This window comes from Xanthomonas prunicola (assembly GCF_025266575.1).
Classification (GTDB): domain Bacteria; phylum Pseudomonadota; class Gammaproteobacteria; order Xanthomonadales; family Xanthomonadaceae; genus Xanthomonas; species Xanthomonas prunicola.
Window position 1 is genome coordinate 4,540,723 of sequence record NZ_CP096142.1, and the last position, 57,671, is coordinate 4,598,393.

The following is a 57,671-nucleotide window of genomic DNA, read 5'->3' on the forward strand; positions in this document are numbered from 1 at the left end:
CACCACCTCGCGTCCGCCTGTGGTCACCATCATGGGTCACGTCGATCACGGCAAGACCTCGCTGCTGGATTACATCCGTCGCACCAAGATCGCCTCGGGCGAAGCCGGCGGTATTACCCAGCACATCGGTGCCTATCACGTCGAAACCAATCGTGGCGTCATCAGCTTCCTGGATACACCCGGCCATGCCGCGTTTACCTCGATGCGTGCCCGTGGTGCCAAGATCACCGACATCGTGGTGCTGGTGGTTGCAGCCGACGATGGCGTGATGCCACAGACTAAGGAAGCGGTCGCGCATGCCAAAGCGGCAGGCGTTCCGTTGATCGTGGCGGTCAACAAGATCGATAAGACCGGCGCCGATCCGCTGCGGGTCAAGAACGAATTGCTGGCCGAAAACGTGGTGGCCGAAGAGTTCGGCGGCGATACCCAGTTCATCGAAGTGTCGGCCAAGGTCGGTACCGGTGTGGACACGTTGCTGGACGCGATTTCGCTACAGGCCGAAGTGCTGGAACTCAAGGCAGTGGCCGACGGCCGCGCCAGTGGTACGGTCATCGAATCCTCGCTGGACAAGGGCCGCGGCCCGGTCGCGACGGTGCTGGTGCAGCAGGGTGCGCTGAAGCGTGGCGACTACCTGGTGTGCGGCATTCAGTACGGCCGCGTGCGTGCACTGTTCGACGAAACCGGCCATCAGCCGGCCTCGGCGGGCCCGTCGATTCCGGTGCAGGTGCTCGGCCTGTCCGGCGTGCCGGAAGCTGGCGACGACTTCGTGGTCGTCGACGACGAGCGTCTGGCCAAGGACGTGGCGCAGCAGCGCGAAACCAAGCGTCGCGAATCGCGTCTGGTCGCCTCGGCCACCAACCGCATGGAAGACATCCTGGCCCAGATGGGCAAGGGCGAGGGTCAGCAGGTGTTGAACCTGGTGATCAAGGCCGACGTGCAGGGTTCGGTGGAAGCGCTCAAGCAGTCGCTGGTGGCCTTGTCCAACGACGACATCCGCATCAACGTGATCCACTCCGGCGTGGGCGGCATTACCGAGTCCGATGCCAATTCGGCGGCGGCCTCCAAGGCCACGATCATCGGCTTCAACGTGCGTGCAGATGCATCGGCGCGCAAGATCGTCGAGTCCAACGGTATCGATCTGCGTTACTTCTCGATCATCTATGACGTGATCGACCAGGTGAAGCAGGTGGCCTCCGGTCTGCTCGGCGTGGAAATCCGCGAAGAGATCATCGGTATCGCGCAGGTCCGCGACGTGTTCCGCAGCTCGAAGTTCGGCGCGGTTGCCGGCTGCATGATCATCGAAGGCGTGGTCAAGCGCAGCAAGCCGATCCGCGTGCTCCGCGACAGCGTCGTGGTGTTCGAAGGCGAGCTGGAATCGCTGCGTCGCTTCAAGGAAAACGTCGACGAAGTGCGCAACGGGACCGAATGCGGTATCGGTGTGAAGGCTTACAACGACGTCAAGGCCGGCGACCAGATCGAGTGCTTCGAGCGTATCGAAGTCGCCCGTACGCTGTAACGGCTGCCGGGGCCTGCGGGCCCCGGACTCCGCCCTGCGGAGTTGTCCAACGCAGGTTCTGCAAGGCGAGGGCGGCATGGCCGCCCGCGTTTGTTTTTGGCTTCGGTGCCGACTGGCCCTCCGAATCAACAAGGTCCACGACCATGGCAACCAAATCATTCCATCGCACCGACCGCGTGTCTGCGCAGGTGCGTCGCGACCTCGGCACCATCGTGCACGCGGCCGTGCGCGACCACGGCTTGCCGTCGGTCAGCGTTTCCGACGTCGAAATCAGCCGCGACCTGGCGCATGCCAAGGTGTTCGTCACCGCGCTGCAGCAGGAACGTTCGGCCGAAGCGGTCAAGGGACTCAAGGAAATCGCCGGGCAGCTGCGCACGCAGCTGGCGCGCGCGATGAAGCTGCGCCACGTGCCCGAGCTGCATTTCCATTACGACGATTCGGTCGATCGTGGCGAACGCATCGACAATCTGCTGCGTGACCTGGACGACGTCGGTCCCGAGGCCACGTCCAGCGACGAAGACGCCGAACAGCGCTGAGCGCTGTCACGGCCTGCCGCCTCTGCTGCGGCCCTGATTCCTGCGGGCCCGCACAGCGCCCGATTCGAGCACCGATCTTTTGAAACCCCGCATCGTCTACCGCCCGTTGCACGGCATCCTGTTGCTGGACAAGCCGGCCGGGCTCAGTTCCAACAACGCATTGCAGGCCGCGCGCCGGTTATTGCGCGCAGAGAAGGGTGGCCATACCGGCAGCCTGGATCCCCTGGCCACGGGCCTGCTACCGCTCTGCTTTGGCGAAGCGACCAAGATCGCCGGACTGCTGCTTGGGTCGGCCAAGGCTTACGACGCCCAGATCGTGTTGGGCGTCACCACCGATACCGACGATGCCGACGGCGAGCCGCTGCGCGAACGTGCGGTGCCCGACGTGAGCGAGGCCGATCTACAGGCGGCGCTGGCGCCCTTCATCGGCCGCATCCAGCAGCAGGCGCCGATCTATTCCGCGCTTAAACAGGGCGGCGAGCCGCTATATGCCAAGGCCAGGCGCGGCGAAGCCATCGAGGCGCCGGTACGTGAGGTTCAGGTGCAGGCGATCGAGGTGTTGGGCTACTGCGCGCCGCGTCTGCAACTGCGCGTAACCTGCGGCTCGGGGACGTATATCCGCAGCCTGGCGCGCGATCTCGGCGAAGTGCTGGGCTGCGGCGCGCATATCGCTTCGTTGCGTCGGCTCTGGGTGGAGCCCTTTCGCGATCGGCAAATGATCACGCTGGAGGCGTTGACGACAGCGCTGGAGGCGGGCGCAGAAGCGCAGTCATTATTACTGCCGATCGAGGCTGGTCTGGCCGATTTTGCGCGGATCGTGCTCGATGAGACCCTCGCAGCGCGTTTTCGCATGGGCCAGCGCTTGCGCGATGCCGCATTCCCGACTGGCCAGGTGGCCGTGTTCGGACCGGACGGAAGCCCCTCAGGCCTAGGCGTGGTGGATGCGGACGGGCGCTTGTCGCCACAGCGATTGTTCAATGGACTGAACGAGATTTCGGTCTGTTAAGATTTTGTCAACTTGTTCCCTAGGCCGCGCAACGGTACAATTTCGCGGCCCCGATCGGGGCACCTCAGCGCCAAGCGCGCTCATCCTAAGCAAACGGCGAGTCCGACGGTGCGTCACGCACGTTCCTGTCGACCACGCATCTATCGAGAAAACATCATGTCTGTCGACACCCAGAAAGTTATTGAAGACAACAAGCGCAGCGCCCAGGACACCGGTTCGCCGGAAGTGCAGGTCGCTCTGCTGACCGCACGTATCGAGCTGCTGACCGGTCACTTCAAGACCCATAAGAAGGATCACCACAGCCGTCGCGGTCTGCTGCAGATGGTCAACCGTCGCCGCAGCCTGCTCGACTACCTGAAGAAGAAGGACAACGAGCGTTACAAGTCCTTGATCGAGAAGCTCGGCCTGCGCCGCTAATCGAGTCCTACCGCCGCGGCGCAGCGATGCGCCGCGGTTTTGTTTTGGTCAATCGCACTCCGTTTTTCGCAACACGCAATCTTGGGCCGGAGCCTCCCGGCCGCCCGTTCTCGGCATGGGTCGACGACGGTCCAACGCAGACAGCAACACCTAAGGGAAAAAACCTCCGTGGCAAAAATCACCAAAACCTTCCAGTACGGCAAGCACACCGTCACCCTTGAGACGGGCGAAATCGCTCGCCAGGCAGGCGGTGCCGTCATCGTTAAGTTCGACGACACCGTACTGCTGGTCACCGCCGTCGCCGCCAAAAGCGCGCGCGAAGGGCAGGACTTCTTTCCTCTGACGGTTGATTATCAGGAGAAGTTCTACGCCGGCGGCCGCATCCCGGGCGGCTTCTTCAAGCGCGAAGGACGCGCTACCGAGAAGGAAACGTTGATCTCGCGCCTGATCGATCGCCCGATCCGTCCGCTGTTCCCGGAGGACTACAAGAACGAAGTGCAGATCATCGCCACCGTGATGTCGATGAACCCTGACATCGACGGCGATATCGCTGCGCTGATCGGCGCATCGGCCGCGCTGTCGCTGGCCGGCACCCCGTTCAACGGCCCGATCGCCGCAGCGAAGGTCGGTTACAAGAATGGCGAATACATCCTCAACCCGACCGTGACCGAGCTGAAGGATTCTCAGCTCGAGTTGGTCGTGGCCGGTACCGCCAATGCGGTGCTGATGGTCGAGTCCGAAGCCGAGCTGCTGTCGGAAGAAGTGATGCTGGGCGCGGTGACGTTCGGCCATCGCGAAATGCAGAAAGTCATCAACATCATCAACGAGCTGACCGTCGAAGCCGGCACCAAGCCGTCCGACTGGGTGGCTCCGGCCAAGAATGACGGCATGATCGCCGCACTGAAGGAGGCAGTGGGCGACCAGCTCGCTTCGGCGTTCCAGGTGCGCGATAAGCTGCAGCGTCGCGATGCGATTTCGGCCATCAAGAAGGATGTGCTGGGTGCGCTGGCGCCGCGCGCCACGATCGAAGGCTGGGCTGCCGGTGATCTGTCGAAGGAATTCGGCGAGCTGGAATACCAGACCATGCGTGGCTCGGTGCTGAGCACCAAGGTGCGTATCGACGGCCGTGCATTGGATACGGTGCGTCCGATCAGCGCCAAGGCTGGCGTGTTGCCGCGTACTCATGGTTCGGCACTGTTCACCCGCGGCGAGACGCAGGCGATCGTGATCACCACGCTCGGCACCGCACGCGACGGGCAGGTCATCGACGCCGTCTCGGGCGAGTACAAAGAAAACTTCCTGTTCCATTACAACTTCCCTCCGTATTCGGTGGGCGAGTGTGGTCGTTTCGGTGCGCCGAAGCGTCGCGAAATCGGTCACGGCCGTCTGGCCAAGCGCGGCGTGCTGGCGGTGATGCCGAGCCTGGAAGAATTCCCGTACACCATCCGCGTGGTCTCGGAAATCACCGAGTCCAACGGTTCGTCCTCAATGGCATCGGTCTGCGGCAGCTCGCTGGCGCTGATGGACGCCGGTGTGCCGATCAAGGCACCGGTTGCCGGTATCGCGATGGGTCTGGTCAAGGAAGGCAACGACTTCGTCGTGCTCTCCGACATCCTGGGTGACGAGGATCACCTCGGCGACATGGACTTCAAGGTGGCCGGTACTGCCGAAGGCGTGTCCGCGCTGCAGATGGACATCAAGATCGAAGGCATCACCGAAGAGATCATGAAGCAGGCATTGCAGCAGGCCAAGGCCGGCCGTCTGCACATTCTCGGCGAGATGGCGCATGCGCTGACCACGCCGCGTCAGGAACTGAGCGATTACGCGCCGCGTCTGCTGACCATCAAGATCCACCCGGACAAGATCCGCGAAGTGATCGGCAAGGGTGGCTCGACCATCCAGGCCATCACCAAGGAAACCGGGACGCAGATCGACATTCAGGACGACGGCACGATCATCATCGCCTCGGTGAATGCGATCGCTGCGCAAGCTGCAAAGTCGCGCATCGAGCAGATCACCTCGGACGTGGAGCCGGGCCGCATCTACGAAGGCAAGGTCGCCAAGATCATGGACTTCGGTGCGTTCGTCACCATCCTGCCGGGCAAGGATGGCCTGGTGCACGTCTCGCAGATCTCCAGCGAGCGCGTGGAGAAGGTCGGCGACAAGTTGAAGGAAGGCGATCTGGTCCGCGTCAAGGTGCTGGAAGTGGACAAGCAGGGCCGCATCCGTCTGTCGATCAAGGCGGTGGAAGAAGGCGAAGGCGTTCCGGCTTCGGCCGAGTAACCGCTGCTGCCTAATGCGTCAGCTGTGATGCATGACGAAAAAGCGGGCTTCGGCCCGCTTTTTTGTTGTGTGCGATCACTGCTCGATTCCTTCTCCCATCGGGACAGTGTCCCCCTTCATGGGGGAGAAGGGGGCACGCAGTGCCGGATGAAGGTGCGCCGCAGGGAGATATCACCGCCGCGAAGGCCGAACGCGGCGCCACCCGCCAGCAGAAGTGAATCGATGGCGTCGCGCTCACCACCCAAGCCTGTCTCCCGACGGGAGAGAGGCTTTACCGCGACAACCTATCCCTGCTGTTGCTGTTGCTGTGGCGCAGGCTGCGTTTCCGGACGCGGCGGTACGACCCGCGGAAAGCCTGGGGGCATCGTGTGTTCTGCAGGCGTGATGCTGGGTGTCGGCAGTGGCGCTGTCGGTGGCGGCGCAACCATTGCCGCATCAGGACGCAGTTTCAGCAGTGTGGCCCAGTCGCGGCGATTGAAGTCGCATAGCTCTTCGTGCGCCGGCGTGCACTCGCTGGCAATACCCAGGCTGTCTTCGTTCGGGTCCTGGCTGCTGTCCGATTGCGGCGTTGGCAAGACCACGCGACCGGCGCGATCCAGCGGCATCTTGCGCATCATCACCGTGTTGAACACATTGCCGCCGATCAAGTACAGCGTGCGATCGCCGCCGACGCTGGCGGCCACCACCACGTCGCAATGCGACTGCCACGGCATCGATGCGCTACCACCGAGCGCAGTCTTCAGACCGGCATAACCCAGCGCGGCGCTGCGCCCGCGCAGCAGGCACAGCAGATCGCCCGGCGCGGGCTTTTCGACCGCCGGATCGGTGAATTGGTACGGGCCAGTGGCGCCGTCGTTGTAAGCGCTGCGGATGTAATCCAGATGGCGTGCGGAACGATGAAAACCGCTCAGCCCCGACTGCGCCATCACCCAGGAAATGAAAGCGGCCGACCATGGGTTGTCGATCAGAAACGCGCGGCAGTCGCTGGCGGTGTAGCGCGTGCCATCCAGTGCCGCGCAGCTCGATGCGCCGGGGCGGCCGCCCATCGATGCAAGTGTGCCGCTGCCTCGCCAGTAGCCTGCAACGCGCTGCCAGGCGACCAGACCATGGTCGGCGAGATAACCCGATTCGGCTTCGGTGACGCCCAGGCTGGCCACGCGACCCTTGGCATCGATAAACGGGCGCTGCCACAAACGGTGCTCATTGCAGGCATTACGCACGATGGCGATGGCAGCGGCGCTGGTGCCGAACCGTGGCGGGATATCGCACACTTCCGCAGCCGCAGCGCTGCTTCCAACACCTGCCAGCAATAAGCAGAGCCACGGCCAAGGTTGTACGGTCATTGCAGATCCTGCACGGAAACGATCGCAGCAGGCTGCCAGAGCCGGCTGCGCGCACGCGTGAAATCAGCGCGTTGGCGGCGGGCCGAGTTTGAGCGACAGATCAACTGCCTGCACGTGCTTGGTGAGCCCACCAATCGAAATGCAGTCCACGCCGTCTTCGGCAATTGCGCGAATGCCGGCCAGATCCACGCTGCCGGAGACTTCCAACGGAATGCGTCGTTCGGGTGGCAATGCGGCAACGATACGCACCGCTTCGCGGCGCATGGCCTGGTCGAAGTCGTCGATCAGGATGCGCGTGCAGCCAACCTGCAATGCTTCATGCAGTTGCTCCAGCGTTTCCACTTCGACCACCAGCGGCAGCTGCAGTTGCTGCGCGCGTGCGGCATGCACGGCAGCGCTCAACGACCCGGCTGCACGGATGTGATTCTCCTTGAGCATCACCGTATCGAACAGGCCGATGCGGTGATTGTCGCCACCGCCGCAGCGCACGGCGTATTTCTGCGCGGCGCGCAGGCCTGGCAGCGTCTTGCGCGTGTCCAGGATGCGCGCATGCGTCCCGGCCACGGCAGCCACATAGGCCGCCGTGGTGGTGGCCGTGGCAGACAGCGTCTGCATGAAATTGAGCGAAGTGCGTTCGGCACTGACCAGGCTACGGCTGCGCCCTTGCAGCAGCGCGAGCACCGTGCCGGCAGCCACGTGCTGGCCTTCGTGTACCTGCCAATCGATGTGCACTTGCGGGTCGAGCGCGCGGTGGGTGGCATCGAACCAGGGGCGGCCTGCGATCACCGCATCCTGTTTGCACAGCAGGTACGCGCTGTCTGCCTGGTCGGGCAATAGCGCGGCGGTCACATCGCCGCTGCCGATGTCTTCGGCCAGGGCGCGCGCCACATCGGCTTCGATCGATTCGGCGGGCGGCGCGACCGGCACGTTGGTGTGCACCGGTAGGCTCACTTCTCGGGGAAGTCGGCGACTTGCGTGGTGGCGATAGCCTCTTCGGCCAGCAGCACCGGGATGCCGTCGTCGACGCGGAAAATCTGCTTGCGGTCGCGGGTGATCAGCGCTTCGCGCAGCGGTTGGGTTTGTGCGGCGCCGTCGGCGCGCTGCAGGGTTCCGCCGGCAATGGCGGCGTTGAGTGCTTCCAGGCCCTTGCCGTCGAGCAGCGAAAGCGGCTGGCGGGTGTCGGGCGAGCACAGCAGGTCGAGCAATTTGCGATCCATCGAAGTCTTGTCTTGCGTGGAGATTGGCTAGAATACGTCTTTACCGCAGGGCAGGGCCATGACCTCCAACCACTCCGCGCCGCTGGTCGGCATCGTGATGGGCTCCCGTTCGGATTGGGAGACGATGCAACACGCAGCTCAGAAGCTCGACGCGCTGGGCGTGCCGTACGAAGTCAAGGTGGTCTCGGCGCACCGTACCCCGGATGTATTGTTCACCTACGCCGAGCAAGCCGGCGAGCGCGGCTTGCGCGCCATCATTGCCGGTGCCGGCGGCGCGGCGCATCTGCCGGGCATGCTGGCGGCCAAGACCGCCGTGCCGGTACTCGGCGTTCCGGTGCAGTCGAAGGCGCTCAACGGCATGGATTCGCTGTTGTCGATCGTGCAGATGCCAGCCGGCATTCCAGTGGCTACCTTCGCCATTGGCAATGCGGGTGCAGCCAACGCGGCGTTGTTTGCTGCGGCCATGTTGGCGCCCGAGCAGGCGCAGATCGGGCAGGCGCTGGCGCAGTTCCGCGCCAAGCAGACCGACGATGTGATGGCCAGCGACGACCCGCGCCAATGAGCACTGTCGGCATTCTCGGTGGCGGCCAGCTGGCGCGCATGCTGGTGCTGGCCGGTGCGCCGCTCGGCATACGCTTTGCGGTATTCGATCCGGCGGCCGACGCCTGTGCGGGGCAGGTGGCGCCGCTGCAGGTCGGTGCGTTCGACGATGCTGCGGCACTTGCCGCATTCGCCGAACAGGTGGATGTGATCACCTTCGACTTCGAGAACGTGCCGGCCACCAGCGCGCAGCAACTTGCCGCGCAGGTGCCGGTGTACCCGAGTCCGGCTGCGCTTGCAGTTGCGCAGGATCGGCTCAGCGAAAAAACCTTGTTCCGGGAGCTCGGCATTCCGGTGCCGGAGTTTGCCGCGATCGACGACCGGCCTGGCCTGGATGCAGCGCTCGCGCGTATCGGCACGCCGTGCGTGCTGAAGACGCGCCGCTTTGGCTATGACGGAAAGGGCCAGTTCCGCATCAAGACGCTCGCCGATGCCGATGCAGCGTGGGATGCACTCGGCGCGCAGGCAGCGCACGTCGGATTGATCGTGGAAGCCTTTGTGCCGTTTCAGCGCGAGGTGAGCGTGGTCGCGGTACGCAGGCGCGATGGTGAATTCCGCGCCTGGCCGTTGACCGAAAACTGGCACGTGGACGGTGTGCTGTCGGCCAGCCTGGCACCTGCAAGCGTGGATACGGCACTACAGGCCGTGGCGGAATCGCATGCACGTGCAATAGCGGAAAAGCTCGATTATGTCGGCGTGTTCGCGTTGGAACTGTTCGTACGCGACGGTGAGCTGCTTGCCAACGAAATGGCGCCGCGCGTGCACAACTCCGGGCACTGGACCATCGAAGGTGCCGAGACCTCGCAGTTCGAAAATCATGTGCGCGCGGTGCTCGGTTTGCCGCTCGGCAGCACCGCGATGCGCGGGCATGCCTGCATGCTCAACTGGCTGGGCGCGATGCCGGACGCTGGCGCATTTTTGGCAGTGCCCGGCGGGCATTGGCACGACTACGGCAAGCAGGCGCGCGATGGCCGCAAGGTGGGGCACGCGACGTTGCGTGCGGAGACAACGCAGGCGCTTGCAGCGGCGGTAAGCGATGCAGGTGCGGCGTTGCTGCGCGATGCGCAAGTTCTGCCGGTGATTGCGCGCTTGAACGAAGGGTGATGCGGGCAGCGCATCGGCGGTGAGTCAGCGCTGTGTAAGGCGTTTTCCGCAATGACGCGCTGGTGCCGGGTTCGAGAACGCTCGGAACTTCGTTGGCAGATGAGCCAGTCTCCACCTGCCAACGGAAGCTGGGCGGTCAGCCCAGCCGGCTTGCGACAAAATCCCAGTTGACCAGCTTCCAGAAAGCATCCAGGTATCGCCCGCGATCCTGCTGGTAGTCCAGGTAATACGCGTGTTCCCAGATGTCGCAAGCCAGTAGCGGAATGTCCGGCCCGGTCAGCGGGGTGGAGGCATTGGGTGTGGCGACCACTGCCAGCGCGCCGTCAGGGCGCTGAACCAGCCACACCCAGCCCGAGCCGAAGCTGGTCAAGGCCACGCGATTGAATTCTTGTTTGAAATGCACGAAGTCGCCAAAGCATTTGGCGATGCTGTCGCCCAGCTGTCCAAGCGGCTCGCCGCCAGCGCGCGGACGCAGGCACTGCCAGTAGAAATTGTGGTTCCACACCTGCGCGGCGAGATGAAACAGTGTGCCCTGCGCCTGCGCGATGATCTCTTCCAGCGTCAGCTCGGCAAATTCGCTGCCTTCGATGCGCGCGTTGAGCTGTTCCACCTCGCTGCGGTGACAGACGCCGTGGTGCGCCTCCAGTGTTGCGCTGGACAGATGCGGCTCCAGGGCAGTGCGGGAGTAGGGCAGTGCAAGGTGTTCGATCGGCATGATGGCAAGGGCAGCGAAGGGAGTGCGGCGACAGGTCGCGTTGAAGGCTTACAATGCGCGCCTTTGCGGAAGTCTATCCGACCCGGCGGTCGGGCCTGCCGCTCCCAGTCAGGAGAGTCCAATGCCGGTGATGGAACGGATCCAGGCCGAAGTCGAACAACACCCGATCGTGCTGTTCATGAAAGGCACCCCGCACTTCCCGATGTGCGAGTTTTCCAGTCGCGCTGTGCAGGCCCTGGTAGCCGCCGGCGCAGATCAGCTGCGCACGGTCAACGTGCTCGAAGAGCCGGAGATACGCGCCAATTTGCCGCGCTATTCCAACTGGCCGACCTTCCCGCAATTGTTCATTCATGGCGAACTGATCGGCGGGTGCGACATCACGCTGGAATTGTTTGAAGCCGGCGAGCTCAAGCGCATCGTCAGCGAAGCGTACCAACCGTGAATGCGGCACAGGCCCAGCCTCAAACAGCGGCCTTGTCGGGTTGCGTGGTGCTGATCACCGGTGCTGCCGGCGGCCTCGGCGCCGCAGCGGCGCAGGCATGCGCAGCCGCGGGCGCCACGGTGGTCTTGCTTGGGCGCAAGCTGCGCCCGCTGGAGCGCGTATACGACGCGGTTGCAGCGCTGGGTACCGAGCCGCTGCTGTATCCACTGGATTTGGCCGGCGCCACGCCGGACGACTACGCCACACTCGCGCAACGGTTGCAGGCTGAGCTCGGTGGTCTGCATGGCCTGCTGCACTGCGCCGCCGACTTTGCCGGCCTGACGCCAGCCGAACTCGTCGCACCTGCGGATTTCGCGCGCACCTTGCACGTCAACTTGATTGCGCGCGCGTGGCTGACCCAGGCATGCTTGCCGCTACTGCGTCAGCAGCACGACGCGGCAGTGGTATTTGTAGTGGACGACCCGGCGCGCGTCGGCCAGGCCTACTGGGGGGCGTACGGCGCCGCCCAGCATGCGCAGCGTGGCCTGATCGCGAGTTTGCATCATGAAACTGCCGCTGGCCCTGTCCGCATCAGCGGTCTGCAGCCCGGCCCGATGCGCACCGCATTACGCGCACGTGCTTTCACCCATCACGAAGACAGCAACGCAGTCGATGCCGCACGTTACGCACCTGCATGCGTCAGCGTGTTGTCAGCTGCTGGGGCGACACATCGCGGTGCGATCTGGAGTCCATCGGTATGACCATTCTTTCAGCGGCGCTGCTGCTGTTTCTGATTCTCGACCCGCTGGGCAACATCCCGGTGTTTCTCAGCGTTCTCAAGCCGTTGCCGCCCAAGCGCCAGCGCTTCGTGCTTGCGCGTGAACTGCTGATCGCCCTGTGTGTGTTGATGGCGTTCCTGTGGGGCGGCAAGTACGCGCTGGAGCTGATGCATCTGCGCCAGGAATCGGTGGCCATCGCCGGCGGCATCGTGCTGTTCCTGATCGGTATCCGCATGATCTTCCCGCGGCCCGAAGGTCTGATGGGTGAAATCCCCGACGGCGAGCCCTTCATCGTGCCGCTGGCCATCCCGCTGGTGGCCGGCCCGTCCGGAATGGCTGCGGTCATGCTCATGGGCAGCAACGAGCCCACGCGGCTCTGGGACTGGAGTCTGGCGCTGATGATCGCCTGGATCGGCGCCTCGTCGATCCTCGCCTCCGCACCGCTGCTGTACAAACTGCTCGGACACCGCGCCCTGACGGCCATCGAGCGCCTGATGGGCATGCTGCTGGTCGCCATCTCGGTACAGATGTTCCTGGACGGCCTGGGTACGTATTTCAAGCTGCCGGTATCGATCTGACGCGCTGCTGGGAGAGGGGATTCCCTGGGTACTGTCGCGTGCGTGCGTGCGAGAGCGTGCACCGATGGGTGGTTCTCAACCCACGCTCGCCTTGCGTTCCTGTGCTCAGTGCCCACGGTGCAGGCGGATGACCAGCGCAACAACTCGCCAAAAGTCGACAAGGCTGCCGTGGCCGGTGGTGGAGACGAGGTCGTTGTTCGCCATTTGCCACCGTCTTGGGGTGCAGCTACTCGTTTCGGCAACGCCGCAGTTGGGTGTCATATTCCGAAGTGCAAGCGGCATGTGACGTCGACATGCGCCGCGCGCGTGCAATGCGCGAATGCAGCCGTTTGATCGCTGCGCTCCTTTCCGCATGCTTCAACTGCTCTAAAGCTGCGACACATGTCGCTATCCTGCTGCGACCTTGCGCAATCTGGCGCTTACGCCATCGTCTGCGCAGTTCATGTTGCAGCGAGTGAAGTTTGTCACACCGCCGTCACAATCAGGCCTTAGCGTGTTAATCTGTTGTTAACCGTTGCGGCCGCAACCAGCCGCGCGACAAGGGACCCCAGATCATCGGCAGCCCACCCCGGGAACGGTTGGGCTGACTGCGCCTTTTTGTCACTGCCCAACCTGTATCGAGGCTACCGAAATGACCCACCCCCGTTGTCTCCGCATGTCCAAGCTGACGCTTGGCCTTGTCGCCGCGCTCGCCGCCGCTCCTGTGTTTGCCCAGAACACCTCTGCCGGCGTCGCTGGCGTGGTGACAAGCAGCGGCGGTCAGCCGGTGCCGAATGCCGAAGTCACCATCACGCACGTTGAGTCTGGCACGGTCAGCCGCGCTACTACGGATGCCAGCGGTCGCTACAACGCGCGCGGCTTGCGCGTGGGCGGCCCGTACACCATCACCATCACCAAGTCGGGTGAAGGTACAAAGACCGAAGAGGGCGTTTACCTGAACCTCAATCAGGTCAATACGGTCAATGCGGATCTCAAGGGCGATATCGCCGCCACCAACCTCGAAGCTGTCCAAGTGATGGCTGTAGCCGGTGGCTCGGACCTGTTCAGTGCCTACAAGATGGGCACCGGTACCAACGTTTCGCGCGAGACCATCGAGTCGCTGCCGTCGGTCAACCGTAACATTCAGGATTACATCCGTCTGGATCCGCGCATTTCGCAGGTTAGCAAAGCCGACGGTGCGATTTCCGTCGGTGGCCAGAACACGCGCTACAACGCCATTCGTATTGACGGTATCGGTGCAGGCGATCCGTTTGGTCTGGAATCCAACAATCTGCCGACTGAGCGTCAGCCGGTGTCCATGGATGCCATCCAGGAAATCAACATCGATGTCGCCAACTACGACACGACGATTTCTGGCGGTACCGGCGCAGTGATCAATGCGGTCACCAAGTCGGGTACCAACAAGTTCGGCGGCACGGTTTATTACGCGTACCGCGACAAGGACATGGTGCGCAAGGAACTGGAAGGCGTTCGTTTCAACGGTTTCGACGATGAAAAGACCTACGGCATGACGCTGGGTGGGCCGATCGTCAAGGACAAGCTGTTTTTCTTCGCCAACTACGAAAAGATGGAGCGCTCGGCGCCTGGCGTCAGCTTGGCTGATTCGCCCTATGGCAAGGGCACCATCACCGACGCCGACATCGCGCGCGCGCAGCAAATTGCCACTGGCTATGGTTTCGATGCAGGCTCGCTGAAGCAGCCGGCCAACAGCACCGAAGTCGAAGAATATGCGCTGAAGATCGACTGGAACATCAACGAAAATCATCGTGCTGCCGTGCGCTACAACAAGCTTGAGCAGAACGTCGTGCGCTTCCCGCAGATCAGCAACAGTGCTGTGTCGTTGAGCACCTTCTGGTACCAGCAGCCGAAGACCTACGAATCCTGGATGGGAGAGCTGTTCAGCGATTGGTCCGATAATTTCTCGACCGAATTCAAGCTGTCACGTAAGGAGTACTCCGCGATCCGCGAGCCGTATTCGACCCTTCCGCAGATCCAGGTGCGTGGCTTCGGTGGCACCACCGTCAACAATTCGTTGTACTTCGGTACCGAGCAGAACTCGCACGTCAACGCGGTGGAGAGCAAGGAACTGAGCGCCTTCGGTGCCGCCACCTGGTACGTGGGTGACCATACCGTCAAGTTCGGTTTCGATTACTCCAACAATGACCTGCTGAACTATTACGGCCGCAATCTCAACGGCGTGTACGTGTTCAACAACCTCAACGATTTTGCTGCAAATCGCGTCAACCAGTACATCGTGCGCGCACCGCGTCCGGGTGGCAGCTACGACGACATCCCTGCCGAGTACACGCTGAAGAATACCGGTTTGTTCCTGCAGGACAGCTGGGCGGTCAACAGCAACCTGACCGTGCAGGGCGGCGTGCGCGTCGATATGCCGGACTTCAGCGACCAGCGCCTGTACAACCCGCGCATCATGTCTTTGTACGGTTACGACAACACCCAGTTGCCCGACGACAAGCTGGTACAGCCGCGCTTCGGTTTCAACTACACCTTCGACAGCGACCGTCCGACCCAGTTGCGTGGCGGCCTGGGCCTGTTCGGCGGCGCTGCCCCGAACGTCTGGCTCGCTGGCGTGTACCAGAACACCGGTCTGAACTACACCGAGTACACGGTGAACAATCCTGTCGGTATCTTTACTCCCAACACCAATCCGCCGTATATCCCGAGCAGCGGCGCAGGGGCGCGTCAGAACGTAGACATCGCCGCGCCTGATCTAAAGCTACCGTCGGTATGGAAGACCAACCTGGCGTTCGACCACGAGTTGCCTTGGTATGGCATCGTTGCGTCCGCTGAAGTGGTCTATACGAAAGTTAATAACGCGATTTACCTGGAGCGTCTGGACCTCTATAACCAAGCCGGCGTCGGTGCAACGCGCATCGGCCAAGATGGACGTGAGCTGTACTGGAATGCAGCTGGTTACCGGCCCTCCACCGGGACCAATACTTCCGTACAAAACGGACAGAATCTTGGCGGTGGACTGGTCGTCAGCGGAAAGGCTAACCGCCCCAGCGACATGGGCGATGTCATGTTGATGCGCAATACCGACAAGGGCGACGGCAAGCAGTTTACTTTCGGTCTGAACAAGCCGCTGATCAACAACTGGGGTTGGTCGCTTGCGTATACCTATACTGCAGCAACGGAAGTCAGCCCGCTGACCAGCTCGCAGAACACCTCCAACTGGGGTGGCACGCTGATCGGTACGGCCAACGAGAACGTGGCCTACGACTCGCGCTACGCACTCAAGGACCGCATTACCGGTTCGCTTAACTGGAAGAAGGCGTTCTTCGGGAAATACAACACCAGCGTTGGCTTGTTCTACGAAGGCCGTTCTGGTCGTCCCTTTAGCTACATCTACTACAACGACATGAACGGTGATGCCGCCGCGACTTCTGGTAACGGCTACTTCAACGACCTGTTCTATGTGCCAAATGGACCTGGTGATGTGAAGTGGGTGGGTGGTGCTGCGATGGAGCAGCGGTTCTTCGACTGGCTAGCGAAAAATCCCGAACTGGCTGCTTACAAGGGTCAGATCGCACCGGCTAACGAGTTCCGCACCGGTTGGGTGAACAGCTTCGATGTGCACATCAGTCAAGAGTTGCCGGGCTTGTTCGAAGGCCACAAGACCGAACTGGCGCTGGACATCATGAACGTGGGTAACCTGCTCAACAAGAAGTGGGGGCGCATTGAAGACTATGGCTTCAATTCCACTGCTCGCGTTGCCAGTTACGCAGGTATCGATCCTACGACGGGGAAGTACATCTACAACTTCACCGGTACTACTGACGAGCCGACCGTGCAGGAAAACAATAACGACAAGGGCAATACCGGCGTTTCCCGCTGGTCAATGCAGTTGACCTTGAAGTACAAGTTCTAAAGCAACTTGAGAAGTAGGCGCCAGAAACGGCCGGGATCTCCCGGCCGTTTTCTTTTGTGCGGGTGAGTACGCTAAAGTTCCGTGCATACGACAGGAGCATGCTATGGAACTCAGCAGTACGGCAGCACGGGCGCTGCCGGTGGTGGATGCGCGGATTTATCCGCGTGGTGGTCTGGACGTGTTGTCCAAGGCGGAAGTGGCCCGGTTGCGCGATGCCTCCAGCGGCGGCATGCACGAATTGCTGCGCCGTTGCGCGCTGGCGGTGCTAACCAGTGGCAGCGCCTCGGACGACCCGCGCGCCGCGCGCGACCTGTATCCGGATTTCGACATCCAGGTGAACCAGCAGGATCGCGGCATCCGCATCGATCTGACCAACGCGCCGGCAATGGCCTTTGTCGATGGCGAGATCATCCGCGGCGTGGCCGAGCTGCTGTTCGCCGTTGTACGCGATCTCGCTTACATGGCCATCGAGCTCGAAGCGCAACGTGCCGACCTCGGCATCAGCGAAGGGATTACCAATGCCGTGTTCGGTCAGCTGCGCAATGCGCGCATCCTGCAGCCGTTGGACCCGAATCTGGTCGTGTGCTGGGGTGGGCATTCCATTTCGCGCGACGAATACCTGTACACCAAGCAGGTCGGCTATGAGCTCGGCCTGCGTGGGCTGGATATCTGCACCGGTTGCGGCCCGGGCGCAATGAAAGGCCCCATGAAGGGCGCCACGATCGCGCATGCCAAGCAGCGCAAACACAATACCCGCTACATCGGCGTCACCGAGCCCGGCATCATCGCCGCCGAATCGCCGAATCCGATCGTCAACCACCTGGTGATCATGCCAGACATCGAAAAGCGCCTCGAGGCCTTCGTCCGCATTGGACACGGCATCCTGGTGTTCCCGGGCGGGGTTGGCACGGCAGAAGAAATTCTCTACCTGCTCGGCATCCTGTTGCGCGAGGAAAATGCTGACTTGCCGTTCCCGTTGATCCTCACCGGCCCGACCGTCGCCGCACCGTACTTCGAGCAGATCGACCGTTTCATTCGGCTGACCCTGGGTGACGCAGCAGCCTCACGCTACGAGATCATCGTTGGTGACCCGGTCGCCGTGGCGCGCCGCATGGCCGAAGGGGTTCACCAGGTGCGCGCGCACCGCAAGGACCAGAAGGACTCGTATTACTTCAACTGGTCGGTGCACATCCCGCTCGAGTACCAGCAACCGTTCGAGCCCAGCCACGAAGCGATGGCCGCGCTGGACCTGCATCACGGCCGCCCGGCACCAGCCCTGGCCGCCGACCTGCGCCGCGCCTTCTCCGGCATTGTCGCCGGCAACGTCAAGGAAGACGGCATGCGCCGCATCGAGGAATTCGGCCCGTTCGAAATCCATGGCGCCCCGGAGATCATGCAGGCCCTGGACGAACTTCTGCGTGGCTTCGTCGACCAGCGGCGGATGAAGATCTCCGGGGACTACCGGCCTTGTTACCGGGTAGTGACCTAGGGCTCAAGAATATCCAAGCTCTAGCCGAAAAGTGGTAGGGGAAAGGTAAGTCGCTGGAAAGATTGTCTGACGCATACGTCGGTGACCCTGAAACAACCGTTCGTCCCCCTTCTGCTTGTTGCTAGGGGGGCGGGCGTAGCATCTTGCACACGTCACGCTGGGGAGCGTTCAATGTCTTTTCGCCGATCTGCCGGCTTTACACTCGTGGAACTCATGATCACGATCGTCGTGCTGGCGATCCTGCTCACCATTGCTTTTCCCAGCTTCCGCGGAACGCTTCGCTCCAATCGAGTCGCGAGCAGCGCCAACGAGACCCTCGGTCTGCTGTCAGTGGCGCGTAGTGAGGCCATTCGCAATCGCCGTGGTGGCGGTGTCTGCGGCAGTGCGTCCGGGACCGCGTGCGATGGCAACTGGGGTGCAGGGATGCTGGCCTGGGCCGATACAGATGGCGATGGTGCCTTCAAGACTGGCGATACGGTCCTACGCTTCGTTGCGATCGACGCATCGCTTACCAGTACCGGCCCGTCTGGCGCCGTCATTGCTTTCGATGGGCGGGGGCGCAGGGTCGCGTCGACAAATCAACAGATCACGTTGCAACCGATGACGTGCGATGGGCAGGCGCTGCGGCGCACCTTGTTCGTCAATGCCGCCGGCCAGATCACGTCTCAGAAGAGCGCCTGCCAATGATGCGTCTCCGTCCCTTCGTTTCGCCCTCTCGCACCAAGGGATTCAGTCTGCTTGAGGTGTTGATCGCGATCATCGTTCTCGCATTTGGTTTGCTCGGCTTTGCGCTGTTGCAGACGGCCAATGTGCGGTTCGTGCAGAGTTCTAACTACCGCACCCAGGCAACCAACCTGGCGTATGACCTGATGGACCAGATGCGAAGCAACCGCTTCCAGTCTGCCTGGTACACCGATGCCACCTTTGCCGCAAATAGCGTGACCGCAGCCAGTTGCAGCCGACCTCTCGGGAGCGTGGCCATCGCTGACAATATCGCGCGTTGGAAATGCCAGGTCGTGCGCGCATTGGGCGAAGGTGCCAGCGCAACCGTTCTCAATAATAACGGCCAGGTCACCGTTGGCATTAGTTGGGGAGACCAGCGCTGGGACGCCAATAATCCCAACGCCCAGACCACCTTTACCCTGGTGTCGCAGCTATGACGCGGCGGCCTCCTTCCAAGCGCGTCGCTGCGGGCATCAGCCTGATAGAGATGATGATCGCCATGGTGATCGGCCTTGTGCTGATGTTGGGAGTCATCCAGGTCTTTTCTGCGTCGCGTACCGCATCGATGCTTGCCGAAGGCAGTGCGCGCGCACAGGAAAACGGACGTTTCGCGATGGATTTCCTCCAGCGCGACATTCGCATGGCCGGACATTTCGGTTGCGTCAATGACCAGGCGCATTTCGTACGAGGGGAGGGCGATCCGGTGGTCACTACCGGCGCGGCCAGCGGCTCGGGTCATCCGCTAGATTTCAGCATCAGCGTGCAAGGCTACGAGGCGCCTAATACGACGCCTCCCGGGACCCTGAAGCTTGGAGATAACTGGGCAGTACCAGCGAATCTGCCAGCGTCGATCACCAAGCTCAATCCGCGCGGCGGCAGCGATATCTTGGTTCTACGTTTCCTAGCTCCGGAAGGTGTGCCAGTCACAACGTTGACCACCGGCAGCAACAGCGTCGTGGGCTTCAATGCCTCTGCCGGATTGCGTTTGACAGAGGGAGGGCAGGCGGCGCCGAACCTGTTCGGGGTTGCGGACTGCGCCCATGCCACGGTGTTCAAGGGGACCTATGCCAACGGCCAAGTCACTGCCACAGGAACCAATCTGTCCAATTACTCCACCCGTCCCAGTGGCCAGGCAATGCTCTATCGCGCGGAATCGCTGGTGTACTACGTCGGTACATCGACAACCTCGGGCGAGCCTGCGCTGATGCGTGCACGGTCCAATGGTGTCGACGACTATGGCACGCCGGAAGAGTTGGTCGAAGGAATCGAGAATATGCAGCTGCTGTTCGGCCTCGATCAGACCGTGAACATGTCCAATACCTCGCCTCCGGTGGGAAACATCAGCACACAGGCGATCGCGAGCGACGTATCCACTGCGGTCGATGCCACTGCTGCTGGCCAGTGGAGACGGGTCGGGCAAGTTCAGGTTGGCATCCTGGCGCGCAGTCCTGCACCTTCCACAGCCGAACGCCCGGCAACTGCGTTGAGTTATCCCAGTGCGTTGGGCGTCTCGTTTGCGCCGCCCACCCAGACGGATGGCCGCTATCGAATGACCTACGAATCCACGATCGCCTTACGCAATCGCCTGTTTGGGAATTGATCAATGAATGTAGCTCGCCGTCGTCCAATGCCTTCCCGCCCTCGTGGAGCAGTGCTCTATGTTGCCTTGATCATGCTGATTCTGCTGGCGCTGATCGGGATCGCCGGCATGCAAGTGGCAGGCATGCAGGAAAAAATGGCGTCCAATTATCTGGTGACCAATATCGCCTTCCAGAATGCCGAGGGCGTGACGCGTAGGAGCGAGCGGTCGATCGAAGCTATCGCCAATCGAAAGGCTGCCCCCGGCGATGCAACGGTGGCGGACACCGATATCCAGCAAAATTGCGATACCGTATTCGATCCGCTGGCTTGGGCCCGTAGCAAGGCCACGTCGGTAAGTCAGGCAATCAATGTGCGGCGCATCGACTCGTGCATCATCGGTGGGGGCTCGCTTGCGATGGGAGATCCGGTAGATCCGGTAACTCCTGTATATCAAATCACCACCTTCGCCAACGATGCGACGACGGATGCATCTTCGTCAGCGTCGATCGATTCCATCTTCAAGCTCTGAGGCCGTGAGCATGTCTCGTCGCACAGTTCGAACCGCTATCGCCTCCGTCATACTGCTTGTCGCGGTGGGTGGCTACTTCGTCTACAGCCTGATCGCGGCTCAGGGCCAGGGGGCTTTGGCACAGGCGCCACTGAACAATGCGACCTCGATACCGCCGGCATTCATCATTTCGGTGGATGATTCGAACTCGATGACGTTCGAGCGCATCTTCACCGGTGGTGATGGACGTCTGCAATGGACCGGCAGCAGCTTCTTCAGCTCAGCTGGTGTCTTCTATAACTCTAGCGAGGGATGCGCGAATAACTCAGCCGATTGCTATGTTTACTTGTATCCAAGCGACGGCTATAACGCCTCTTACTCGCCAGGTGATGCGGTGCCTCCGCTGGACGCGTTCGGGTTTGCCAGATCGCCCACCTATAATAAGAGCTACTACAATCCTGATGTGCTCTATCAGCCGTGGACACCTCCGACACAGGCTGCGGCGACGCTCAATCTCTGGCCAGCGGCAACATTTAGTCAGGCGCGCTTGGATCCGCGTAATCCAGCGGTCTATGGCACTGATTTCACCAAGGGATACAACATCACCTACAATCTTGCCTATCGCGAGGGAAATGATGAATTGTTCCAGTTCCTGACTGGAATGACGATACCTGCGGGGACGCGGTATCGGTCAAGTGCGCAGTCGTGTAATACTTTCGATAACAGAGGACGCCCTAATAACGATGGGTTGCCTAGTAGTGGTGGAAATTGGACGACACTAAATTCGTCCGTCAGGATTGCTTCAAATTGCCAGGTCCAGATCGGCTACGTCCCAGCGACCTTTTACCTGCCGGTCGATGCCCCAGCGCCGACGGGATACCTGACAAACGACGTCAATCGTCCGATCATTGCCAATGCATGTGGCCCGAACTGCAATATGCGCCGGTATCAGATATTGGCGGCAAATTACGGAACTAATACCGCTGCCTACACTGCTGCGCAGCAGAATTTTGCCAATTGGTTTCAATATGGTCGTAATCGCATTCTGTCGATCATAGGGTCGGCATCGCGCACATTGGCGGATGTCGACAAGATGCGGGTTGGTTATTTCACTATTAATAACCGCACTGACGTGACCATGTACGACATGAATGACGATGCCTCGCGGACGTCGCTCTTCGGGTTGATCTACCGACTCAAGCCGAACGGCGGTACGCCGAACCGTGTGGCCATCGATTTCCTGGGTAAGCAGTTCAAGCGAACCGGAGATAGTGCGCCGGTGGTGCGTGCATGTCAGAAAAATGGTGGCATGCTGTTCACCGATGGTTATACGAATAGCAATAATGTTGCTACAGGTTATGGTAATGCAGATTCAACCGGCACGGTGGATTTTCCTGCTTCGCCGTTTGCCGACAACTACAGCAATACGATCGCCGATATCACTGCCAGCTATTATTCCGGCGCATCTACGCCATTGGTAACTGGCCCGAGTTTTCCGGCAGGCCTTGTGCCCGTCGACGATAAGTGTGCGACGCTAGCCAAGACTTCTGCGGATTGGAAACGACTCGACTGCCAGAAAGATCTGCATATGAATTTTTATGCGATTACTTTAGGCGCGCAGGGAAATATCTACGAGGTCAATCAGGCGGCCACAAATGATCCTTATGCCAATGCTCCGGACTGGAATAGCAATGGCGATCCGGTCGCAGATGACGATGGTCGCGTCATCGACGAGCTCTGGCACGCCACGATCAATAGCCGCGGTCAGTTCATCAATGCCAAGAGCCCCGATGAAGTGACTGGTGCCATGCGTCGGGTGCTATCGGCTGCCAGTGCTGCCAATTCGCCGTCAGGAACGCTGGCCTTGACGGGCGCGCGTATCGGCGCGGGCTCCTTGACCGTGACTCCGGAATACCAGATCAGAAACAACGGTACCGATTGGTCGAGCAAGTTGAAAGTCAATCAGGCCACGGTCGATCCAGATACGCGGGAGGCGCGCTTTACGCCACTCTGGGAGGCATCTGCGCAGATGCCCGCTGCCAGTGCCCGTAATGTGTACTTCAACGATGGCAGCAATGTACAGAAGTTCGATGGCACTACGATCAGTTTGAGCGGCTTGTGCGGTTTGTCCAAGACCTTGTATCCCAGTCAAACGCTCTGCTCCCAAACGGACCTGACCAACCTTGGGGCAACAGCCGTAACTGCAGCCAATTATCTGCTGGGCGATCGGAGTGGGGAGATTCAGCAGGGTGGCAAGTTGCGCGACCGAACCACGGTGCTGGGCGACATCATCAACTCCGCACCGGTGATCAGTGCGCCGATCGACGACTACGGCTATCGCTCGCTAGGTAGTACGCTCGGAACCAGTTATGCCAACTACCTGAACAGCAAGCGTAGCAGTCAGGGCTATATGGTGTACGCGGGCGCCAATGACGGCATGTTGCATGCGTTCGATGGCGGCATGGACAGCGCCGGCGCTATCAGCGGCAGCGGCGGACGCGAACGCTTTGCATACGTGCCTGCGACGTCTTATGGCCATATGGGAAATCTGCTGCTGCCTTATCAAGCAAACAAAGGGAATGCCCAGCCGTTTGATCATCGCTACTTCGTCGATGGTCCGATCGCGGTGGGAGATACGTATTACAACAACGCCTGGAAAACGACCCTGGTGGGCACCACCGGGGCAGGCGGTCGCGGCGTCTTCGCATTGGATGTCACCAATCCGGCGGCCTTCGGTGCGGGTAGCCGCCTATGGGAGATCAACGATCTCAGCGGCGATGCCACCGTCCGCGCGAACATCGGTCATGTGCTCGGCAAGCCAGTCATCGTCCCGGTGCGCGCGGCCAATGGTGCGGTCAGCTGGAAGGCGATCTTCGGCAACGGCTACGATAGTGCTAGCGGCAAGGCGGTGTTGTTCGTGGTCGATATCGGAACCAACGCCACGCCGACCGTCCGTATGATCGAGGCAACGGAACCGGGAAGCACAATCAGCGGTCGCAACGGGCTCGGCAACATCGTTGTGCTGGACCGTATCGATAATGTGACTATCGACCCGGCGACCAATAAGCCGGCTCGCACCCGCGATGGGTACGCTGATACGGTCTATGCGGCCGACCTTCGCGGAGCGATCTGGAAGTTCGATCTCACCTCGACTGCAACGTCGGTCACCGTGCCGGCGTTCACGACGGGTACCTATGTCGAAGGTGGTCTGACCTACCGGCAGCCGATTACTGGCGGCCTGCAGGCTGCTTCTGGTGAGAACGGTGGTGTGCTGGTGCTATTTGGCACCGGTAGTTTCTCGTTCAACGACGACAGCCTACCGAGTTCGGCGCTCCAGACTCAAAGCTTGTACGGGCTCACTGATCAGGTCGATGGTGTGATTAGCACAACGCTGACCAGAGCAAATCTGACGCCATATTCGGTCAGTACGGCTGCCGCCGGTAGCACCCGCTCACTGCAAATTGGCACCGCGCCGTCAGGTTCGCTTGGTTGGTACGTGGATCTGCCCGCCGGTGAACGATTTGTGGGTTATCCGGAACTCGTGTCGGGAATCTTGTTCATGCCCACTTATTCGCCGCTCGCGATCAGCAGCGGGTGCAGCACCGATGGTGTGAACTGGTTGTTCGGACTGAATCCACGGACGGGTGTGGGTGCCCTATCTGGTGTGCGAATGGGCGGCATCGGTGGCTCCACGCTTGCCACCGGTTCGGCTGGAATCTCGCTCAATACTGGCGGCAATGCGCCGGTCAAAGACGTGGGTGTGTCGGTCGTGCCAAGGCTCGAGCCGAAGGTCAATCCCAAGGATGGTTCTGTGGCACCTACGGTGCCTGCAGGATCGGGCTGCTGGATGATCGTCAGCGTGGCTGGCGCCCCGCCCATGTATGTCCCTTATCCTTGCGGCCGCCAGTCCTGGCGCCAGCTTCAGTAACGGAGATTATCAATGCCCTTAGACCTGTCGCGGTCCCTGTCCATGCAACGTCGCCAGCGTGCTGGGGCCGGTGGCTTCACCTTGATCGAGTTGATGATCGTCGTCGCGATCGTCGGCATCCTGGCGGCTGTCGCCTATCCGTCCTATGCCGATCATATTCGCAAGTCTCGCCGAGCGCAGGCCAAGGCCGATCTGGTCGAATACTCGCAGTTGCTGGAACGCTCGCATACGACCAACAACACCTATGCCAATTTCAAGTTCGGAAACGGCTCGACGACCATCCAGTCGCCGCGCGAAGGTGGTACGGCGCAATACAACATCACGCTGGCGACCACGCAGTCGACCTTTACCTTGACCGCTGCGCCTCAGGGCAATCAGGCCAAGGACAAGTGCGGCACGCTGACGTTGAACCAAGCAGGGGTGAAGACGCCGAGTGCAACTACCACTCCAGGCTGCTGGTAGCTTCGTTACGAGGTGTTGCGCTGCTGCAAAGTTGCGTCTAGAATACGCCTCCCCGCCCGAATAGCTCAGCCGGTTAGAGCACTTGACTGTTAATCAGGGGGTCGTTGGTTCGAGTCCAACTTCGGGCGCCAAGATGTTAAAAAAGCCGCGACGTGTCGCGGCTTTTTGTTTGCCTGCTCATCGGGCCATGCAGCTCACAGAACTGGTGTAGCGGACGGTACGTGCTCTTCCCGAATTGTTGACCACCACGTCAGCGAGGCGCCGAGCGTTGCGGCATAGGCTGATGGTGATGTTCGTACCGGTGCTGCGGCCGTTCGGCAGGAAGCGAACGATTGCTCTTCCAGCGGTGCTGGTGATGTCGATGCCGCCGGAGGAGGAGGCATGCTCCACTCTGAGGACGGATACGGCGCTTAACGGCTGCCCGCCGCGCTCTGGGTCCTTAAAGAGGATCCATCCGCGGCTCCAGTCGCGATCTGTTCGGCAACGAGCCCCGTCCATAGAGGGGCAAATACTGACAGGCTCGCCTTGTGTAATGGCAAAACTTCTTGCCATCGCAAGATGTGCGGTCAGCACGTGGACGCGTGTGGTCGCTCGCTGCCACTCGATGAGACTTTTGAAGCTAGGCATACCGATGGCTGCACCGATCCCGATGATCGCCATCACGATGAGCAACTGGACTGCGGTGTACCCTCTCGCGCTCGAATAGCTTGCTGCACCCATGGCGCCGCTCCTTGAAGTGGAGCAAGCAGTCTCAACATTGATTGTCTGCCAGGGAACGCTGCCTCCACTTGCACGGCTGTCAGGGTTCTACCGATGTTGGCCTCCGTAAATTCGTGCAGCCTCCCCCGAGATCCGCTCCATGACCGACCGTTTTCAGCTCGTATCTCCATACTCGCCAGCGGGCGACCAGCCTGCAGCCATCGACAAGTTGGTGGCCAATTTCGAGGCCGGCCTGGCCAAGCAGACCTTGTTGGGGGTGACCGGTTCGGGCAAGACCTACACCATTGCCAATGTGGTCCAGCAGGTGCAGAAGCCGACCCTGGTGATGGCGCCGAACAAGACGCTGGCGGCGCAGCTGTACGGCGAGTTCAAGTCGTTCTTCCCGCACAACGCGGTCGAGTACTTCGTCAGCTACTACGACTATTACCAGCCAGAGGCTTACGTGCCGTCGTCGGACACCTTCATCGAGAAGGACAGTTCGATCAACGAACACATCGAGCAGATGCGTTTGTCGGCGACCAAGACGCTGCTGTCGCGGCGCGATTCACTGGTGGTGGCGACGGTGTCGGCAATCTATGGCCTTGGTGCGCCGGAAGACTATCTGTCGCTGCGCCTGATCCTGTCGGTTGGCGAGCATATCGATCAGCGCCAGTTGATCCGGCATCTCACCGATCTGCAGTACACCCGCAATGAATTCGAACTCACGCGCGGCGCCTTTCGCGTGCGCGGCGAGGTGCTGGATGTGTTCCCGGCCGAGTCCGATACCGAGGCTTTGCGCATTGAGTTATTCGATGGCGACATCGAGCAGCTGACGTTGTTCGATCCGCTGACCGGCGAGACCTTGCGCAAGTTGCAGCGCTACACCGTGTATCCGAAAACGCATTACGCAACGACGCGCGAGCGCACGTTGAGTGCGGTGGACACCATTAAAGAAGAGCTGAAAGAGCGCCTGGAACAGCTCTACTCGCAGAACAAGTTGGTCGAGGCGCAGCGGCTGGCGCAGCGCACGCAATTCGATCTGGAAATGATGGCCGAAGTGGGTTTCTGTAACGGCATCGAAAACTACTCGCGGCATCTCACCGGCAAGGCGCCCGGCGAGCCGCCGCCGACCTTGTTCGACTACCTGCCGCCGGATGCGCTGCTGGTCATCGACGAGTCGCACGTGACCATTCCGCAGATCGGCGCGATGTACAAGGGCGACCGCTCGCGCAAGGAGACGCTGGTGGAGTTCGGCTTCCGCTTACCGTCTGCGCTGGACAACCGTCCCTTGCGCTTTGAAGAGTGGGAAGCGCGGTCGCCGCGTAGCATCTACGTATCAGCGACACCGGGTCCATACGAGTTGCGCGAGTCGGCTGGTGAAGTCACAGAGTTGGTGGTGCGCCCGACTGGCTTGATCGACCCGGTAGTGGAGATCCGACCGGTCGGCACGCAGGTCGACGACCTCATGTCCGAGATTCACGAGCGCATCAAGCTCGGCGACCGCGTGTTGGTGACCACGCTGACCAAGCGCATGTCGGAAAATCTCACCGAGTACCTGGGCGAGCACGGAATTCGGGTGCGCTATCTGCACTCGGATATCGACACGGTCGAGCGCGTGGAAATCATCCGCGATCTGCGCTTGGGTAAGTTCGACGTGCTGGTCGGCATCAATCTGCTGCGCGAGGGCTTGGATATGCCGGAAGTGTCGCTGGTGGCGATCCTGGATGCCGACAAGGAAGGCTTCCTGCGGTCGACCGGTTCGCTGATCCAGACCATCGGCCGTGCCGCGCGTAATCTGCGCGGCAAAGCCATCCTGTACGCCGACAAGATCACGCGCTCGATGCAGGCGGCAATCGACGAGACCGATCGTCGCCGCGAGAAGCAGGTCGAGTACAACCTGGAGCATGGCATCACACCGAAGTCCGTCGAGCGGCCGATCTCCGACATCATGGAAGGTGCGCGCGAAGATGCAGCTGAGAAGAAGTCGGGCAAGGGGCGTTCGAAGTCGCGCCAGGTTGCCGAACAGACACCCGATTACCGCGCCATGAAGCCCGCGGAAATCGCCGGCAAGCTCAAGAGCCTGGAACAGAAGATGTATCAGCACGCAAAGGATCTGGAGTTCGAGGCCGCAGCTCAAATTCGCGACCAGATCCAGAAGCTGAAAGCGGCAAGTTTGGCCTAGGACAAGAGATATTCGGGTGCGGGGAGGGCTTGTGGTTCATGAATCCCTGCGCTAGAATGCGCGCCCTGCACAGTGCAATGCTGATGCAGGATTCGGGCGGTTAGCTCAGCGGTAGAGCACTACCTTGACATGGTAGGGGTCACAGGTTCGAACCCTGTACCGCCCACCACTCTAAGTCCAGATGGCAACGTGGCTTGAGTGGTTTCAACATCGGCAGCGACGTCTGCCACTGATGCCAAAATAATCTCAACTAAACGCTGCTGCGGTTTTGGCATGCGTTAGATGAGGCCTTCTGCAATCGAATCTCCAGTTTGCTGCGCTCACGCATGCTTCGTTGCGCTGCGCGTTGCGTATTGACCAGTGGTGCTGCCTGAAGTTGCGCTCTAGCACGGGAATTGGCTGGCTGCGGTTTAAGCGTTCCCGCTCAGGTGACCGGCGATGACCGAGCAATCTCGATCGTGCTCCTGTATATTTTTCGAAGGACGTGTCGCGGCTGAGCGGCGGATAGGGGATGCCAGCAGTGCCGTGCTCATGCACCGGATGGGTGAATTGCGGTCGCTGCTCTCTTCATCTTGGGAAAATGGGTTGATCGATGGCCAAGGGGTGTCAGTCAAGCGCCATGACGGGTCAGTGCTGTCCGCGCGACGGGGCCCTTCGTGCCGCAATCAGCGCAGCTGCCAGGCTGTCACTGTCTCCCCACGCAAAGGCGGGAGGCGGTCCACCTCTCCCGCTGCTCATGCGCGTCTCCGGAGGCGGCCGAAAGTGCCTCGTGTGTGGGAAATAAGTCCTCAATGTGGTGCTTCGACAGGCCAGCGCGATCCACCGCAGCCCAGTCCGCCGAAACCGCTTTCACCGTCACACGTCTTGCTTTAGCATCGCCACCGCGCTGACGGAAAGGAAGGCTGGCGATGGACGAATATCAGCACACCGTGCTGACCAGGGGAGGGTATCGTGTCGTGGCCATCACGCGCGATGAGGTGTATGCGCCCGACGCAGTCGTGGCATACGCGGTTGTGACCGATGCGGGCACGCGAATCACGCCGGATCTGTCCCTGGATCAGGCAAAGGTCTGGATCGATTCGCTAGTGGAAAGCGAGAGTGGCGGGCGCAAGTCCGATCTTGTCGACCATAAGCCCGTCGTGCGTCGCTAGACCGCCATCGTGATGCAAGCCTAAGGAGAAGGGCGCATGTCCAAACCCAAGATCATCGCAATCGCCACGCTGGTGACGTTGCTCGTTGGATACTTCCTGTCCGGCTATCTGACGCTGCTGTTGTTGCGGCTCGACACCGGTCTATACGCGTGGGACACCTACTACCGCTATTTCAGCGCGCTTGGGCTGCCCCAAGTGGCGCCTTACGCGACCAAGATCAAGAGTGCGGGCATGCTTGGATTCGGCCTGCCGGCACTGGTCTGGGCGATCACCGTCGTGCTCGTTGTGAAGCCCAAGGCGCGCGCCCTGCACGGCGATGCGCGCTTCGCCGGCGCCGCCGACCTGTCCAAGCATGGACTGTTCAAGCCCAGCGGAAACGGCATTGTCGTCGGCAAGTTCAACGGCAAGCTGGTGCGATTGAGCGGCCAGCAATTCGTGATTCTTGCTGCACCAACCCGTTCGGGTAAGGGTGTCGGCGTCGTCATCCCCAATCTGTTGGAGTATCAAGAGTCGATCGTCGTCCTGGACATCAAGCAGGAGAACTTTGACCTGACCAGCGGGTGGCGTGCCAGTCAGGGCCACGAGGTCTTCCTCTTCAACCCGTTTGCCGAAGACCGTCGCACCCATCGCTGGAACCCGTTGACCTATGTGTCGAACGACTCCGCGTTCCGCGTTTCGGATTTGATGAGCATTGCGGCGATGTTGTATCCGGATGGGTCGGACGACCAGAAATTCTGGGTGAGCCAGGCGCGCAACGCCTTCATGGCGTTCGCTTTGTACCTGTTCGAAAACTGGGACGAGGAGCTGTCGCTCGGCTTCCCAGGCGGGGCAGGGGCGCCCACGCTGGGCGGGATTTATCGCCTGTCCTCGGGTGACGGTACCGATCTCAAGAAATATCTGAAGTCGCTGTCCGAGCGACGGTTCCTCAGCAGCAATGCCAAGTCGGCCTTTGCCAACATGCTGTCCCAGGCGGATGAGACGTTCGCCTCGATCATGGGCACCTTGAAGGAGCCGCTCAATGCGTGGATCAACCCGGTGCTGGACGCCGCCACCAGTGCGGACGACTTCCTGCTCACGGATCTACGCAAGAAGAAGATGACCATCTACATCGGCATCCAGCCGAACAAGCTGGCCGAAAGCCGCCTGATCATCAATCTGCTCTTCAGTCAGATCATCAACCTCAATACCCGCGAACTGCCCAAGTCCAACCCGGAGCTCAAATACCAGTGCCTGTTGCTGATGGACGAATTCACCTCGATCGGTAGGGTGGACATCATCGCGACCGCGGTCGCCTATATGGCTGGCTACAACATCCGCCTGCTGCCCATCATCCAGAGCATGGCGCAGCTGGATGCGACCTATGGCAAAGATCTGTCGCGCACCATCATCACCAACCACGCCCTGCAGATCCTCTATGCGCCACGCGAACAGCAGGACGCCAACGACTACTCCGAGATGCTGGGCTATACCACCATCAAGAAGAAGAATGTCACCCGGGGGCGTGAGACCACGCATAGCGTGTCAGAGGAGCGTCGGGCGCTGATGTTGCCGCAGGAGCTCAAGGCCATGGGCAACGAGAAGGAGGTGTTCCTCTACGAGGGGATCCCGCACCCGGTGAAGTGCGACAAGATCCGCTACTACGAAGACCGTTACTTCACTGCTCGCCTCCTGCCGAAGACCGAAGTGAAAACGCTTACGATAAAATTGTGATGTATGCCGCACCTGGTGTGCGGACTAAGGGCTGTAATTCTTGACGGATCTGCTCGTTAAGGGCAAAGTTATCAAGAATTGGCAGGGTAGATGGATTTTGTACAGGGGAGCGGCGCTGGACGGGGCCGTACTGGAGTAGGGCTATGGATGGTTTGTCAATGTCTTCTTTTTCATCAGCAGCGAGCATTGCCAACTGGGGTGATTCAGTGGCTTGCGGGACTGTGAGTGGGCCATCAACGAAAAAAATTTTCCTCCGGTACCTGATGGTGTGCGGAGGCCTAGTGCTGTCCGGTGTAAGCCCAAAATTTCATGAGTTGGAGAAGTCAGAGTGAATCCGATGTATGTGTCCAAGCTGTCGTTGGTGCTAGTGGCTGCAGCATTGGTAGGCGCTTGCGCGACCAAGCCTGCTCCTGACTTTGGTGGTCGTTGGAAGCACGTCAACCACTTTGACGAGGCACCAACCGAGATCCCGCTCTATACCTCGTACACGTATCAGGCCACGCCGATGGACGGCACGCTGAAGACCATGTTGGAGCGCTGGGCCGCGGATTCCAACATGCAGTTGTCCTATAACTTGCCGTCGGACTACACCTTGATCGGGCCGGTTTCTGCAATCAGCACGACCAGCGTCCAGCAGGCCGCCACCGAGTTGAGTGCCGTGTACGCAGCCCAGGGAGTTTCGGTGTCGGTGTCTGCCAACAAGTTGCTCGTCCAGCCGGTGCCGGTGTCGTCTGGCGCAAAGCCTTAAGGACTGCCTTCTCAAATGCCCGCGACGCGTTGCGGCGATAGTTTCAGGCCTGACAAGGCCCCACGGTGACGGATCTAGACATGTTGCGTAAGAAGGTCAGTGAAAAGGACGGTTCGGCCCAAGTGGGTGCGGCCGTTCAAAGAGCGGTGAATTACGAGGTCAGCATTGCCGACCTCGCACGCCGCAGCGAAAAGCGTGCCTGGATCGTGGCGACCCTGTCGATGCTGGTCACCGTCATGACGGCGGGTGGCTACTACTACATGCTGCCGCTGAAGGAAAAAGTGCCATATCTGGTCATGGCGGACGCGTATTCCGGTACCAGCACCATCGCCAAGCTTGAAGCGAATTTTGGTGGGCGCACGGTCAGTACCAGCGAAGCATTAGCGCGTAGCAACGTTGCACGTTTTATTACATCGCGTGAGTCGTTTGATGCCTCGACGATAGGTGATCGGGACTGGAACACCGTCGTTGCCATGGCCACAGGTAACGTTCTTGGCGAATATCGCGGGCTACATGCTGGAAATAACCCAGCCAGGCCATTTAATACTTACGGCACCTCTCGTGCTATCCGAGTCAATATTCTCAGTATTGCACTTATAGGAGGAAGTGGTAAGCCTTACACTGGCGCCACCGTGCGTTTTCAACGAAATGTGTATGACAAAGCCTCGGCTTCGTCCGCGTTCTTAGATAACAAAATCGCTACAATGGGTTTTATCTATCAAGATAATCTTGAGATGAGTGATGCCCTTCGAGTGGAAAATCCGCTGGGATTTCGAGTCACAGATTATCGTGTGGATAATGATTATTCGTCATTACCTGCGGCACCCTCTTCGGTTAGCCCACAAGCCCAAGTTGCGCCACAGATTGCGTCTCCGCAACAAACTGCACCCGGCGTAGTAGATCCAAACGCGGCTGGCGCGGGGGGGGCAGCCCAACAGGGCGTTCTTAATCAACAGGGAGGGGCTGTCCAGCAGGTGCCGCCAGCATATTCCAACCAAGTGCAGCCGGCGAGCCAACCTCAGGCGCAGCCCGCGATCCAATATCAAGGGATGCCGAATAATGTCAAAGGAGCAAGCGGTCGATGAAACCCTCTAAAATCTATGGGGCTGTATTGACTGCAGCACTAATATTTCCCTTCTGTATGACTTCGGTGAACGCTCAGGTCGTGCAAGAGTATGAATACGCTCCTAATCAAATTTATCAAGTTCGTACAGGTTTAGGTATTACAACCCAGATTGAGCTCAGTCCAAACGAGAAGATTCTGGACTACAGTACAGGGTTTTCCGGAGGCTGGGAGCTTACCCGGCGTGAAAACGTTTTTTATTTAAAGCCCAAGAATGTTGATGTCGATACGAATATGATGATTCGTACGGCCACGCACTCTTACATTTTAGAGTTGAAGGTTGTAGCTACAGATTGGCAGCGGCTTGAGCAAGCTAAGCAGGCGGGTGTTCAATATAAAGTTGTCTTTTCTTACCCAAAAGACACAAGCTTTAATAACGTCGAAGATGCTGATGCTGCAAAGAAGGGGCCGCTGCTGAGTGCCAAAATCCTCAAGGATCGAAGGTACTACTATGATTATGACTACTCGACTCGAAGTAAAAAGTCTTGGCTGATTCCAAGTCGTGTATATGATGATGGAAAATTCACTTATATTAATATGGATTTGACGCGTTTTCCGTCAGGAAATTTTCCCGCAGTCTTTGCCAGGGAAAAAGAGCATAGCGAGGACTTTCTTGTGAATACGACCGTCGAAGGTAATACTTTGATCGTTCATGGGACTTATCCTTTCCTGGTGGTTCGTCACGGCGATAATGTCGTCGGTCTGCGAAGGAACAAGCAAAAGTGAACTCGAACATTCCAAACAGTCCTGATGAGCGTTCTCACGACAACCGTGATGGCGATCAAGCCCGTAGTCAATATGATGAGCGCAGCAATCCCTACTTCGTGCGCCAGCAAGAGGGTGCCGAGCCGAATTTGGACGCAAATGAACCCGTGTTGCGTTCCAATGACATCAAACGATTAAATCGCAAGGCGTTGGTTTTTCTTGCGCTAGTTGCTGGCTTGCTTCTTCTGGCGATATTTTGGCTGGTAAAACAGGGATCTGGTGAGACAGCGCCAGTGAAGCCGCGAACTGAAACAGTCGTTGCGCCTGCGCTCCCTCAAAACATGACTACGCCAGTAGAAGCGGCGCCGGTACCTCTAACGCAATCGCCTAGTATGCCGCCATTGCCACCAATGCCACCAGATGAGATTGAAACTACAGCACCAGTTGCCGAACGTCCAAGGGCTCCGACGCTCCTTGAGCGGCGTATTCTTGCTGAGCAGCAGTCTGCTAATCCGGATAGTTCGGGTATCGCCGGTATTCCTGGGCAGCCCGAAGCACAAGCTGCAAGTCCGCGTGATGAACAGGTGACGTTGGCTAAGCCAATTAGTAACCCTGATGGTTTACTGGTTCGCGGTACCTATATCCGCTGCGTGCTGGAGACAAGGATACTTTCCGACTTTGGCGGCTATACCTCCTGTATCGTCACCGAACCTGTCTATTCGATCAATGGACATAATCTGTTGTTGCCCAAAGGCTCCAAGATGTTGGGTGAATACGGCGCAGGGGAGCCAAGTACTCGGCGTCTACAGGTCGTCTGGGATCGAGTTACTACTCCGACTGGTCTGGATGTAACCCTTGTCGGCCCTGGTATCGATACGTTAGGCAGCTCCGGTCACCCTGGTCAATATAATGCTCATTGGGGTAACAAAATCGCTTCAGCTTTATTTATAAGTCTTCTGAGTGATGCATTTAAATATGCTGCAGCGGAATACGGTCCTGAAACCACTACGATTGGCGTAGGCTCTGGCATAGTGACTCAGCAACCATTTGAGAGTAATACGGCCCGTACGATGCAACAGCTTGCTGAGCAGGCGGTGGAGAAGTCCGGCCGTCGCCCAGCAACGCTGACGATCAATCAAGGTACGGTTTTGAACGTGTATGTCGCAAAAGATGTTGATTTCTCAGCGGTGCTGCCAAAGTGAGCGCAATGACGATTGATGATTCTCCAACCGCGCGAATTTCAAATGATTTCCTGGATTACCAGTATTCTGTACTTGGCATTCTGGATTATCTAAACTCGCCCGAAGTTACGGAGATTTGCATCAATCGTCCAGGCGAGTTATATCTTGAGACGGTCAATGGTTGGCAGCGGATGGAGGTTCCCTCGCTAACCTTTGATCGCGCTCGGCAGTTTTGCACTGCGGTCGTGAACGAGAGTAACACTGGTCAGCGCATCACCGATGCTGATCCCGTAGTTTCTTTGACATTTCCGACAGGTCAGCGTGCGCAGTTCGTAATTCCGCCTGCCTGCGATGCCGGTAAGGTCTCGATCACGATTCGCTTGCCTTCTAAGCACACGAAGACGCTTGAGCAGTACTCCAGTGACGGTTTTTTTGATCAGGTGCTTGAGGAAGCTGCTGATGTAAGCGAGCATGATCGCGAATTGCTTGACTTGCGTCGCAATAAAAACTATTCCGAGTTTTTTAAGAAAGCAGTGCTTTATAAGAAGAACGTCGTCGTAGCCGGTGCGACCGGCAGCGGAAAGACCACTTTCATGAAAGCTCTTGTGAATCACATTCCAAATGAAGAACGTTTAGTCACTATCGAAGATGCCCGGGAACTGTTCATCAGCCAGCCTAACTCAGTGCATCTTCTTTACTCGAAGGGGGGGCAGAGTGCGAGTAATGTAACGGCTAAGAGCTGCATGGAGGCCTGTTTGCGTATGAAGCCTGACCGGATCATTTTGGCGGAATTGCGTGGCGATGAGTCATTCTACTTCATTAGAAACTGTGCATCCGGCCATCCTGGTTCGATTACGAGTTGTCACGCTGGTAGCGTTGAGCAAACTTGGGACCAACTAGCGCTTATGGTGAAAGCCTCGAACGAGGGTTCCGGGCTGGAGTTTGAGGTAATCAAGCGTTTGTTACGTATGACCATCGATATCGTAGTGCATATCAAGGCGCACGCCGGGCGCCGTTTTATCACTGGAATCGATTTCGATCCTGTGAGAACGTTGCGTGGTGGTTGAATTGCTCCCAATGATTGATGTCGATCTAGCCTGGAGGAGAGGGTAATGCTGCCTGGCATGGAGTTGATGGGCTGCACTGGACTTGCCGTGCCCGGAGAAGTTATGCAGCATGTCGTCCGCGTTGAGTCTTCGCGTAATCCATATGCCATCGGTGTTGTCGGTGGTCGTCTGGCGCGCGAACCGCGGGGTCTTGAGGAAGCTGTAGCCACAGCCAAGATGTTGGAACAGAGAGGCTATAATTTTTCACTGGGCCTTGGTCAAGTCAATCGTTACAACCTGCAAAAGTACGGTTTAACTAGCTACGAAATGGCGTTTGCTAAGTGTCCTAATCTAGTGGCCGCCTCCAAGATTTTGGCCGAGTGCCACTCACGTTCCGGTGCAAACTGGGGTAAATCTTTTAGTTGTTACTATTCTGGTAACTTTGAGACCGGTTTCAAACACGGGTATGTGCAGAAGATCTATGCGTCCATCCGGGAGTCAGTTGGGTCTTCGGGTGTTGAGCCTATTGCGGTAATTCCAAATCGAACAATTAAGATACGTGCAGAAAAGCCTCTGCAACAGGCTGTCACCGAGTTGGCAGATGCTGTCGTGGCTCGACGGATTCGAGACATTGCAAATCCTGTGCAGACACAGGCTTCACAGCAGGGTCCTATGATCACATCACCCATGCCAATAGGTCAGGGGCCATCAGCGTCTCCGACCCCTCCAGCCGATGACGTACTTTATGTGGTTAAAGCGGCAGGGCAAGGCAGAGGTGTGGCTGTACCTGCTGGCGTACGGCAAGCTTCTACAGCGACAAACCAAGCGCCAGCGAGTGTAGCGCCGGCGCAGCCGCCTCCTAAAAATCAGCAGGTCGATACCGCGTTTGTTTTTTAACCAGGATGGATAATCTGCCTAGGATGGGCTGATAGACCCCCCGCTCTAAAGGAGATGAAAATGAAGTTAGAAATCGACAAAAAGGCAGCAGCCGATGCAAAGATGATCGGCATGCAGGCATTGAAGGCCCTGGTTTTTACATCTGCACTGCTTGTGGCCGGTGGCACCTTTGCTCAGAGTAATCAATTGGCCAATACGGATACTAAGGTTTGTGGTTTCTTAGGGAACGTAAACAGCTTACTTACCATGGGTTCTGTGGCTGTGGTGACGATTGCTGTAATTGTTGCAGGCTATCAAATTGCATTCGCTCATAAGCGTATTTCCGAAGTTTCCCCAATTTTGATTGGTGGTGTGCTTATCGGTGCTGCGGGGCAAGTTGCTAACATGATCATCGGCGACCGCGGAAGCAATACTTGTAAAGGGGATGCGGCCACGGCTCTAATCCAGTTCATTCAATACTATGCATAAAGACGTCCTTTTCCGCGGCTGTACTCGACCGGCCATGTTTTTGGGAGTGCCTTATATCCCATTCTTCATTGGCGCCGGTGGAGGGCTGTTGCTGGGAATGTACATTAACTTTTGGTACCTGCTGACTATTCCTGTCATTATCTTTGTGATGCGGCAAATGGCGAGGCGGGACGAAATGATTTTTAGATTGATGGGGCTGCGCTTACTGTTCCGCATGCGTGTTCGTAATGTGCAACGTTACTCTGGAATGTGGGTGTTTAGTCCTAACGAATATCGTAGAAATCCTCCCGGAAAACGTCAGTAAAAGTCATCAAATACCCACCCCATCTGCATAAATCGCAGGGGGGTGGGTATTTGGCCTTATCAAATCCTTGCGACGCTCTCTTCTTAACCTGGTAATAAAATGTTTAGCCCAGATAGCCCGATCAGTGAATTTGTCTCGGTCTCTACCCATGTCGCTCCTTCTGTTCTGAAGACGACGGGTGGCGATTATTTGTTGATCTGGCATCTGGCTGGTCTACCTTTTGTCGGTCGGGATGAGTTCGAGCTTGAGCAACGCCACAACACTTTTAATCGATTGGTGCAGACGCTGCGTGCGCCAGATTTCGCAAATGTAGCGTTTTGGGTGCATGACGTTCGCCGTAGGCGCAAAATTAACGACTCCAGTCGGTTCAAGCAATCTTTCAACCAAGCATTATCCGATGAGTATTATGCGGCTTTGTCGGGGCAGAAAATCATGCAGAACGAGTTGTATTTCAGCATGATATATCGTCCCGTTCTCAGCGGAAAACGCTTGGTTGAAAAGTCTGGAGATCCTAATAAGATCAGAGTGGAAGAAGAGCAGGCCATTGCCAAAGTGATTGAGCTTGCTACAAACGTTGAGGCGGTGTTGAAGGATTACTCTCCCTATCGCCTGAGTATGTACGAAGCTAAAAATGGCATTGTCTTCTCGGAAAGCCTTGAGTTTCTTGGTTATCTCTTGAATAGAATTGATGAGCCTGTGCCGGTTTTGCAGGCGCCAGTCTCGGCTTATTTGCCGGTCAGTAAGCACATGTTTGCTAATAAGACCGGTGACTTTGTGATTCGCACGCCAGACGGTATCAATCACTTTGGTGCGATCCTTAATGTTAAAGAGTATGCCGATGGCACATACCCTGGTATTCTTAATGGCCTAAAGTACTTGGACTTCGAGTATGTGATCACGCATTCCTTTAGTCCAGTAGGCCGGCATGATGCCCTGAAGGTGCTTGAGCGTACGAAAGGAATGATGATTTCGTCGGGTGACAAATCTTCTAGTCAAATCCGCGACTTGGATTTGGCGATGGATGATGTGGCGTCTGGTAATTTCGTTTTAGGTGAGTACCACTTCACTCTTGCAGTCTATGCCGATAGTCAGGAAAAACTTGCAAGGCAGATTGCAACTACAAGAGCAGAGCTCTCTAACGCTGGTTTCGTTTCCTCCAAAGAAGACCTGGCGATCGCCTCTTCATTTTATGCTCAACTACCTGGTAACTGGCGTTTCCGTACGCGCATTGCCAACCTTAGTTCGCTTAATTTTCTCGGTCTTTCGCCGCTGCATAATTTTGCTCAGGGCAAACAGCACAACAATCCTTGGGGTGATTGTGTCACCACGCTGCAGACCACAAATGGTCAACCATATTACTTTAACTTTCACGCTACTCATCCCGCTGAAAATTCGCTTGGGGAGAAGGCGATTGCTAATACAATGGTAATTGGTAAGTCCGGCACCGGTAAGACCGCGCTTATTAATTTTCTGCTGAGCCAGGTGCAGAAGTTTGATCCAGTACCGACGATCTTTTTCTTCGATAAAGACCGTGGTGCAGAGATTTTCGTTCGTGCTTGTGGCGGTAACTATCTGGCTTTAGAGAACGGCGCTCCGACTGGTTTTAATCCTTTTCAATGTGAGCGCAACGAGGCTAATACGCAGTTTCTGGCAGAGCTGATCAAGGTTTTGGGTGGCAAGCCTGAATACAGCTCGCGGGAGGAGGAGGATATTTATCGTGCGGTAGAAGGCATGTTGGATACTCCAATGCACTTGCGCAGTATGAGTAACTTTAGGAAGAGCTTGCCCAATATGGGTGATGATGGGTTATATGCTCGCTTGCGCCGCTGGACTGCTGGTAACTCGTTAGGTTGGGTCTTCGATAATCCGGTAGACACAATTGATTTAACACGTGCTTCGATCATCGGCTTCGACTACACTGATGTAATTGATAACGCCGAAGTGCGCGTACCTGTAATTAATTATCTGCTTCATCGATTGGAAGCGCTAATAGATGGGCGCCCCTTAATATATGTCATGGACGAGTTCTGGAAAATTCTGGACGGTAAGGGGGGGTTGAAAGAGTTTGCCAAAAACAAACAGAAAACCATCCGTAAACAGAATGGCTTAGGTATCTTTGCTACCCAAAGTCCAGAGGATGCTCTGGCCAGCGATATTGCCGCGGCGCTGATCGAGCAGACCGCAACCATGATTTTGCTGCCTAATCCAAACGCCAGTCGTGATGATTATATCGAAGGACTCAAGCTTACTGATGCCGAGTATCAGGTTGTAGTCTCATTGGACGAGCGGTCTCGCTGCTTCTTGGTCAAGCAAGGACATGCTTCAGCCGTATGTCAGCTCAATTTGCGTGGAATGGATGATGCGCTCTCCGTTATTTCTTCTTCGACTGACAATATTGAGATTATGAATCATGTCCTGTCGCGTAAAGCAGGTCAGTTAGGCGTGAGCATTGATCAACTCGCACCGGAGCAATGGCTTGAGGATTTTTATGCGAACCGTAAGGGTTCTGGTAAGCGAAAGTCTAACAAGGATAGCGTCGAAGATAACGCATGATTTCTTGATTTGATCCGGTCTACCACTCATATGGGTCGGCGCTGGTTTGCATAAGATTTTGTCGCTTGCCCATGGTGGCCGGTGCGTTGAAGCTGCAGCCTAGGTATCCGAAGCATGTGATCATTATAGATTTGCTGCCGATCGACTGTTCTATGGATGCTGCCTCAAGTTCAGAGACCGATTTTTTCAATTTGTGAGGGCCTAACGTGGTAAAGACGTCGTTAATCTTCGCCCTCTCATTTTAATAGTACTAAAATATGGGAAGCTGGCAGTGGCAAAAGAGGCTGCTTCCGCGATCGGTTATTGGTAACCAGCGATCTATCGGCAAGAACAATGAATACGTATGCACGCGCTCACCTTTGATGCGCTAGGCCGCTAGGCTAATGCCTTTGATTGGCGGCCGCCTTGGCTGTCAGCAGTGGCCCGGGAGGGGCGTACATGTCGCAGACACCATGGTGGCGCGGGGCCGTCATCTATCAGATCTATCCGCGTAGTTTTCTCGATTCCAATGGCGATGGGGTGGGCGATCTGCCGGGCATCATCGCCAAGCTCGACTACATCGCAGGGTTGGGCGTGGATGCGATCTGGATCTCGCCGTTCTTCAAGTCGCCGATGGCCGATTTCGGCTATGACATCGCGGACTACTGTGCGGTGGATCCGCTGTTCGGGACGCTGGCCGATTTCGATCGGCTACTCGACAAGGCGCATAGCCTTGGCTTGAAGGTGATGATCGACCAGGTGCTGAGCCACACGTCTATCGCACATGCGTGGTTCCAGGAGAGCCGGCAGGACAGGGCCAATCCGAAGGCCGATTGGTATGTGTGGGCCGATCCGCGCGAGGACGGGACGCCGCCGAACAACTGGATGTCGTTGTTCGGTGGGGTGGCCTGGCAGTGGGAGCCTCGGCGTGAGCAGTACTACCTGCATAACTTCCTGGTGGACCAGCCGGACCTGAATTTCCACAGCGCCGAGGTGCAGCGGGCGACCTTGGACAATGTGCGCTTCTGGCTGGACCGTGGCGTCGACGGTTTCCGGCTGGACGCGATCAACTTCTGTTTCCATGATGCGCAGCTTCGCGATAACCCGGCCAAGCCAGCGGACAAGCGAGTAGGGCGCGGTTTCAGTGCGGACAATCCATACGCGTATCAGTACCACTACTTCAACAACACCCGGCCGGAGAACCTGGCGTTCCTGGAGCGCTTGCGCGCGCTGCTGGATCGCTACCCGAACGCGGTGAGCCTGGGCGAGATCTCGTCGGAAGATTCGCTTGCGACTACCGCGGAGTACACCGCCCAGGGCCGCTTGCACATGGGCTACAGCTTCGAGTTGCTGGTGCAGGACTACAGCGCGGCCTATATCCGCGAGACGGTGAGCCGGCTTGAGGCCACCATGCTCGAGGGGTGGCCGTGTTGGGCGATTTCCAACCACGATGTGGTGCGTGCGGTCACCCGCTGGGGCGGCGCGCATGCATCGCCGGCGTTTGCGCGGATGGTGGTGGCGCTGCTGTGTTCGTTGCGTGGTTCGATCTGTCTGTATCAGGGCGAGGAACTTGGGCTGGGCGAGGCGGAGGTTGCATTCGAGGATCTGCGGGACCCTTACGGCATCACGTTCTGGCCAACCTTCAAGGGGCGCGATGGGTGCCGTACGCCGATGCCTTGGACCGATGCGCCATCGGCTGGATTCACCAGTGGCAAGCCGTGGTTGCCACTGGCGGAGCCGCATCGTGCTGCTGCGGTGAGCGTGCAGCAGACTGATGCGCATTCCGTGCTGAGCGCAGTACGTGCGTTTCTTGCCTGGCGCAAGGAAATGCCGTCGCTGCGCGAGGGATCCATCGCTTTCTACGACACGGCCGAACCGGTGCTGATGTTCCGGCGCACGCATCTGGGTCAGGTCATGCTGTTGGCCTTCAATCTGTCCGCCGACCCTGCCGACCTGGTCTTGCCTGCCGGCGAGTGGGAGCAGGTCGATGTGCCTGGTGTCGAACGTGGGGCGATGGAGGGCGGACACCTGCGGCTGGCCGGGCACGCGGTTGTTGCTGCGGTAGGTCGTGGCTGACTACGGGCAGCTGAAACCTCTCGGTGTAGGATTGAGAGGGTTTTGCAAGCGGGGCCGCATTCTTTGCGATGCCGCTCCGTTTTTTTTCACGCCGATCGTCTTGGGCGCTAGATCGTTCGATAAGCGCTGGCGTGGCATTCCATCTCATTGTTGAGTGGCAGGCGTCATCAGGACCTGACAGGCTTCTGATGGGCCTCCCGGTCCGTCAGCTGGCTTGCGGTGTTACGGCTGTGGGCGACTCGGTACGATCCTTCGTTGAAAACGCCTTGCTGCCTTTGTGAGCGTGGTGCCAAGCGCATGCGTGCGACGCGCGGCACGAAAGCCGGTGTTACACCGCGTGATTTTTGGTCTAGGGAGTGAGGGCAGATGTGTATGTGCCGCAAGTTAGCCAGCACGATTTCATGACGTTGATTTCGTTGCTAAGACTCAAAAAAAGACTCGCCGGTTTGATGTCGGCGGGTCTTTTTTATGCAGTAGCCGAAATGGAAATGTCGTTCGGCGTGACGCGTTTGCTTGTCTGAGCGTTGCTTACTTTGTCGAGAGCAATGTCAATCTCAATGGCGCTTCTGTGCGATCTGTGCCGAAGTGACAGTCCCGCAACCTTACCCCAACCCCTCTCCCGGTGAGAGACGGGCTTGTCTTGCTGCAGCGTGTGATCGCTGGGCCTTGCGGTGTGTCGTTCGCCTTCCAATGTGGCAGGCGAATCTGGGCTACGACACTCAGCCCAGATCTTGCTGGCGCTTCAGGCGCTGCGTCTCACGCACGTGGTGATGCCAGCTACTCAGAACCTGTAGTTCACACCCAGCACAAAGGTGCGGCCCCATTCGATGTATTCGAGCGGACGGTCCTTGGTTTCTGCATAGGTGCGATACGGCGAGTTGCTGAGGTTGCTGGCCTGCAGCAGCAGGGTCAGGCCGGACAGGCTGCTGGCTTCGCCGAAGTTGTAGCTGATCTGTGCGTCGGTGATGTTTTCGCCGACCACGTAGCGCAGCGTGCGGTTGCCGTTGAAGTTGCCGATTTCGCCGATGAAGTCCGAGCGCCGACGCTGGCTGACGCGTGCTTCGAAGCCCTTGTGCTCGTAGTAGGCGGTCAGGTTGTAGACGCGCTTGGACAAACCGGGCAGGCTGATTTCACCGTCGCCCACGCTGGACGCGCTTTCCGGGTCACGGATCTTGACGTCGCTGTCGTTGAAGGTGGCACTGGCCTGGATGCCGAAGCCTTCCAACGGGGCGAAGATCAGATCCAGTGGCAGCGAGGCGGTGAGTTCGACGCCACGTAGGGTGCCGCCCTTGCCGTTGAACGGAGCGCTGAAGGTACCGGTGGTCAGGACGGGCGCGGAACCCGGTGGCGGCACGTAGCCGGCGACCAATGCAGAGAAATCGTAGTTGTCGCGGCTCTGGGTATAGATGTAGCTCTTGAGGTCCTTGTAGAAGAACGCAGCGGCCACATACGCACGGTCAGCGAAGTATTTCTCGTAAGAAATATCCAAGGCATTGGCGCGCCATGGGTCGAGCATGGGATTGCCACCGCTGGCTCCGGGGCGGCCGGTGGAGGTGTCGACACCAAATTCCAGCGAGGCACGCAGTTGATCCACGCGCGGACGTGCGACTTGCTTGGCCATCGCGAAACGCAGCGTCTGCTCATACGGGAGCTGGAAAGCCAGGTTCAAGCTGGGCAGCCAGTCGCGGTAGGTCTTGCCGTCGTCGATCGGGCGCACTTCACTACCGGCCGGCTGCGAGGCATCCCAGTAATTAGCCTGCGAGGACTGATCGGCGCTCTGCAGCTGTAGGCCGATATTGCCGCGCACACCCACTTCGCCCCATTGCGTATCGATGTTGGCGCGCAGCCAGGCGGTGGTGATCTTCTCTTCCACAGTCCAGGCCTTGGACACCAGGAACGAGGCATCGTCGCTGGGGTTGAACAGCATGTAGCGCGACACGGTGGCCGGTACATTCCAGGCAGGCAGGGAGCCGAGACCGGCGAAGCCGAGATTGACCGGTGCGTATTGCAGATCCGCTGCCACCGTGGCCTCACCCTGCGCACCGAGGGTGATGTTGCCTTCCGGCTGGGTCTTCTGCTTTTCGCGATTGGCGTAGTTGATGCCGACATCCAGGTCCGAGAACCAGCTCAGTGCTTCGGGCATCGGGAAGCTGGCCTGCAGGCGCGCGCCCTTGAGCACGTCTTCCACACGCGGCACCTTGCCGTAACCGGAGCCGTAAATGGTGTTGGTGAGGAACAACGCATCGGGATTGGAATAATTCATCCCCGGCGCCAACTGCGAGAAGCCGTTGCCGGCGACCGACACTCCTACCGTGTCCAGTTGCGGCATGGGCGCCCGCTGGAGGTTGTTCTCCAGGTTCAGTTCGTCGCGGGTGGCCTTGGAGTAGTTCAGGTCGGCAACGATCTTGACCGCACCGGCGGTGATTTCGTTATTCCAGCCGAAGGCGTCGATCTTGTCTTCGCGCTTGTTGTACATGCCGCGTACCAACGGATAGACGCCGCTGGCATCGCCGCCGATGAAGGTGTTGCTATCGTTGACGCGCACGTTGCTGATATTCAAGCGGGGCGTGTAACCACCGTTGTAGTTGCTCAGGTTGAGCTCGAACTGGTTGGCGGTGTCGATCTGCTCGGCTTCGGTATGGAACGCATCGAGCGTGCTGGTCCAGGCATTGGACGGGCGATACTGCAGCGTGGCCATGACGCCGTCGCGCTTCTGGTTGCCGGTGCGGCGCAGTGCCTTGATGCCGTCGGAGAAATACACGCCGTCGGCGACGCCGGGGCGCTGGCGCTGTGCGTTGACTGGCTGCCAGGGTTCGTACAAACCCACCTGGTTCTCCTGGATCGGCATCTCGGTGTGGGCGTAGCCGATGGTCAGGCCGATGGTGCGGTCGGCGAACTGGTCGATGTAGCTGACATTGAAGCGGTTGCCGTAGGGGTCGACATTGGCGGCCTTGCCCAGCGAATTGCGCTGGTAGCGGCCACCGATGGCGATTACGCGCTCGTTGTAGCTCAGCGGGCGCGCGGTCTGCATGTCGACGGTGCCCGACAGACCCTGGCCTACCAGGCCGGCGTCCGGGGTCTTGTAGACGGTGACGCCGCTGACCAGCTCGGACGGATACTGGTCGAATTCCACGCTGCGGTTATCGCCGGTGCTGACCACTTCGCGGCCATTGAGCAGGGTGGTGGAAAAGTCCGGCGACAGGCCGCGCACGCTGATGACCTGCGCGCGACCGGCCACCCGCTGCGCGGCCAGGCCAGGCAGGCGCGCAAGCGATTCGGCGATGCTGACGTCGGGCAGGCGGCCGATGTCTTCGGCCGAAATGGCTTCCACGATGGAGGTGGAGTCGCGCTTGACCGAAATGGCGCCTTCGATCGCGCGCCGCAGGCCGGTGACCTGGACCTTGTCCAACTCGGTGACCGCGCCGTTTGCTTGTTCGGATGCGGTGTGTTCGGGGCCGGTGGCTTGTGCAGGCGTTGCCGACTGCGCAGCAGCCAGCGTCGGTGCCATGGCAACGGCCAGGGCGATACTCAGCGCAGAGCGCTTGTGCTTCAACATTTTCCCCTCCCAGGTACATGTTGTTCTTTGATTTTTTGATCCGGCAAACGCCTGGATGTCATGCGTCGCACGCCCGGACGGACGTCACGACTGCAACGTATGGTAGACACCGCACTCGCATGCAAACGGCTGCTGCATACGTATTCAACCCGCGCAACGGCAATGAAATCGATTCCACACGGCATCTCCAGCGCACGAAGCTGGCGCTGCCGAGCGCCCATCGGTGCGATACGGATCGACGGCGATGGGACTTGCGGCCAGATGCAATCCATGGCGATGAATGCTCCGCATCGCTCAACGCTTGGCATCCATCGGTACGAAGCGGATGGCCTGCCCGCCACCGGGGGCCAGGCGTAACTCCATGGTGTCGGTGCTGCCGACCTGGCGTTCTTCGCGCGCGAAGGCGAATGGGTTGCTCAGGTAATCGGCGCCGTCGCCATCGCGATAGATCGCGCCGTGTAGCGCACGCCGGGTTCGAGAAAGCCCAGCGGCACCTGCAGCAGGCGGCCGTGTTCGTCGGTGATGCTGCCCAGGAACCACTCGCGGCTGTGCCGATCCTTACGCGCGATGGTCACGTAATCGCCCACTTCGCCATTCAATGCGCGGGTCTGGTCCCAGTCCACTGCCACGTCTTCGATGAAGCGGAAGGCGTCGCGGTGCTGTAGATAATGCTCGGGCAGATCGGCGGCCATCTGGATTGGGCTGTAGAGCGTGACGTACAGCGCTAGCTGGCGTGCCAAGGTGCTGGGAATTGGCTGCCCGTTGCGTCCTTTCAGGCTCACGATGCCGGGTGTGTAGTCCATCGGTCCGGCGAGCAGGCGCGTAAACACAAGGTTGACCTCGTGTTCCGGCGGATTGGGCGGCTGCCCCCAGGCGTTGTATTCCATGCCACGCGCGCCTTCGCGCGCGATCCAGTTGGGATAGGTGCGGCGCAGGCCAGTGTCCTTGATCGGCTCGTGCGCATTGACCGCGAGGTGGCGCTCGGCCGCTTCCTGCACCACATGCAGGTGGTGACGCGCCATCCACTGCCCGTCGTGCCATTCGCGCAGCGGCGCGCCGCCCGCGGGGTTACGACGTTCCACCTGGCCGTCGTCGCAGACATAGCCGGTCTTGACCGAATCCACGCCGAAGCGCGCATACAGGTCCATCGCCTCGGCGATCTGGTTTTCGTAATGGTCCACTGCGCACCCCGTTTCATGATGGCCGATCAGATGCACGCCTTTGGCGGCGGCGTATTTGCTCAGTGCAGGCAGGTCGAAATCGGGCGTTGGCCTTGTGAAATCGAACCTGCCGCCGTTGCCAACCCATTCGCCGTTCCAGCCGCGATTCCAGCCTTCGACCAGCACGCCGCGAAAACCGTGATCGGCGGGGAAGTCGATGGAGCGTTGGGTATTCGCGCTGGTTGCGGCGTGTTTCGGTCCGGTTGCCCAGGTCTGTTGGCTGAGGTGCATCGACCACCACACACCCACGTACTTGGACGGCTTGATCCAGCTCACCTCGCCCAGCACGTTGGGTTGTTGAGGTTGAGGTTGAGGTTGGATTTCACCAGGCCGGTCGCCTGATCGGCGATCTGCAGCGTGCGCCATGGCGTATCGAAGGGCAGGCTGCGGCGCACCTTCCAGCCTTCGGCGGCCGGCGACAGCTGCGCGCGCAGGCGCTGGTCGTCGGTGCGGCGTAGCCACATGCCGGTGTAGTCGACCAGGGCGGCTTCGTGCAGCGCGATGTGCAGCCCGCCATCGGTGCGCAGCGTCAGCGGCGTATGCGCCAGCGCGACCTGATTCAACGGCGTGTGTCGATACAGATATTCGTAGTGGATCGGTTCGCCTGCGGGAATCCACCAGGCATCGGCAGGTTGCGCGATGGCGAACTCGGTCACTTCTTCGTCGATGATTGCCTCACGCAATCCTGCGTGCTGGGGGAAGTGATAGCGCAGGCCAAGCCCGTCGTCGTAGACGCGGAAGATGACGTCGAAGGTGCGCTGCGCACCGTCGCGCTCGCCCAGGCTGACGCGCAATTCGTTGTAGTGGTTGCGCACCAGCCGCGTTTCGCCCCAGGGCTGTTGCCAGGTGTCATCGTGACGTTGGCGTGCTTGTGCGAGTACCACCATGCCGCAGTCCAGCCGGCCGTCGCGCAGCGCGAACCCCAGCCGCGAGCGCTGCATCACTGCTTCGCCCAGACGCTGCACGCGGTAGTAAGCGTGCCGCCATCCACGTCCAGACTGACCTGTAGCACCTTGTTCGGCGACGCCACGCTGATGGTGGTGACTTCGGCATGCAGCTGCGGCGCAGCGCCATCAAACAGCATGAGAACCAGCGGCTGGGCGATCCATGCGGCGCCCAGTGTCGAGCGCGCCCGACGTGAAGTCAGCGGCATATCCCCTCCCAAGGTGACCGTTGCGCAAGCAATGACTATGCAGTGGCCCGCAATGGATACACCGTGCTGCGCGTTGCCTGAAGGCCATGAATACGTATGCAGTGCTGTGGAACAGCGGAGTGCGCGTCTACCATGGTGGACGGCACCTGGGAGGGGCCGCGACCGTGGCACGTCCGTGCCGCGCACCACAACGCGTGCAACGAGGGAGGAAGGCCGACGGCGCAAGCTGTCTCGCCGCTTCGATGCTGAAGATGATCTGCATGGCTGCAACGCTGGGCGTTGCGGCAAGCTCGCCGGTATTGGCCGATGAGCTGGAATTTCAGGGGCGCCGCGCCCATGCGCAGGCGCTGGACGACGGCAGCTTTGTGTTGCGTTGGCCGCAGGGTGAACGCCGCATCGCGGCACAATCGATGCGCACGCATACCGCCAGCCCGCTATTCGATGCCCTGTTCACGCTGGCGCAGCAGGACATGGCCGACGACCGCGTCGACGCCATCCGCGACCCTGCCTTCAACGACGGCAAGCCGGTAGCGTGCACCTGCTTCGAGACCGGCGAACGTTGGCCTTACGTGTGGACGCGCGATGTCAGTTTTGCCGCCGATCTTGCGTTGGCGCAGCTGGAGCCGGAGCGCACGCGCAATGCATTGCGCTTCAAACTCTCAGCCGCACGCGATGGGCGTACGCCGGGGCTGTTCGTTGCGCAGGACACCGGCTCCGGTGGCAGCTGGCCGATCAGCAGCGACCGTGTGGTGTGGTTCCTGGCTGCACGCGGCCTGCTGGACGACAAGCCGTTTGCCGAAGAGGTGTGGCAGGCGCTGCAGGCGACGATCGCGCAGGATCGCGACGCCGTTTTCGATACACAGATCGGCCTCTACCGCGGCGAAACCTCGTTCCTTGACTGGCGCGAACAGACCTACCCGGAATGGACGCGCGAGGACGTGCGCTTCATTGCCGAGTCCTTTGCACTCTCCACCAACGTGCTGCATTATCAGGCGCTACGGCTGGCCGAAAAGTTGGCGCGTCAGCATGGTGATGCGCGCGCCGCGCAGTACGCGCAGTGGGCCGAAGCGCTCGGCCAAACCATCGATACGCGGTTCTGGGATGCGCGCAACAGCCAGTATGCAAGCTATCTCGGCAACGCAGCGCATCCGGTGCGCTATGCCAAAGCGGATCTGCTCGGGCTGTCGCTGGGCGTGCTGGCCGATGTCTTTCCGCCGCAGCGGGCACGCGTTGCGCTGCGCAATTATCCGATGGTCGCCGGTGGCAGCCCGGTGGTGTGGCCGCAGGAGGCTGAGCAGCCGATCTACCACAACCGTGCGGTCTGGCCGTTCGTCAGCGCCTATGCGCTACGCGCCGCACGCAGGCTGGATGATGCGCCGCGCATCGCGCTGGAGCTGCAATCGCTGATGCGCGGTAGCGCGTTGGCGGGCTCCAACATGGAAAACTACGAAATGCAGCGCCTTGCGGTGCATGTGGAAGAGGGCGCACGTAGCGGACCGGTGGTGAATTCGCCACGTCAGCTGTGGTCGGTGGCCGGCTATCTCTCTGCAGTGCTGGAAGGTGTATTCGGGCTGTCGGCAGATGGCCGCGTGCAGCCGAAGCTGCCGCGGTCTTTGCTGCCTTTGTTGTTTGGTGAGCGCGAGCAAATCGTGCTGGAGCAGGGCGCACGTCGCTATGTGCTGCAGCGCCCGACAAGCGACGCTGGCGACCTTCTGGTGGCCAGACACGTCCAACAGCAGGGGCAAACCACGCTGGTGCAGCTGGTTGGGCAGAACGCCGAGCTGACGCCGCCACCGCAACCGCCGCAGGTCTTCGCACCACAGACGCCGCAGGCGCCGGTCGCGCAACAACGCGGCAAAACGTATCGCATCAGGATTCCGGCCGGTACTACGCTGTATCTGGATGGCCGCGCACTCGACGCCAGTTCGCACTGGGATCTGCCCGATGATGGCCTGCTGCATGTGCTCAGCCTGACCCGGCGGCTCGATGGTCTGGAGTCGCTGCATAGCCCGTCGTTGACGCTCGGCCCACTGCAGCAATTGCAGGGCGCCCAACGCTGGAGCTGGCGCCCAGCACGCGCAGGTCTGCATCGGGTATCGCTGCGTTATCGCAACGATAACGGCCCGATCAACACCGGCGTCACCGCCGCAGTGAAACGGCTGGTGTTGGAGTGCCCGGGGAAACCTGCGCAATCGCAGGTCGTCGTGATGCCGCATAGCGTGGGCGAGCAGTTGTCCACGCAGGTCACTTTCGAGGCGTTGGCGGGGCAGGCGTGCACGTTCCGGCTGGAGGATGGCTTCAACATGAGCGCGCTGGCGCACTTCGCGCAGTACAACGGCGGCCGTGGCGGTCGCGATGGCGTGGTCAATGCTGCGCAGGTCAACGCGCTGTTGGTCGGGCCCGCCACACATATGGAAGCCGCGCCATGACCACCAAGCCACGTTTGAGCTTCTGGCAGATCTGGAACATGTGCTTCGGCTTTCTGGGCATCCAGTTCGGCTTCGCACTGCAAAATGCCAATGCTAGCCGCATCTTTCAGACCCTGGGCGCGCAGGTTGACGACGTGCCCGGCTTGTGGATTGCTGCACCGCTGACTGGTTTGATCGTGCAACCCATCATCGGTTACCTGTCCGACCGCACCTGGACCCCGTGGGGCCGCAGGCGTCCGTATTTCATGGTGGGTGCTGTCTTCACCACGCTCGCCTTGCTGGTGATGCCGAACGCGTCAATGCTCTGGGTTGCCGCCGGCACGCTGTGGGTGCTGGATGCATCGATCAATATCTCGATGGAGCCCTTCCGCGCCTTGGTCGGCGACCAATTACCGCCGTCGCAGCGGCCGGCCGGCTATGCGATGCAACGCTTCTTCATCGGCATCGGTGCGATCGTGGCGAGCGTTCTGCCCTGGCTGCTGACCCATTGGGGCATTGCCAACACGGCAGCACCCGGCCAGTTGCCCGATAGCGTGCGCTATGCCTTTTATCTCGGCGCAGCGGTGTTGTTCCTGTCGATTAGCTGGACCGTGCTGCGGACGCGCGAGTACAGCCCCGAGCAGCTTGCACGCTTCGATGATGCGCATCCGCCGGTCGCGGTTGCGGCAAGCACCGGCGCGGCGCCGTCGTCTGCGGCGAGCGTGCTGTGGTGCGGCCTGGGCGTGCTGCTCGCCGTGGCGATCGCCTGGCAGCATGGCGATCGCATGCTGTATGTGCTGGCCGGTTTGTGTATCGCCTACGGGCTCTTGCTGGCATTGGCGCACGTGTTGCCTGCGCGCAGCATGCTGGTGGCGATCGTGCAGGACATGCGCAGCATGCCGATGACCATGCGCCGTCTTTCCTGGGTGCAGTTCTTCTCGTGGTTTGCGTTGTTTGCGATGTGGATCTACACCACTGCCGCGGTGACGCAAGTGCATTTTGGTGCGAGCGACACCGCGTCGGCGGCCTATAACGATGGGGCAAATTGGGTTGGCGTGTTGTTCGGCGCTTACAACGGATTCGCTGCCTTGGCCGCCATGGTGATTCCGCTGCTAGTGCGTGCAATCGGCCTGCGCTGGAGCCACCTGTGCAATCTGTGGCTGGGCGCAGTCGGTCTGCTGTCGATGCTGGTCATCCGCGACCCGCACTGGCTGCTGCTGTCGATGCTGGGCGTCGGCTTCGCCTGGGCCTCCATCCTGTCGCTGCCGTACGCCTTGCTATCCGACAGCGTGCCCGCCGCCAAGATGGGCGTGTACATGGGTCTCTTCAATTTCTTTATCGTGATTCCGCAGTTGGTCGCCGCCAGCGCATTGGGCTTCGTGCTGCGCGTCTGGTTGGGCGGCCAGCCGATCTATGCGTTGGCCATCGGCGGGCTCAGCCTGTTGATCGCGGGCGTGTGCGTGGTGCGGGTTCCAGTGGCCTCGGGAGGGCAGTGATGCGCAGTGGGATGTATGTGGCGTTGACGATGTGCGCAGGCGCGGCAATGGCGACGCCCGCAGCCAAGGACTATTACGGCACCTTGGAGCCGTTTGCGGCCGAGGCGGTGTACTTCGTGGTGACCGACCGCTTCGTCAATGGCGACACCGGCAACGACCATCGCGACCAGGGCGGGGCGCATCGCACGTTTGACGTTCCCACGCCGTGCGCCGATGGCAGCGATGACAACATCGGCTATCTCGGTGGCGACTTCAAAGGCATCGTCGAGCATGCCGATTACATCCGCGACATGGGCTTCGGCGCGGTGTGGATTACCCCGATTGTCGACAACCCCGACGAAGCATTTACCGGCGGCAAACCGATTACCTGCGGTAGCACGCTCAGCGACCATGGCAAGACCGGCTATCACGGCTATTGGGGCGTCAACTTCTACAAGCTCGACGAGCATCTTCCCAGCCCGGGCCTGGATTTCGCTGGCTTCACCCACGCGATGCACGCCAGCAAGCTGAAGGTGGTGCTGGATATCGTCGGCAACCATGGTTCGCCGGCTTACACCATGCCGCAGGCGCAGCCGGGTTTCGGCAAGATCTACGATGCGCAGGGTCGCCTGGTCGCCGACCATCAGAATCTTCCGCCTGCACAGCTGGATCCGCAGCACAACCGGTTGCATGCCTTTTACAACACCGGCGGCGGTCTGGCGGAGTTGTCCGACCTCAATGAAAACAATCCGGCGGTGCTGGATTATCTGTCTGGTGCCTATCTGCAGTGGATGGAGCAGGGCGCCGACGCGTTCCGCATCGACACCATCGGCTGGATGCCGGATCGTTTCTGGCATGCCTTCGTTGCGCGTATGCGTGAAAAACGCCCTGGGTTTTTCATGTTCGGCGAAGCCTTCGATTACGACGCCAACAAGATTGCCGGCCATACCTGGGCGCGCAACGCAGGTGTCAGTGTGTTGGATTTTCCGCTGAAACAGCAACTTGCTGCGGTGTTCGGTCATGAGCAGGCCGGCTTCGAAAGACTCGCAACGCCGCTGTTCCTGCGTCAGGGGCCGTACGCAAATCCCTATGAGTTGATGAGCTTCTACGACAACCACGACATGGCGCGCCTGGATGCCAGCGATAATGGGTTTATCGATGCCCACAACTGGTTGTTTACCGCCCGCGGTATTCCGGTGATTTATTACGGCTCGGAAATCGGCTTCATGCGTGGCCGTGCCGAACATGCCGGCAACCGCAATTACTTCGGTGCCGAGCGCATCCGCACTGCACCGCACAGCCCGATTTTCGGCCCTTTGCAGCAGATCGCGCGGCTGCGTCGCGATACCCCGGCATTGCAGCGCGGCGTGCAGGTGGATGTGCTGCTACGCGGGGATCATGCGGCGTTTTTGCGGGTCTATCAGCATGCGGGCACCAGCCAGACAGCGTTGGTGCTGCTCAACAAGGGCGATGCGGCGGCGAACATCGAGGTGACGCGTTTTCTGCAGCCCGGCACATGGCGCGACGCGATGAGTGGCGAGCAGGTGCCGGTGCAACGTCGGCTGCTGGCGCTGGTGCCCGCACATGGGGTGAGGGTGCTGCTCTCGGACGCGCCGATCACCGACCCGGCCTTGCGCAGGCAGCTCGACGCGCAGATGGCCGAGCAAGCCGCGCGCGACGCCTGCAACAGGTAGGAGCGCACCCGGGCGCGACGGGCATTGCCGGGAACGCCCCGTCGCGCCCGGGTGCGCTCCTACGAGGCGTCAATGGCTGCGGCCGGTCCCGCGCAGCCCGCCACGCATGCTCCAACGATTCCCAATTCCCAATTCCCAATTCCCAATTCCCGACTCAACGCCTGACAGCCCCATCAGCGGCCCGGCCAAGCACCGCCTCGCCGGTCTCCGCGCCAGACGGTCTCCAGCCCAGCGGTGGCTGCAGCCCACTGCTACGCGAGGAATCACGCAGCGCCAGCTTCACCGGAATCGTGCGGCTCTGCGCCGCTTCGCCGCGAATCAAGGCAACCAGGCTTTCCACCAGCAACGTGCCGGCTTGCTTGGTGTCCTGCTGCACGGTCGACAACGCCGGCGCAACCGATGCCGCCAACGCAATATCGTCGAAGCCGCTGACCGCAACGTCCTGCGGCACGCGCAGACCGCGCTCACGCAGGGCACGCATCGCGCCGATCGCAATCAGATCGCTGGCCGCACAGACCGCGTCGAACGCTTTGCCGCTGTCGAGCAATGCTAGGCACGCGGCATGGCCGGACGATTCGGTGGTGATCGCATCGAACTGCAGCGCCGGGTCGGCCACCAAGCCGTGCTGCGCTAGTGCAGTGACATGGCCGCGATAGCGTTCTTCGAATTCGGGGTAGTGGTTGGACGCATGGCCCAGAAACGCGATGCGCCGGCAGCCCTGCGCCAGCAGATGCTGGGTGATGTCCAAGCCGCCCTGGTAATTATCGCTGCCGATCGAGATGCCGGGCTGGCCGGGCAGTGCCGCGCCCCAACGCACGAAGTGGGTGCCTTGCTCGACCAGCAACTGCAGCCGCTGGCGCGACTGCTGGTAATCGCCATAGCCCAGCAGGATGATGCCGTCGGCCTTGTTGCTGTCTTCGTAATCGGCTTGCCAATCCTTGGACAACTGCTGGAACGACACCAGCAGGTCGTAGCCCTGCAGCGCGCAGGCACGCGTGATCGACCCCAGCATTGAATGGAAGAACGGGTTGATCAACGAATCGTCGGCAGTGGGGTCTTCGAAGAACAGCAGTGCCAGCGTGCCGGCATTGCGTAGCCGCAGCGACGAGGCGTTCTTGTCCACCTTGTAGTTCAGCTCGTGCGCGATGCGCAGGATCCGCTTGCGGGTTTCCTCGTTGACCATCGGGCTGCCGCGCAGGGCGCGCGACACGGTGGGCTGCGACACGCCGGCCAGGTAGGCGATATCCAGCGAGGTGGCTTTACCCTTGATGGTCATGGTCGGCACTGGCAGCACAGGTGGCCGGCATCATGCCACGCGCCCGCCGACGCCGTGCCGCCCTGCACAGTGGCCGGCTGATTGGTTTACCATTCACGCCCGAGACCCCTTGCGAGAAGGTGGCCCGCGCCCAGCGCCGGCCCAGTGTGCGACATGAGCACTACCACCGCCAACCGCTGATCCTTGCCTGCGCCAGTGCGCAGAGCGCCTTGATGGCGCTGTTTCGACTCACTTCCTGCATTCCTCTCCGAGCCTGTCCAGCAATGGACAGATTTGCCATGGCAGCGGACCGCTGCAGCCAGACCAGACCTCATTCTTGCCCATGATCAATATCACGCTCCCCGACGGCAGCCGCCGCGAATTCGAATCCCCCGTCTCGGTGATGCAGGTCGCCCAGTCGATCGGCGCCGGCCTGGCCAAGGCCACCATCGCCGGCCAGGTCGATGGCCAGCTGGTCGACGCCAGCGACGTCATCGACCATGACGCCAGCCTGCGCATCATCACCGCCAAGGACGCCGAAGGCGTGGAGATCATCCGCCACTCCTGCGCGCATCTGGTCGGGCATGCGGTCAAGCAGCTGTATCCTGACGTCAAGATGGTGATCGGCCCGGTCATCGCCGAAGGCTTCTACTACGACATCTACAGCGAGCGCCCGTTCACGCCCGAAGACATGGCCGCGATCGAGCAGCGCATGCAGGACCTGATCGCGCAGGACTACGACGTGATCAAGAAGGTCACCCCGCGCGCCGAGGTGATCGAGGTGTTCGCCCAGCGCGGCGAGGAGTACAAGCTGCGCCTGATCGAGGACATGTCCGACGACATCACCGCGATGGGCCTGTACTACCACCAGGAATACGTGGACATGTGCCGTGGCCCGCACGTGCCCAACACGCGCTTCCTCAAGGCCTTCAAGCTGACCCGCATTTCCGGCGCCTACTGGCGCGGCGATGCCAAGAACGAGCAGTTGCAGCGCATCTACGGCACCGCCTGGGCCGACAAGAAGCAGCTGGACGCCTACATCCTGCGCATGGAAGAAGCCGACAAGCGCGACCACCGCCGCATCGGCAAGGCGCAGGACCTGTTCCATCTGCAGGAAGAGGCCCCCGGCCTGGTGTTCTGGCATCCCAAGGGCTGGTCGCTGTGGCAGGTGGTCGAGCAGTACATGCGCAAGGTCTATCGCGACAGCGGCTACGGCGAAGTGCGCTGCCCGCAGATCCTGGACGTGTCGCTGTGGCAGAAATCCGGCCACTGGGACAACTACCAGGACGCGATGTTCTTCACCGAGTCGGAGAAGCGCACCTACGCGGTCAAGCCGATGAACTGCCCGGGTCACGTGCAGGTGTTCAACCAGGGCCTGCACAGCTACCGCGACCTGCCGATCCGCTACGGCGAGTTCGGCGCCTGCCACCGCAACGAGCCCTCGGGCGCGCTGCACGGCATCCTGCGCGTACGCGGCTTCACCCAGGACGACGGGCACGTGTTCTGCCTGGAATCGCAGATCGAATCGGAAGTCACCGCCTTCCATCGGCAGGCACTGGCGGTCTACACCGCGTTCGGCTTCGAGGACATCGAGATCAAGATTGCGCTGCGTCCGGAAAAGCGCCTGGGCGACGATGTCACCTGGGACAAGGCCGAAGCCGCGCTGCGCAGCGCGCTGGGCGTATGCGGGGTGGAATGGCAGGAGCTGCCGGGCGAGGGCGCCTTCTACGGCCCGAAGATCGAATACCACCTCAAGGACGCCATCGGCCGCACCTGGCAGCTGGGCACGATGCAGGTCGATTTCATGATGCCGGGCCGCCTGGGCGCCGAGTACGTGGACGAGAACAGCCAGAAGAAGCATCCGGTCATGCTGCACCGGGCGATCGTGGGTTCGATGGAGCGTTTCATCGGCATTTTGATCGAACATCACGCCGGCGCCTTCCCGTCCTGGCTGGCTCCGGTGCAGGTCGTTGTCGCCAACATCACCGATGCTCAGGCTGAATATGTCGACTCGGTGCGGAAAACCCTTGCAAATCAAGGCTTCCGTGTCAGCGCCGATTTGCGTAACGAGAAGATCGGTTATAAGATTCGCGAGCATACGCTGCAACGCGTGCCATATCTGCTCGTGGTCGGTGACCGCGAGAAGGAAAATGGCGCAGTCGCCGTGCGGACGCGTTCGGGGGAGGACCTCGGGACCATGGCGGTCTCAGCCTTCATCGAACGCCTGCAGGCAGAGCAGGTAGCGTGAGCCAACCCCGGCCGGTCTGGATGATCCGGATGCGCCGGTTCGATTCCCCTGGGAGATTGCAATATCAGTACCCCTGACAACAAACAGAACCGCAAGAACCAAGAAATCCGTGTGCCGCGCGTCCGCGTGATCGGCAGTGACGGTGAGATGGTCGGCGTGTTGTCGCGCGACGAAGCGCTCGCCAAGGCCGAAGAAGAAGGCCTGGATCTGGTCGAAATCCAACCGCAGGCCGATCCACCGGTCTGCAAGATCATGGATTTCGGCAAGTTCAAGTTCGAGCAGCAGAAAAAGGCCAACGAGGCCAAGAAGAAGACCAAGCAGGTCGAGATCAAGGAACTCAAGTTCCGTCCGGTCACCGACGAGGGCGACTACCAGATCAAGCTGCGCAACATGCGCCGTTTCCTGGAAGAGGGCGACAAGGTCAAGGTCAACATCCGCTTCCGTGGCCGTGAAATGAGCCACCAGGAGCTCGGTCGCGAGATGGCGGCACGCATCGAGGCCGACCTGGGCGAAGACATCGTCATCGAGTCCCGTCCGCGCCTGGAAGGGCGCCAGATGGTCATGATGATCGCGCCCAAGAAGAAGATCTGAGGATATTCTTCGTTGCTGCGACGGGCCCCAGCGGGGTCCGTTGTGGTCGCAAGATCAATTGGTTGCAAGAATTCCCGGCAACGGGTAGACTGCGCGGCCCGGTTTTGCCGGGAGCCGTGCAAGCGGCATCAGGACCTGTCCGGATCGTGTT

The 57,671-nt window shown here is 59.9% G+C and carries 43 protein-coding genes, 2 tRNA genes and 1 pseudogene (1 of these 46 running past the window's edge); 38 read left to right on the forward strand and 8 right to left on the reverse strand.

Features of this window, described 5'->3' with window-relative positions:
• The 5 genes from infB to pnp all read left to right on the forward strand — a co-directional run.
• A protein-coding gene (gene infB / locus M0D43_RS19440; protein WP_260807496.1) for a translation initiation factor IF-2 crosses the window boundary here: on the forward strand, positions 1–1,516 show its 3' portion. 1,199 nt of this gene lie to the left of the window's left edge; the window shows 1,516 of its 2,715 coding nt (coding positions 1,200–2,715); its start codon lies beyond the left edge, outside the window; its stop codon occupies positions 1,514–1,516.
• Positions 1,517–1,659: 143 nt separating this feature from the next.
• On the forward strand, positions 1,660–2,052 hold the full coding sequence (gene rbfA, locus M0D43_RS19445; protein WP_010371223.1) for a 30S ribosome-binding factor RbfA: 393 nt from the start codon (positions 1,660–1,662) through the stop codon (positions 2,050–2,052).
• 79 nt (positions 2,053–2,131) lie between these two features.
• Complete coding sequence (gene truB, locus M0D43_RS19450; RefSeq protein ID WP_252162664.1) at positions 2,132–3,058, forward strand: tRNA pseudouridine(55) synthase TruB; 927 nt, start codon at positions 2,132–2,134, stop codon at positions 3,056–3,058.
• A gap of 156 nt (positions 3,059–3,214) precedes the next feature.
• Entirely contained in the window at positions 3,215–3,475 is a 261-nt protein-coding gene (rpsO, locus tag M0D43_RS19455) for a 30S ribosomal protein S15 (RefSeq protein ID WP_003485583.1), read from the forward strand.
• Between the two features lie 168 nt (positions 3,476–3,643).
• Positions 3,644–5,758, forward strand: a complete 2,115-nt coding sequence (gene pnp / locus M0D43_RS19460) for a polyribonucleotide nucleotidyltransferase (RefSeq protein ID WP_101361421.1) — start codon at positions 3,644–3,646, stop codon at positions 5,756–5,758.
• Positions 5,759–6,042: 284 nt separating this feature from the next.
• On the opposite strand, the gene M0D43_RS19465 is transcribed toward pnp, so the two are convergent.
• The 3 genes from M0D43_RS19465 to M0D43_RS19475 form a co-directional block, all read right to left on the reverse strand.
• Entirely contained in the window at positions 6,043–7,101 is a 1,059-nt protein-coding gene (locus tag M0D43_RS19465; RefSeq protein WP_260807497.1) for a DUF2272 domain-containing protein, read from the reverse strand.
• A 63-nt stretch (positions 7,102–7,164) separates the two neighbouring features.
• Positions 7,165–8,052, reverse strand: a complete 888-nt coding sequence (gene nadC / locus M0D43_RS19470; RefSeq protein ID WP_252162666.1) for a carboxylating nicotinate-nucleotide diphosphorylase — start codon at positions 8,050–8,052, stop codon at positions 7,165–7,167.
• Positions 8,049–8,318 (reverse strand): Trm112 family protein, encoded by a 270-nt coding sequence (locus M0D43_RS19475; RefSeq protein ID WP_252162667.1) that lies wholly within the window; start codon positions 8,316–8,318, stop codon positions 8,049–8,051. The genes nadC and M0D43_RS19475 overlap by 4 nt, the downstream gene beginning before the upstream one ends.
• Positions 8,319–8,376: 58 nt before the next feature.
• Between M0D43_RS19475 and purE the strand changes: the two genes are divergently transcribed.
• Complete coding sequence (gene purE, locus M0D43_RS19480; RefSeq protein ID WP_101361418.1) at positions 8,377–8,880, forward strand: 5-(carboxyamino)imidazole ribonucleotide mutase; 504 nt, start codon at positions 8,377–8,379, stop codon at positions 8,878–8,880.
• The gene (locus M0D43_RS19485) at positions 8,877–10,022 is read left to right on the forward strand and encodes a 5-(carboxyamino)imidazole ribonucleotide synthase (RefSeq protein WP_252162668.1); all 1,146 of its coding nucleotides are present in this window, start codon (positions 8,877–8,879) and stop codon (positions 10,020–10,022) included. Before purE ends, M0D43_RS19485 begins: the two co-directional genes overlap by 4 nt.
• Positions 10,023–10,158: 136 nt before the next feature.
• Here M0D43_RS19485 and M0D43_RS19490 read toward each other — a convergent pair whose 3' ends face one another.
• Entirely contained in the window at positions 10,159–10,737 is a 579-nt protein-coding gene (locus M0D43_RS19490; RefSeq protein WP_252162669.1) for a superoxide dismutase, read from the reverse strand.
• 121 nt (positions 10,738–10,858) lie between these two features.
• Between M0D43_RS19490 and grxD the strand changes: the two genes are divergently transcribed.
• From grxD to M0D43_RS19550, 12 genes are all read left to right on the forward strand, one after another.
• The gene (gene grxD / locus M0D43_RS19495; RefSeq protein ID WP_101361415.1) at positions 10,859–11,179 is read left to right on the forward strand and encodes a Grx4 family monothiol glutaredoxin; all 321 of its coding nucleotides are present in this window, start codon (positions 10,859–10,861) and stop codon (positions 11,177–11,179) included.
• Complete coding sequence (locus M0D43_RS19500) at positions 11,176–11,919, forward strand: SDR family NAD(P)-dependent oxidoreductase (protein WP_252162670.1); 744 nt, start codon at positions 11,176–11,178, stop codon at positions 11,917–11,919. The genes grxD and M0D43_RS19500 overlap by 4 nt, the downstream gene beginning before the upstream one ends.
• Entirely contained in the window at positions 11,916–12,515 is a 600-nt protein-coding gene (locus tag M0D43_RS19505) for a YhgN family NAAT transporter (RefSeq protein WP_064508074.1), read from the forward strand. The genes M0D43_RS19500 and M0D43_RS19505 overlap by 4 nt, the downstream gene beginning before the upstream one ends.
• A gap of 631 nt (positions 12,516–13,146) precedes the next feature.
• Entirely contained in the window at positions 13,147–16,407 is a 3,261-nt protein-coding gene (locus tag M0D43_RS19510) for a TonB-dependent receptor (RefSeq protein WP_252162671.1), read from the forward strand.
• 103 nt (positions 16,408–16,510) lie between these two features.
• Entirely contained in the window at positions 16,511–17,896 is a 1,386-nt protein-coding gene (ppnN, locus tag M0D43_RS19515) for a nucleotide 5'-monophosphate nucleosidase PpnN (RefSeq protein WP_252162672.1), read from the forward strand.
• A gap of 171 nt (positions 17,897–18,067) precedes the next feature.
• The gene (locus tag M0D43_RS19520) at positions 18,068–18,583 is read left to right on the forward strand and encodes a GspH/FimT family pseudopilin (RefSeq protein WP_252165129.1); all 516 of its coding nucleotides are present in this window, start codon (positions 18,068–18,070) and stop codon (positions 18,581–18,583) included.
• Positions 18,580–19,056: a type IV pilus modification protein PilV gene (gene pilV, locus M0D43_RS19525; protein ID WP_252162673.1), complete on the forward strand. Its 477-nt coding sequence runs from the start codon at positions 18,580–18,582 to the stop codon at positions 19,054–19,056. Before M0D43_RS19520 ends, pilV begins: the two co-directional genes overlap by 4 nt.
• A complete protein-coding gene (locus M0D43_RS19530; protein ID WP_252162674.1) occupies positions 19,053–20,219 on the forward strand; it encodes a PilW family protein in 1,167 nt (388 codons plus the stop codon). The genes pilV and M0D43_RS19530 overlap by 4 nt, the downstream gene beginning before the upstream one ends.
• 3 nt (positions 20,220–20,222) lie before the next feature.
• On the forward strand, positions 20,223–20,729 hold the full coding sequence (locus M0D43_RS19535; RefSeq protein WP_252162675.1) for a pilus assembly PilX family protein: 507 nt from the start codon (positions 20,223–20,225) through the stop codon (positions 20,727–20,729).
• Between the two features lie 10 nt (positions 20,730–20,739).
• Complete coding sequence (locus M0D43_RS19540) at positions 20,740–24,636, forward strand: pilus assembly protein (protein WP_252165130.1); 3,897 nt, start codon at positions 20,740–20,742, stop codon at positions 24,634–24,636.
• A 12-nt stretch (positions 24,637–24,648) separates the two neighbouring features.
• Complete coding sequence (locus M0D43_RS19545; protein WP_260812233.1) at positions 24,649–25,098, forward strand: type IV pilin protein; 450 nt, start codon at positions 24,649–24,651, stop codon at positions 25,096–25,098.
• Positions 25,099–25,152: 54 nt separating this feature from the next.
• Positions 25,153–25,229 (forward strand) — tRNA-Asn (locus tag M0D43_RS19550).
• A 46-nt stretch (positions 25,230–25,275) separates the two neighbouring features.
• Here M0D43_RS19550 and M0D43_RS19555 read toward each other — a convergent pair.
• Positions 25,276–25,818 (reverse strand): GspH/FimT family pseudopilin, encoded by a 543-nt coding sequence (locus M0D43_RS19555; RefSeq protein ID WP_252162677.1) that lies wholly within the window; start codon positions 25,816–25,818, stop codon positions 25,276–25,278.
• A 139-nt stretch (positions 25,819–25,957) separates the two neighbouring features.
• Here M0D43_RS19555 and uvrB point away from each other — a divergent pair, with 139 nt between their 5' ends.
• From uvrB to M0D43_RS19625, 14 genes are all read left to right on the forward strand, one after another.
• Positions 25,958–27,979: an excinuclease ABC subunit UvrB gene (uvrB, locus tag M0D43_RS19560; protein WP_252162678.1), complete on the forward strand. Its 2,022-nt coding sequence runs from the start codon at positions 25,958–25,960 to the stop codon at positions 27,977–27,979.
• A gap of 94 nt (positions 27,980–28,073) precedes the next feature.
• Positions 28,074–28,148, forward strand: a tRNA-Val gene (locus M0D43_RS19565).
• 739 nt (positions 28,149–28,887) lie between these two features.
• Positions 28,888–29,130: a hypothetical protein gene (locus M0D43_RS19570; protein ID WP_078584021.1), complete on the forward strand. Its 243-nt coding sequence runs from the start codon at positions 28,888–28,890 to the stop codon at positions 29,128–29,130.
• A 36-nt stretch (positions 29,131–29,166) separates the two neighbouring features.
• On the forward strand, positions 29,167–30,840 hold the full coding sequence (locus M0D43_RS19575) for a type IV secretory system conjugative DNA transfer family protein (protein ID WP_252162679.1): 1,674 nt from the start codon (positions 29,167–29,169) through the stop codon (positions 30,838–30,840).
• 337 nt (positions 30,841–31,177) lie between these two features.
• Positions 31,178–31,588, forward strand: coding sequence for a TcpQ domain-containing protein (locus tag M0D43_RS19580; protein ID WP_101361402.1), 411 nt, complete (start codon positions 31,178–31,180; stop codon positions 31,586–31,588).
• Positions 31,589–31,668: 80 nt separating this feature from the next.
• The gene (locus M0D43_RS19585) at positions 31,669–32,673 is read left to right on the forward strand and encodes a VirB8 family type IV secretion system protein (RefSeq protein ID WP_252162681.1); all 1,005 of its coding nucleotides are present in this window, start codon (positions 31,669–31,671) and stop codon (positions 32,671–32,673) included.
• Positions 32,670–33,437 (forward strand): TrbG/VirB9 family P-type conjugative transfer protein, encoded by a 768-nt coding sequence (locus M0D43_RS19590; protein WP_425510610.1) that lies wholly within the window; start codon positions 32,670–32,672, stop codon positions 33,435–33,437. The genes M0D43_RS19585 and M0D43_RS19590 overlap by 4 nt, the downstream gene beginning before the upstream one ends.
• Positions 33,434–34,618, forward strand: a complete 1,185-nt coding sequence (locus M0D43_RS19595) for a TraB/TrbI/VirB10 family type IV secretion system protein (protein ID WP_313905038.1) — start codon at positions 33,434–33,436, stop codon at positions 34,616–34,618. The genes M0D43_RS19590 and M0D43_RS19595 overlap by 4 nt, the downstream gene beginning before the upstream one ends.
• A complete protein-coding gene (gene virB11, locus M0D43_RS19600) occupies positions 34,615–35,664 on the forward strand; it encodes a P-type DNA transfer ATPase VirB11 (protein ID WP_260807501.1) in 1,050 nt (349 codons plus the stop codon). Before M0D43_RS19595 ends, virB11 begins: the two co-directional genes overlap by 4 nt.
• A gap of 57 nt (positions 35,665–35,721) precedes the next feature.
• A complete protein-coding gene (locus M0D43_RS19605; protein WP_252165133.1) occupies positions 35,722–36,540 on the forward strand; it encodes a lytic transglycosylase domain-containing protein in 819 nt (272 codons plus the stop codon).
• A gap of 60 nt (positions 36,541–36,600) precedes the next feature.
• Positions 36,601–37,008 carry a TrbC/VirB2 family protein gene (locus tag M0D43_RS19610; protein WP_252162682.1) on the forward strand — a complete coding sequence of 136 codons (408 nt, stop codon included), beginning with the start codon at positions 36,601–36,603 and terminating at the stop codon, positions 37,006–37,008.
• The gene (locus M0D43_RS19615) at positions 37,001–37,312 is read left to right on the forward strand and encodes a VirB3 family type IV secretion system protein (protein WP_252162683.1); all 312 of its coding nucleotides are present in this window, start codon (positions 37,001–37,003) and stop codon (positions 37,310–37,312) included. Before M0D43_RS19610 ends, M0D43_RS19615 begins: the two co-directional genes overlap by 8 nt.
• Positions 37,313–37,411: 99 nt before the next feature.
• Positions 37,412–39,865 carry a VirB4 family type IV secretion/conjugal transfer ATPase gene (locus M0D43_RS19620; protein ID WP_260807502.1) on the forward strand — a complete coding sequence of 818 codons (2,454 nt, stop codon included), beginning with the start codon at positions 37,412–37,414 and terminating at the stop codon, positions 39,863–39,865.
• 438 nt (positions 39,866–40,303) lie between these two features.
• Complete coding sequence (locus M0D43_RS19625) at positions 40,304–41,920, forward strand: alpha-glucosidase (RefSeq protein ID WP_252162684.1); 1,617 nt, start codon at positions 40,304–40,306, stop codon at positions 41,918–41,920.
• Between the two features lie 781 nt (positions 41,921–42,701).
• On the opposite strand, the gene M0D43_RS19630 is transcribed toward M0D43_RS19625, so the two are convergent.
• Complete coding sequence (locus tag M0D43_RS19630) at positions 42,702–45,476, reverse strand: TonB-dependent receptor (protein WP_252162685.1); 2,775 nt, start codon at positions 45,474–45,476, stop codon at positions 42,702–42,704.
• Between the two features lie 294 nt (positions 45,477–45,770).
• Positions 45,771–47,849: pseudogene (locus tag M0D43_RS19635) on the reverse strand (glycoside hydrolase family 97 protein).
• A 242-nt stretch (positions 47,850–48,091) separates the two neighbouring features.
• Here M0D43_RS19635 and M0D43_RS19640 point away from each other — a divergent pair.
• The 3 genes from M0D43_RS19640 to M0D43_RS19650 are packed head-to-tail and all read left to right on the forward strand — an operon-like array spanning position 48,092 to position 53,426.
• Positions 48,092–50,278, forward strand: a complete 2,187-nt coding sequence (locus tag M0D43_RS19640; protein WP_252162686.1) for a glucosidase family protein — start codon at positions 48,092–48,094, stop codon at positions 50,276–50,278.
• On the forward strand, positions 50,275–51,753 hold the full coding sequence (locus tag M0D43_RS19645; protein ID WP_260807503.1) for an MFS transporter: 1,479 nt from the start codon (positions 50,275–50,277) through the stop codon (positions 51,751–51,753). The genes M0D43_RS19640 and M0D43_RS19645 overlap by 4 nt, the downstream gene beginning before the upstream one ends.
• A gap of 47 nt (positions 51,754–51,800) precedes the next feature.
• Positions 51,801–53,426, forward strand: a complete 1,626-nt coding sequence (locus M0D43_RS19650; RefSeq protein WP_260807504.1) for an alpha-amylase family glycosyl hydrolase — start codon at positions 51,801–51,803, stop codon at positions 53,424–53,426.
• A gap of 154 nt (positions 53,427–53,580) precedes the next feature.
• On the opposite strand, the gene M0D43_RS19655 is transcribed toward M0D43_RS19650, so the two are convergent.
• Positions 53,581–54,702, reverse strand: coding sequence for a LacI family DNA-binding transcriptional regulator (locus M0D43_RS19655; RefSeq protein ID WP_260807505.1), 1,122 nt, complete (start codon positions 54,700–54,702; stop codon positions 53,581–53,583).
• 322 nt (positions 54,703–55,024) lie between these two features.
• On the opposite strand from M0D43_RS19655, the gene thrS reads away from it, so the two are divergent.
• Positions 55,025–56,929 carry a threonine--tRNA ligase gene (thrS, locus tag M0D43_RS19660; protein ID WP_252165134.1) on the forward strand — a complete coding sequence of 635 codons (1,905 nt, stop codon included), beginning with the start codon at positions 55,025–55,027 and terminating at the stop codon, positions 56,927–56,929.
• Positions 56,930–56,977: 48 nt separating this feature from the next.
• Positions 56,978–57,520 carry a translation initiation factor IF-3 gene (gene infC, locus M0D43_RS19665; protein WP_070690874.1) on the forward strand — a complete coding sequence of 181 codons (543 nt, stop codon included), beginning with the start codon at positions 56,978–56,980 and terminating at the stop codon, positions 57,518–57,520.
• Positions 57,521–57,671: the final 151 nt, after the last annotated feature.

What these genes read in the sequence shown, in the direction of transcription:
- M0D43_RS19570 (WP_078584021.1), top strand. Translation starts at nt 28,888, where the DNA reads ATGGACGAATATCAGCACACCGTGCTGACCAGGGGAGGGTATCGTGTC.
- M0D43_RS19465 (WP_260807497.1), bottom strand. Translation starts at nt 7,101, where the DNA reads ATGACCGTACAACCTTGGCCGTGGCTCTGCTTATTGCTGGCAGGTGTT.
- M0D43_RS19535 (WP_252162675.1), top strand. Translation starts at nt 20,223, where the DNA reads ATGAATGTAGCTCGCCGTCGTCCAATGCCTTCCCGCCCTCGTGGAGCA.
- M0D43_RS19655 (WP_260807505.1), bottom strand. Translation starts at nt 54,702, where the DNA reads ATGACCATCAAGGGTAAAGCCACCTCGCTGGATATCGCCTACCTGGCC.
- M0D43_RS19485 (WP_252162668.1), top strand. Translation starts at nt 8,877, where the DNA reads ATGAGCACTGTCGGCATTCTCGGTGGCGGCCAGCTGGCGCGCATGCTG.
- M0D43_RS19625 (WP_252162684.1), top strand. Translation starts at nt 40,304, where the DNA reads ATGTCGCAGACACCATGGTGGCGCGGGGCCGTCATCTATCAGATCTAT.
- M0D43_RS19610 (WP_252162682.1), top strand. Translation starts at nt 36,601, where the DNA reads ATGAAGTTAGAAATCGACAAAAAGGCAGCAGCCGATGCAAAGATGATC.
- uvrB (WP_252162678.1), top strand. Translation starts at nt 25,958, where the DNA reads ATGACCGACCGTTTTCAGCTCGTATCTCCATACTCGCCAGCGGGCGAC.
- M0D43_RS19590 (WP_425510610.1), top strand. Translation starts at nt 32,670, where the DNA reads ATGAAACCCTCTAAAATCTATGGGGCTGTATTGACTGCAGCACTAATA.
- M0D43_RS19505 (WP_064508074.1), top strand. Translation starts at nt 11,916, where the DNA reads ATGACCATTCTTTCAGCGGCGCTGCTGCTGTTTCTGATTCTCGACCCG.
- M0D43_RS19630 (WP_252162685.1), bottom strand. Translation starts at nt 45,476, where the DNA reads ATGTTGAAGCACAAGCGCTCTGCGCTGAGTATCGCCCTGGCCGTTGCC.
- M0D43_RS19640 (WP_252162686.1), top strand. Translation starts at nt 48,092, where the DNA reads ATGCTGAAGATGATCTGCATGGCTGCAACGCTGGGCGTTGCGGCAAGC.
- M0D43_RS19575 (WP_252162679.1), top strand. Translation starts at nt 29,167, where the DNA reads ATGTCCAAACCCAAGATCATCGCAATCGCCACGCTGGTGACGTTGCTC.
- M0D43_RS19475 (WP_252162667.1), bottom strand. Translation starts at nt 8,318, where the DNA reads ATGGATCGCAAATTGCTCGACCTGCTGTGCTCGCCCGACACCCGCCAG.
- M0D43_RS19585 (WP_252162681.1), top strand. Translation starts at nt 31,669, where the DNA reads ATGTTGCGTAAGAAGGTCAGTGAAAAGGACGGTTCGGCCCAAGTGGGT.
- purE (WP_101361418.1), top strand. Translation starts at nt 8,377, where the DNA reads ATGACCTCCAACCACTCCGCGCCGCTGGTCGGCATCGTGATGGGCTCC.
- M0D43_RS19520 (WP_252165129.1), top strand. Translation starts at nt 18,068, where the DNA reads ATGTCTTTTCGCCGATCTGCCGGCTTTACACTCGTGGAACTCATGATC.
- rbfA (WP_010371223.1), top strand. Translation starts at nt 1,660, where the DNA reads ATGGCAACCAAATCATTCCATCGCACCGACCGCGTGTCTGCGCAGGTG.
- M0D43_RS19510 (WP_252162671.1), top strand. Translation starts at nt 13,147, where the DNA reads ATGACCCACCCCCGTTGTCTCCGCATGTCCAAGCTGACGCTTGGCCTT.
- M0D43_RS19545 (WP_260812233.1), top strand. Translation starts at nt 24,649, where the DNA reads ATGCCCTTAGACCTGTCGCGGTCCCTGTCCATGCAACGTCGCCAGCGT.
- M0D43_RS19540 (WP_252165130.1), top strand. Translation starts at nt 20,740, where the DNA reads ATGTCTCGTCGCACAGTTCGAACCGCTATCGCCTCCGTCATACTGCTT.
- rpsO (WP_003485583.1), top strand. Translation starts at nt 3,215, where the DNA reads ATGTCTGTCGACACCCAGAAAGTTATTGAAGACAACAAGCGCAGCGCC.
- M0D43_RS19490 (WP_252162669.1), bottom strand. Translation starts at nt 10,737, where the DNA reads ATGCCGATCGAACACCTTGCACTGCCCTACTCCCGCACTGCCCTGGAG.
- M0D43_RS19555 (WP_252162677.1), bottom strand. Translation starts at nt 25,818, where the DNA reads ATGGGTGCAGCAAGCTATTCGAGCGCGAGAGGGTACACCGCAGTCCAG.
- M0D43_RS19620 (WP_260807502.1), top strand. Translation starts at nt 37,412, where the DNA reads ATGTTTAGCCCAGATAGCCCGATCAGTGAATTTGTCTCGGTCTCTACC.
- M0D43_RS19605 (WP_252165133.1), top strand. Translation starts at nt 35,722, where the DNA reads ATGGAGTTGATGGGCTGCACTGGACTTGCCGTGCCCGGAGAAGTTATG.
- M0D43_RS19530 (WP_252162674.1), top strand. Translation starts at nt 19,053, where the DNA reads ATGACGCGGCGGCCTCCTTCCAAGCGCGTCGCTGCGGGCATCAGCCTG.
- pilV (WP_252162673.1), top strand. Translation starts at nt 18,580, where the DNA reads ATGATGCGTCTCCGTCCCTTCGTTTCGCCCTCTCGCACCAAGGGATTC.
- thrS (WP_252165134.1), top strand. Translation starts at nt 55,025, where the DNA reads ATGATCAATATCACGCTCCCCGACGGCAGCCGCCGCGAATTCGAATCC.
- M0D43_RS19645 (WP_260807503.1), top strand. Translation starts at nt 50,275, where the DNA reads ATGACCACCAAGCCACGTTTGAGCTTCTGGCAGATCTGGAACATGTGC.
- ppnN (WP_252162672.1), top strand. Translation starts at nt 16,511, where the DNA reads ATGGAACTCAGCAGTACGGCAGCACGGGCGCTGCCGGTGGTGGATGCG.
- M0D43_RS19650 (WP_260807504.1), top strand. Translation starts at nt 51,801, where the DNA reads ATGGCGACGCCCGCAGCCAAGGACTATTACGGCACCTTGGAGCCGTTT.
- M0D43_RS19615 (WP_252162683.1), top strand. Translation starts at nt 37,001, where the DNA reads ATGCATAAAGACGTCCTTTTCCGCGGCTGTACTCGACCGGCCATGTTT.
- M0D43_RS19580 (WP_101361402.1), top strand. Translation starts at nt 31,178, where the DNA reads ATGTATGTGTCCAAGCTGTCGTTGGTGCTAGTGGCTGCAGCATTGGTA.
- grxD (WP_101361415.1), top strand. Translation starts at nt 10,859, where the DNA reads ATGCCGGTGATGGAACGGATCCAGGCCGAAGTCGAACAACACCCGATC.